Genomic DNA, 57,299 nt, shown 5'->3' with positions numbered 1-57,299 from the left:
CGTGGCCCATGCGGCACTCGACATTTCGGACGGGCTGATCGGCGATCTCGGTCATATCCTTGAACGCTCATCGGTCGGCGCAATTGTCGATGTCGATGCCTTGCCGCGCTCGGAGATTCTTGGCGCCCAGCCGGAAGAATGCCAGCGCGCCTGCGTGCTGGCCGGTGGCGACGATTACGAACTCTGTTTCACGGCGCCGGTGGGCGCCCGCGAAACCATCGCCGGTATCGCGCGCCGGCTTCACCTGCCGCTCACGCATGTCGGATCCATCACACCGGAGGCGGGCCTGCGCCTGGTGGATCGCGAAGGCAATCCCTACGTGTTCAAGGGCGCCTCGTTCGATCATTTCGCCGCGCCCTGACACGCGGCACGCAACCCATGTCATGATCCCCCATGCGCGCGGGAGAAATATCTGAAAGTGCGCCCCGAAACCTATAAGACTGACGAGCCAATCCTTGATGTCCGCCTATCCCCCGGGGGCCGCGCCGAGCGACCCCGTTGACCCCGTCACGCTGGAAGCCGGCCAGACCGTCAAGGTCACGCGGCCAACCGGCCGGTTCATGCTGGGCCACCCGGCCCGCCTGATTGCGCTTGGATTCGGCTCTGGCCTGTCGCCGGTCAGCCCCGGCACCGTCGGCACGCTGCTCGGCTGGCTGTCGTTCATCGTGATCTCGAAGTGGATCGATCCGACCACCTGGCTGTGGATCATCGCCGGCGGCTTCGTGATCGGCATCTGGGCTTGCCTGCGTACGGCACGCGACATGGGCGTGTACGACCACGGCAGCATGGTCTGGGACGAGATCGTGGCGTTTTGGCTGGTGCTGCTGTTCGTGATGCCAACGGGCTTCTGGGGCCAGTTCGCCGCGTTCGTGTGGTTCCGGTTCTTCGACATCGTCAAGCCGGCACCGATCCGCTACTACGATCGCACGCTCAAGGGCCCGGGCTTTACCGGCGCCTTCGGCGTGATGTTCGATGACATCTTCGCGGCGTTCTATACGCTGCTCGTGTTCGCCTTGTGGCGTTCGATCTGACACGCAGAAACACCGAAACACCCCGGGAATTTCAGGAACCGCCGTTATGTCCGTCAGCCGACTGCTCGACCAGCTTGCCATCCAGGCCGGCGCCGCACTATCGGAAAGCTCGCTCATGCTTGCCACCGCGGAGTCCTGCACCGGCGGGCTAGTCGCGGCCGCGATCACGGATGTTTCTGGGTCTTCGGGATGGTTCGAGCGCGGCTTCGTGACCTATTCGAACGAAGCCAAGACGACGATGGTCGGGGTGCCGGCCAAACTGATCCGAGACCATGGCGCGGTCAGCGAGGAAGTGGCGCGGGCGATGGCCGAAGGCGCGCTGCTGAACAGCCGCGCCCAGGTATCGCTGGCCATCACCGGGGTAGCCGGCCCTGGCGGCGGCACCCCCGAGAAACCGGTTGGCATGGTCTGCTTCGGCTGGAGCAACCGCATCACCACACATACGGAAACGCAGCGCTTCAAGGGTGACCGCGCCCAGATCCGCCGCCAGGCTGCCGAACACGCGATGCGCGGCCTGCTGGAACTGATTCGCAACGAAGCCTGAATCTGCTCCCCTCTCCCACGACTGGGAAAGGGAAAACCGTTCACGCGGATCAGCCGTGACGATAGCGGTTGATCGTCTCGCGCGTCTGCAACGCCACGTTTCGCGCTGCCAGCGCAAAGTCCTTCTCGCGGCTGGCGTACAGGATGGCCCGCGACGAATTGATCATCATGCCCGTGCCGTCGGCCGTACGGCCGGCCTTGACCGTAGCCTCGATGTCGCCGCCCTGGGCGCCGATACCCGGAATCAGCAGTGGCATGTCGCCGACGATCTGCCGGACCTTGGCGATCTCGTTCGGGAACGTCGCGCCCACCACCAGACCCATCTGCCCGTTGGTATTCCAGCGTTCGCGTGCGGCTTCGGCCACCACCTGGTACAGCGGCTTGCCGTCGACCTGCAGGAACTGCACGTCAGACCCACCGGGATTCGACGTGCGGCACAGCACGATCACGCCCTTGCCCGGATACGCCAGATACGGCGACATCGAATCGAAGCCCATGTACGGGCTGACGGTCACGGCATCGGCCTTGTAGCGCTCGAAGGCCTCAATTGCATAGTGCTCCGCCGTGGAGCCGATATCGCCGCGCTTCGCATCGAGGATCACGGGGACGCCGGGGTGCGCGTCATGGATGTACTCGACCAGCTGTTCGAGCTGGTCTTCGGCGCGCTGCGAGTGGAAATAGGCGATCTGCGGCTTGAACGCGCAGACCAGGTCGGCCGTGGCATCGACGATTTCGCGGCAGAACGAGAAAATCGCGCCGCCGGTACCGGTCATGGACAGCGGCAGCTTGGCCGGGTCGGGATCAAGCCCGACGCACAGCAGGGAATCGTTACGCTGCCACGCGGCGGACAGCTGCTCGGTAAAAGTCATGGGATGCTCGGAATTCGGGTGAAGCCGGCGGCCCGGCTGTGAACCAGTGTCTACACAGCATAACGCGGGCAGGTGCCGACCGGTTGGCTGCAACGGCACCCGGACAGGTTCCGCACTGCAGCATATGGGACGTTGGCGGCAATTTTACCTGTTGGCGTGATATTGTTTGCAGCTTCCGCTTAAAAAGAGCGACGGCGACGCCTGGGTTGCAGGACGTCCGCACGCCGCCTGTCTCCCGATTCATGAAACTCGACCGCCGCGGTCTCATCCTCCTCGTCATCCTGACCCTCGCCTGGGGCATTAACTGGCCGATCATGAAGCTGGGCGTGGCGCACTTTCCGGCCATGGGTTTCCGGCTGCTGTGCATGGCCGGCGGGCTGGTGGCGCTGGGGCTGGCGCTGACCGTCCGTGGTGACTCCCTGCGCGTGCCGCGCGCGGCGTGGGGCACGGTCCTGAAGCTGGCGATTCCGAACATGGTGATCTGGCATCTGTTCGCCATCTGCGCGGTCAAGATGCTGTCATCGGGCCGTGCGGCAATTCTCGGCTACACCATGCCGATCTGGGCCGTGGTCTGGGGCCTGGTGATCTTCCGTGACCGTATTGCCTTGTCGGCCTGGATCGGCATTGGCTGCGCGCTGGCCGGCACGGTCCTGCTGCTTTCGGGCGAGATTGCCGCGCTGACCGGCAGCCCGGCCGGCACGCTGCTGATGCTGGTAGCCGCTGCCGGCTGGGGTTTCGGCACCCAGCTCATGAAGCGTACCCACACCGACGTGCCGATCGGCGCCATGACGTTCTGGATGCTGGCCATCACGCTGCCATTCCTCGGCGCGGGCACACTGCTGTTCGAGAGTGGCTGGCGCATGCCGACCGCGATCGAATGGGGCGCCATCGCCTACAACGCGGTGGTGGTCTTCGCGTACTGCCATTTGGTCTGGTTCGCGCTGGCGCGCAGCCTGCCGCCGGTGGTCTCGAGCCTGTCGATCATGTTCATTCCCGTGGTAGGCGTGTTCTCCGGTATGTGGTTTCTCGGCGAAACACCCCACTGGCAGGACTACGTGGCCATCGTGCTGATGTTCGCGGCGCTGTCCTCGGTCATGCTGGCGCCGCTGTTGCGCCGACGCATGTGAACCGGCTTGTGAGCAGCAACGCTGCCGAGATTTCACTTAACAAGCCACCCCGCGTTGGGCTACACTCGCGGCCATCAGAATCCCGGAGAAAGTACGTGGGCAGTAGCATCGGGTGTTCGAGTTGCCGCGGCAAAGTTGCGACACCGTCGAATGCCATGTCACTGCGGGCTGCGTAACGTCGATCCGTGTGGGGCACAGTCCCCGCCCGTCGCCGTCCTTGCCCGCAGACACCTGCGGGTGAGTGTCTTTCCGTTTCCCCCAGCGGCCGCCGCACCGGCTGCCGTGTCGCGTTCGGATCCTCCCTCCCCCGGCTTGCCAGCCATATCCAGGCAAATCGCAGGCAAACGCCATCGCGTAGCGGCCCTTGAGTCGCAGCGCGATCACGCTTGCCCGGCCGCGCCATGATCACGCTGCTGGTGAGCCTTGCCTGCGCCTGTCTCCGACGTAGACCCAGCGCAATCGGCGGCACCATCGGGATGCATCGACGCATCCTGGCGGCGCCGCCAAGTAACAAGGAATCCAAGGGATGATCAACCTGTTCGTCCTGCAGAAAGGCCGGCTTGCCCAGGAGCAGGTCGACGAGCGCAACGAGCTGCTGCAGCACAAGCCCATCTGGATCGACGTGGTAAGCCCCGACGACGAGGAACTCGCGTGGATCAAGGAAGCCTATGGCGTGGTCCTGCCTGAACTCGAGGACCTGGGCGACCTGGAAGCCTCGGCACGATATTTCGAGGGCGAGGACGAGAACATCCACATCCGCACGGACTTCCTGCTGGCCGAGGACGACGCCTCGCGCAACGTCCGCGTGGCCTTCGTGCTCACGCGCGACGTCCTGTTTTCCATCCACGATGAAGACCTGCCCGTGTTCCGGCTGGTGCGGCTGCGCGCCCGGATGCGTCCGGGATCGGTGCGCAACGCCAAGGACGTGCTGATGGACCTCTACGCGACTGACGCCGAGTATTCGGCCGATTCGATCGAGGAGATCTACGAACGCCTGGAGGAAGCCAGCCGCCGCGTGCTGGCCGAGAACGTGACCGATGCTGCCGCCGCCGACGTGCTGGAAACCATCGCGCGCGAGGAAGATTTGAACGGCCGCATCCGCCGCAACGTCATGGATACGCGCCGCGCGGTGTCATTCCTGATGCGCAGCCAGTTGCTGTCGGCCGAACAGCAGGACGAAGCGCGCCAGATCCTGCGCGATATCGACTCGATCGAGAACCACACCGCGTTCCTGTTCGACAAGATCAACTTCCTGATGGATGCCACAGTCGGTTTCATCAACATCAACCAGAACAAGATCATCAAGCTGTTCTCGGTGGTGTCGGTGGCACTGATGCCGCCCACGCTGATCGCCAGCATCTACGGCATGAACTTCAAGGTGATGCCCGAGCTCGACTGGGCCGCCGGCTATCCGTGGGCGATTGCGCTGATGGCGGTGTCCGCTGCGATTCCGCTGGTGTATTTCCGCAGGAAGGGCTGGCTGAGCTGATAGCCTTCCTGGTCCCCTCTCCCGCAAGCATGAGAGGGGGGGAACCGCCCCTAGTCCGGCAACGTTGCCGCGCCCATCCGCCTGGCGATGATCGACGCCTTGACGCGGAAGTTCACATGCACGTTGGCGCAGTACTGCTTCTTGTCGAAGCACTTGGGCGCCGGTAGCGCGGCCGCCAGCCGGGCGGCCTGCCCCACGCTGAGCTTCGAAGCCGAGGTATGGAAGTAGTGCTGCGCGGCAGCCTCGACGCCGAACACGCCTTCGCCCCACTCCACCGAATTCAGGTAAATCTCGAAGATCCGCTGCTTGTCGAGCCAGAGCTCCAGCATCCACGTGATGGCCAGCTCCTGGCCCTTGCGCAGATAGTTCTGCTCCGAAGACAGGAACAGGTTCTTGGCCAGCTGCTGCGTGATGGTGGAACCGCCGCGCACGATGCGTCCACGCTGCTTGTTGCGTTCCCAGGCATCGAGCATCGCATCAAGTTCGTAGCCGGGATGATTGACGAAGTCGGCATCTTCGCTGGCGATCACGGCGCGCTTGATGTTGCGCGAGATATCGTCGTAACGCACCCATTGCCGCTGCACCGGGCAGCTCCAGAAATTGAAGCCGCACAGCCGCCAGCGCTCGGCACGCATGAACGTGGTGGACGACGGATTGATGACCTGCCAGGCAGCGATCTGCAGGAAGAAATAGACCTGCATCGCCACCACGCCAACGATCAGGCAGCCGGCCAGATAGGCCAGCCAGCGCAGCGGGTTCGCCCCGCCAGCGCTACTTGCCGACGATCGTGGTGACGATCTGGCGGATGCGCGGGCCACGCTGCGTCAACGCCGCCTTAGCGGGCGGCTTCGGCCTGCAGCGCCGCGCGCAGCTCGGCCAGCACGGGGGCGGTGCTGGGCCGCACGCCGCGCCAGTTGTAGAAGGCTTCGGCGGCCTGTTCGACCAGCATGCCGAGCCCATCCGCCGTGCGCGCGCCGCATTTGGCCGCATAGGCCAGGAACACCGTCGGCTGCGCGCCGTACATCATGTCGTACACCAGCACGCCTTCGCCGAGCAGGTGCTCGGGCACGGGCGGCACTTCGCCTTGCAGGCTGCTGGACGACGCATTGATCACCACATCGCAGCGCTCGTCCTCGGACAGCGCGTCGAGCGCGTCGAGGCCACCGGCCCACAGCTCCACGTTGTACTGGTCCGCCGCTTCCACGAATTCCTCGACCATGTCGCTGGCGCGCGAGGCGGTCCGGTTGGCCACCACGATGCGCGCCGGGCGGCATTCGATCAGCGGCAGCATCGCGCCCATCGCGGCGCCACCGGCGCCAAGCACCAGAATGCGCTTGTCTTCGAGCAGCACATCAAGGTTGTCCTGGATGTCACGCACCAGGCCGATGCCGTCGGTGTTGTCGCCATGGATCAGTCCGTCCTCGATCCACATCGTGTTGACGGCGCCGGCAGCCTCGGCGCGTGGCGTGAGGCGATCGGCCAGGTCATACGCCTCGAGCTTGAACGGCACGGTTACGTTGAAGCCATGGCCTCCGCCGGCCAGGAATTCGCGCATCGTATCTGCGAACGCATCGAGCGGCGCTTCGAGCCGGTCATACTGCACCGCCTCGCCGGTCTGGCGCGCGAAGGCGGCATGGATCGCCGGCGAGCGGCTGTGCGAAATCGGATTGCCCACCACCACGTAGCGGTCGACGCTATCGGCACGTTCGGCGGTGTTGGGCTGGGAATTCTGGTCTGCGGTCATCAGCGGCCTTGCAGGCGGACATCGAGCCCGCTGCGGGTGAACTTGAAAGTGGAAACGACTTCGAGGATATCCTGCTTCGCCTGCATCTCCGCCGTGAACGCCCCGAACGGCGCGGCCGCACGCACAATGGCCACGGCCTGGCGGTCGAGCGACGGGTCGCCGGAACTCTTGGCCACGTCGATGGCCTCGACGTTGTAGCCGTCGCGGTTGTAGCCAAGCTTGCCCTGGCGATTCACGTTGATCACGAGGATCAGTTGCCCATAGATCGGCTTGCCGTTGCGCTGCGGGAAATCGCTCGTGCCCCGCGTCTCGATCTTGCGGCGCAGGCGATCGTAATACTGTGCGTAGTCAACGCCCTGCGCGCTGGTCGCGGTCAACTGCATCCGCTTCGGGCGCTTGGCGTAGTGCTCGAGATTGCGGCCGATCTCGGCTTCGAGCCTGGCCATTTCATCGTTCGACGTGCGGTCGTCCTGGCCGCGCGTGGGCTGGTCGGAGCGCTGCTCGCCTGGCTTGACCGGCTGGCTGCGCACGGCGGGGGCCGCCTCGCGCGATTGCGTCATCAGCCGGCGCTGCTCTTCCTCGAGTTGCTCGACGCGCCGCTGCGTCATCTTGATGAGGTCGCCCTCCTTCGATTCGGTCTGCGCGGGCAGCGGCGTGGTAGCGCGCTGGGCGTCATGCTCGCCGCCACCGTCGAGATTGGCCTGCGCCAGCACGGTCGGATTGCGCGGCTTCACGGCCGATTTCGAATTGACCAGCACGACGTCGAGCTGCGGGTCGGAACGCTTGATCTCGAACACTTCGGGCGCTGCAACCCGCACCATCAGCAACAGGGCGTGCACGGCCACGGAGATGGCCAGTGCCTTGGTCAGCGTGCTGCTGGATTGCCACCATTCGCGCGGATGGCGCGGGAGACGGGGAGCAGGAAAGACGGCGTTCACGATTGGGATGGGCGGACGGCGGCGGGAATCGATCGAAACGCCGGCCACCCCACTGTCGGGGGGCGGCCGGAACAGGCTTCGATTGTAAGGGAGTCGACCCGTTTACCGAAGACTCAACGAAGACTCAGGCAGCCGGATTGGCGCCAGTGTCGCGTGGCGCAGACGCCTCGTCGTCCTGATCGCCCTCGGAAGCCTCGGAATCGGCATCCTCCGGCGCCGCATCGGCCCCTTCCGCCGCGCCTTCCACGGCGTCTTCAGCCGCTGCCTCGGCGGCGGCATCGGCGGCCGCTTCCGCGGAAGCCTCGTCCAGTTCCTCGTCGGTGTCGAGATCCTCATCGGGCATCGCGCCCTCGCCGGCAAAGACTTCCAGCACCCGGCACGACACCTCGAGCGAGATTTCGTCCGTCGTGGCGATCTCCAGCAGCACCTGCGTGCCACGCACCGCCTGCATCAACTCCGGCACACGGGTGACCAGCGGGATGTCGGTAAAGCGCACCGCGCCATCCTTGAGCACCGTGGCCATCATCCGGTCACGATTCTCCTGCTTGAGCCAGCGCAGGCACCAGTAACGCTCCATGGTCGACTGGTGGTCGGCGTAGGCCGCATAGGTCCCTTCGAAGTCGGCCACGGCCGCCAGCAGGTCGGCGTCCTTGGGCTTGAACGGCGCAACGAGCTTGGCGGTCACGCCATGCTGGGCCACGGCCATGATCTGCCATTGATTGACCAGGTCGACGTAGCGGCGCAGCGGCGACGTGCTCCACGCATACTGCGCGACGCCCAGGCCCTCGTGCGGCGCGGGGTACGTCTGCATCCGCGTGCGGTGCATCCCCCACGCCTTCTGCGTACGGTAGATGCCCGGCACGCCGTGGTCCGCCAGCAACTTGCCCCACGTGCTGTTGGCCAGAATCATCAACTCGGCCACGATCTGGTCCAGCGGCGAGCCACGGCGGCGCTGCTCGATACGCACGCGCTCGCCGCCACCCTCGATCTGATCGATGTAGAAATTGAAATCGGCGCGGTTGTGCGCCTCCGGGCGCAGGCCGCTGGCAAGACGCGCGCGCTGACGCTCGTCATGCAGGTGGTTGGCCAGCCGGTACAGCTCGGTCAGTTCATCGCGGAACGGATAGTCGCCCGTGCCCGCGGCCAGCGCAGCTTCCGTCACGATGTCGTCGAGCAGGTTGTGCCGCAGGTTCGCGGCAATCGGCACCTGCTCGGCGCGCGTCTCACTGCCGACGATGGTCAGGCCATCCACGCCGTTCGGGTCGATCGTCACGTAAAGCGACAGCGCGGGGCAGGTGCGGCCTTCCTGCAGCGTGTAGCGGTCCACGACGCTGTCGGGCAGCATCGTGATCTTGTCGCCGGGGAAGTAGACCGTGGACAGTCGATGGCGCGCGATGGCGTCGAGCGGCTCGCTGCGGCGGATGCCGAGCCCCGGCGCGGCGATATGGATCCCCACGCGCAGCTTGCCGTCGCCCAGACGCGTCACGGACAGCGCATCGTCGATCTCGGTCGTCGTGACGTCGTCGATCGAGAACGCCTGCACATCGGCCACGGGCAGATCGGTGGGCGGCTCCGGCACATCGACGTCCGGGAAACCGGTGCCCTTCGGGAAACAATCGGCCAGGAACTTGGCCTCGTGCAGCGCGCGCGGGCTTTCCACGCCGCCAACCGCCACCATCAGCCGCATCGGCGTCATGCCGAGCGCGGTGCAGGCGGCATCCATCGCCTTGTATTCGAGACTGTTCTTGTCAGGCTTGAACAGCAGTTGCAGCGCCTTGCCGCGGAACGCTTCGGGCAGTGTCAGCGCCTTGAGCTGCTCCTCGTACTCGCCCTGCACCAGCGCCTGCTGCTTCTTGCGTTCCACCGCGGCCAGCGCGGCCTTGAGCTGGTCTTCCGGCGCGCGCATGTAGCGGCCCCGTCCCTTGCGGCGGAAATAGATCGGATTGCCATGCAGCGCCATCGCCAGCGCGGCCTGCTGCACCGGGCCAGCGTCGGCGCCATAGTATTCGGCGGCCAGTTCGGCAAAGCCGAATTCCTCGGCCGGCGCACATTCCCAGAGGAAGTCGAGATCGATCTCGGCGGTCATTTCGCCGGTCTGCCGCACCATCTCCATTGCCGACGGTTGGGCGAACTGCAGCAGCACATCCTTGGCCTTGACCTTGGTGCGCTTGCCCGCAGGCAACTCGACCTGGTAGGCCTCGCCCTGCTGGGCGAGCACGGTGCCGGCGCGGATTTCGCCGCCTTCTTCGAACAGCAACTGCATTGGATTGGACTTTCAGAAGTGCCGGGCAAGGCATGAGGAATGCCCGGACGGATACTCGACCGGGGATGATACCGCACCCCGCCGCCGCGGCCGTCGCGGCCGCCGTGGCCGCATCGGACGGGGTGCTTCAGGTTAATGCGATTTCGGAGTCAGATTACAGAGACATGCCGCCGCTGGCTTCGATCGTCGTGCCGTTGACGTAGCTGGCGTCGTCGCTGGCCAGGAACGTGTAGATCGCGGCGATCTCCGACGGCTCGGCCAGGCGGCGCATCCAGCAATGTTCCTTCATGCCATCGAGCACCTTCTCCGGCACGGTCTGCAGGATCTCGGTATTGACGAAGCCCGGGCATACCGCATTCACGCGCACGCCCTTCGGACCCAGCTCGCGCGCCCAGGTCTTGGTGAAGCCGATCACGCCGAACTTGGAAGCCGCGTAATTGGTCTGGCCGAAGTTGCCATACAGGCCAACCACGCTCGATGCATTCAGGATCACGCCGCTGCCCTGCTCGGACATGATGCTGGCCACGGCCTGTGAGCAGTTGAACACGCCCTTCAGGTTGACGTCGATGACCGCATCGAACTGTGCCTCGGTCATCTTGGCGAGGCGTGCGTCCTTGGTGATGCCGGCGTTGTTGACGAGAACATCGATGCGACCGTGGCGGGCCAGCGTGGCTGCCACCATGGCATCGACCTCGTCGCGGCGCGTGACGTCAACCTTGTGCGCCTCGACCTGCGCGCCCTTGGCGGCCAGCCGCTCGGCGGCCTCGCGCACGCGCGCCTCCTGCACATCGCACATGATGAGCTTCGCGCCTTCGGCGGCGAAACGTTCGGCGGTGGCAAAACCGATGCCGGCGGCGGCGCCGGTGATGATCGCTACGCGTCCCTGCAATTTCATGATTCGGGTCTCTCTTCCTGCTTGGATGGTGTGTGATGTGTGTCGATACGGCGGGGCAGTCTGGTGCCGCCCGCGCCGGTGTTCTCAGGCGCTGCCCGTGTCAGCAGGTCCGGCAAGAAGACCTCCGTCACGAGCATGGCGCCGCCGCCACGCCGGAACACCGACCGCCGCGCGGGCAACATCGGCTCCGACGACAGCGCCGGCAATACCCGCTGCAGCGCCTGACGCAGCGGGTGGCACGGGGTCAGCCGTGCAAACTGGAATGGGTCGCGCCGCACGCGCGGATCGACGAACAGCGCGCCGCCGAGCGGCCGGTTGCCCAGCCCGCGCAAGAACGGCCAGTCGCGCCGCGCGTACCGGGGGTCGACGATCGTGTGAGCGAATACGGCTGGCGTCTCGTCGCAGATCAGCAGCACTTCGCGCGTGATGGCCGGCAGCGGACGGATCAGGCCGAGCGCCCGCCATTCATCGGCGAACGGCAACTGCGGCGCCTGCGCCAGTCGCCGCACGCGAAAGGCGGCGGACGCCGACATCAGCCGAGCTGTCAGCGAGCCTTCACCAGTGATCCAGCGGCGCTGGTTCAGCGGAATCGACGCGTCATACGGCAGATGCGCGTGCCATGCCGCACGCAGCTTTTGCATCCCTGTTACGCCACTCATGCCACGGTCTTTCCGTTGGGGGTATAGCCACAGAAAGCCAGTACGTCGTCGACGTATTCCTCGAACTCGCTGATGCCGTGATCGCTGCCCTCGATGACCCGGATGCGCGCGCCCGGACAGGCCGCGATCATCTCGCGATAATCGAGCACTTCGTCGCCGGTGGCGGCCAGCAGGTAGTAGCGCTCGGGTCTGGTGATCGCGTCCACGCGCAGGTCCAGCAGTTCCTGCAGGTGCTTGCGTTCGACCACCACCGAGCCGCCGCCGTGATAAAGCGGCTGCTCGCCCAGATAGCGCTCCAGATCGGTCCACGGGTGAATCGCCGGATTCAGCAGCACGGCGCGGCAGCCGTGTTTTTCCGCCAGCCAGCGCGCGTAGAACCCGCCCAGCGACGAACCGATGATGGCGATGTCGGTTTCGCCGCCGGCACGCGCGCCACGGATCGCGGCTTCAGCCTGGGCAATCGCCAGCGAGGGCGAGACATTGAGCATCGGACAGGCGAAATACTTCTCCAAGCCCCAGGCGCGCATCCGGTCCTGCACGACCCGCGACTTGAACGACTGCGGCGAGGAACGGAAACCGTGCAGGTACAGCAGCATGTGGATTCCCGGTCAGGACTTCGCGCCGAGCGCGTCGAGCAGTTTCTGATGTACCCCGCCGAAGCCGCCGTTGCTCATCACGAGCACCTGGTCGCCGGGCTGGGCGGCAGCGCGCACGGCTTCCACCAGCGTGCCGAGGTCCTGGAACGCCGCGGCCTTCTTGCCGAGGGGGGCCAGCGCTTCGGCCAGGTTCCACCCCAGCGCGTCCTTGCCCGAGGGCGCGCCATATCCAAACACAAGGTCAGCCTCGCGCAGGCTGGCCGGCAATTGAGCAGCCATCACGCCAAGCTTCATGGTGTTCGAACGCGGCTCCAGTACGGCGAGGATGCGTGCGTCGCCCACCCGGCGGCGCAGCCCGTCGACAGTGGTCTGGATGGCCGTGGGATGGTGCGCGAAGTCGTCGTAGACCGTCACACCACCCGCCACGCCGCGTACTTCCATCCGGCGCTTGACGTTGGAGAAACGGCCAAGCGACTCGATCGCCTGCGCCGGCGGCACGCCCACGTGGCGCGCGGCGGCAATCGCGGCGATGGCGTTCAGGCGGTTGTGGGTACCCTGAAGGTCCCAGACCAGCGTGCCCTGCAGCGCCTCGCGGAACCAGATGTCGAAGGCATCCTTGCCCTCCGGCGCGGCGGTCTTCGGATCGGTCTCGCTCCAGTCGCCCACGCCGAACTGCTCCACTTCGCTCCAGCAGCCGCGCTCCAGCACGCGTGCCAGTGCGGGCTCCTGGCCGTTGACGACCAATCGTCCTTCGCCCGGCACGGTGCGCACCAGATGATGGAATTGGGCCTCGATCGCGGTCAGATCCGGGAAGATGTCGGCGTGATCGTACTCAAGGTTGTTGAGGATCGCCGTACGCGGACGGTAGTGGACGAACTTGCTGCGCTTGTCGAAGAACGCGGTGTCGTACTCGTCGGCCTCGATAACGAAGAAGTCCGATTCCGTCAGGCGCGCCGAAATGCCGAAGTTCTGCGGCACCCCGCCCACCAGAAAGCCGGGGTTGTAGCCGGCGTCTTCCAGAATCCACGCCAGCATCGACGTGGTCGTGGTCTTGCCATGCGTGCCAGCCACGGCCAGCGTCCACTTGCCATTGAGCACGTGCTCGCCGAGCCACTGCGGCCCCGAAACGTACGGCAGGTTGCGGTTCAGGATCGCTTCCATCAGCGGATTGCCGCGCGAGACCACATTGCCGATCACGAACAGGTCCGGCTTCAGCGAAAGCTGGTCGGGGTCGAACCCCTCGATCAGGTCGATGCCCTGGGCTTCGAGCTGGGTGCTCATGGGCGGATAGACATTGGCGTCGCAGCCAGTCACGCGGTGCCCCGCCTGGCGGGCCAGGACAGCCAAGCCGCCCATGAACGTACCGCAGATGCCAAGGATATGAATATGCATGGAAGCTCGGGAAAATGCATGGGGCCGCGCCGGGCGTGATGCGTGGCGCGGCAACTGAACAAGGTCCCGATTGTACCGCGTGGGTCGAAGGCCCCGACTGCGTCCGCGCGGGTATCATCGCAGCATGTCCCGACGTATGCCTTCCGACCCCATCCGTCTGCGCGAGGAAATCGCCCAGGCCGCAGCCCGCATGATCGCCGAAGATGGCGCCGACTACGCCACGGCCAAACGCAAGGCCGCCCGCCAGATCCTGGGCGACGCGCGCGTGGCCGGCGAATGGCTGCCTGACAACGAGATGATCGAGAATGAGGTGCGCGCCTACCAGGCGCTATTCCACGGCGACCACCAGCCGCGCATCCTGGCGCTGATGCGCCAGTTGGCACTGCTGGCGATGGACGACCTGGCCGCATTTCGCCCCTATCTGGTGGGCGCGGTGCTAAACGGCACGGCCACCGAGCACTCGGACGTCTATATACAGTGCTTCTGCGACAGCCCCAAGGATGTGGCGCTGCACCTGCTCAATGCCGGCGTGGATTTCGACACCAGCGAAAGCCGGCACTTTGCCGGCCGTGGGGATGTCGAAACGCTCAGCTTTCTGTGGCGCGGCCAGTGGCCGGCCACTCGCGAGGCCCGCACGCTCGCAGGAGAAGTCCGCGCCACATTGGGTGACCCAGTCGGCATTCACCTCGCGCTGTATGATGCCGACGATGCACGCGGCGCGGTCAAGGCCGACGCTTCCGGGCGCGTGGCCCGCGCCGATGCCGACGCCGTACGCGCGCTCATTGCCTCGACCGACACCGGAGAATGAGCATCCGGCCCCGGTGTCAGCCCTGGCCTATTGCCTCAATCGCCCGTTATCTAATTAGAACTGTCCTCTTCGCCGCCCGAACATGACCGCATCTGCTCCCACCCGCCGTTCGCCCTTTGTCTTGTGGATCATCATCGCCATCGTCGCAGCGGCCGCCGGCGCGCTGGTAGCCCATTTCGCGCTGGCGCCGAAGGCCGTTTCGGATCAGGCAGTGGAAACGCTATTCCATACCAAGATGCCGGATCCGGCTGGTGCGGAAGTCGATCTGTCGAAGTTCCGTGGCAAGACTCTGGTGGTCAATTTCTGGGCGCCCTGGTGTGGCCCCTGCGTCGAGGAAATGCCCGAGCTGACCGCGCTGCACGGCGAATATGCCCCCCGCAACGTGGAATTCGTCGGCATCGGTATCGATTCGGCCAGCAATATCCAGGATTTCCTGAAGAAGGTGCCGGTGGCGTACCCGCTCACGGTGGCTGGCTTTGCCGGCACGGAACTGTCCCGGACCTTTGGCAACACCCAGGGCGGGTTGCCGTTCACGGTCGTCATCACGCCTGACGGCACAGTGAAGTACCGCAAGATGGGCCGCGTGCATGCCGACGAGCTCCGCGCGGTACTGCCTGGGGCTTGATCCCGCGCAAGGCCAAACCGACCGAATTTCATCGATCTGAAGCCGAACGTTCATCAATTGGCCGCGAACGTGCGGACAAACCCTCAGCCGACAGCGGTTTGCGACTCAAAAGGCACTCGACGGCTGTGATATGACCCCGGGTCAACATTTCGCCTTGTATCCCACGCTAGACAAATCCCTCTAAGCTACGGTAATCTCCGCGCAATTTCGTTGATCTGGTCGAGCCGCCGTGTCTTCTACTCCTGCCGTCAGCCGCCCCGTCCGTTACCGCAAGGTGCTGGTTCTGCATGGTCCGAACCTCAATTTGCTCGGGACGCGCGAGCCGCAGACGTACGGACACACGACGCTGGACGATATCAACGAAGCGCTGACCAAGCGCGCGGCCGAAGCGGGCATCGGGCTGGATACGTTCCAGTCGAATCACGAGGGAGCCCTCGTGGACCGCATTCAGGCAGCGCGTGGCGAGGGAGTGGACTTCATCATCATCAATCCGGCGGCCTATACCCATACGAGTGTGGCCATGCGCGATGCGCTCGCCGGCGTGGCCATTCCCTTCGTCGAGGTGCATCTGTCCAATGTGCATCGCCGCGAGCCGTTCCGTCATCACTCCTATTTCTCTGATCAGGCGATCGGGGTGATATGCGGCCTGGGCTGGCAGGGTTATCTGCTGGCGCTGGATTACGCGCTTGCACAGGAACAGACCGCATCATCTGGTTAACGCCACAAAGATCAAGCCGCACCCGGGAGGCTGTTTCAAAATGAAGCAAAGCGGTTCTGGCCAGGCGCGGGGCCGCAGACAGTAAGTACAGGTACCCGCAACGATGCCAGAATCATTCTGAAACCGCCTCAAGCAAGAACGAAATAACAAGGGGCTGCCGCCGTGCCTCTCGCGCATGGCAAGCCAATCAACGATTCACCGCCGCCGTCGCCTCCGAGCAGGAGCGTGACCGGACAACCCGATTCTGGAGGATAAGAAGATGGACCTGCGCAAGCTGAAGACGCTGATCGACCTGGTGGCCGAATCCGGCATTTCGGAACTCGAAGTGACCGAGGGCGAAGGCAAGGTACGTATCGTCAAGCAACCTCCGCAGGTCATGGCCGCTCCGATGGCCATGCCCCAGTACCAGCAACTGCCCGCCGCCCCGGCCGTGAACGTTGGCGGCGCACCGGCCGCCGCCGCTGCGGAAGCACCGCAAGTCCCGGCTGGTCACGTGGTGACCTCGCCGATGGTCGGCACGTTCTACCGCGCGCCGTCGCCGGGCGCCGCACCGTTTGTCAACGTGGGCGACACCGTCAAGGAAGGCCAGACCGTCTGCATCATCGAAGCCATGAAGCTGCTCAACGAAATCGAGTGCGACAAGGCCGGCGTGATCAAGGAAATCCTGGTCGAAAACGGTCAGGCCGTCGAATACGGCCAGCCGCTGTTCGTGATCGGCTGATTCCGGCCCGTCCGGCGCTGACGCGGCCTGGCCCGATGGCCCTGCCGCATGCGTCAGCCCGACGCGCCGAAAGCTGGTGCGCCGGGCCCGCCCCTGTTCTCGCAGAGAGAGACCATGTTTGATAAAATTCTGATCGCGAACCGCGGTGAAATCGCCCTTCGCATCCAGCGCGCCTGCCGCGAGCTGGGCATCAAGACCGTGGTGGTGTACTCGGAAGCCGACAAGGACGCCAAGTACGTCAAGCTGGCCGATGAAGCCGTCTGTATCGGCCCGGCCCCGTCGCCGCTGTCATACCTGAACATGCCGGCCATCATCTCGGCCGCCGAAGTGACCGACGCCCAGGCGATCCACCCGGGCTATGGCTTCCTGTCCGAGAACGCGGACTTCGCCGAGCGCGTGGAGAAATCCGGCTTCGTGTTCATCGGCCCGACCTCCGAAAACATCCGCCTGATGGGTGACAAGGTGTCGGCCAAGCAGGCCATGATCAAGTCCGGCGTGCCGTGCGTGCCCGGCTCCGATGGCGCACTGCCCGACGACCCGAAGGAAATCCTGGCAACGGCCCGTCGCGTGGGCTACCCCGTAATCATCAAGGCCGCTGGCGGCGGCGGTGGCCGCGGCATGCGCGTGGTGCACACCGAAGCCGCCCTGCTCAACGCCGTCAACATGACGCGCGAGGAAGCCGGCCGCGCCTTCGGCAATCCCGAGGTCTACATGGAGAAGTTCCTCGAGAACCCGCGCCATGTGGAAATCCAGATCCTGGCCGACCAGCATCGGCAGGCCATCTGGCTGGGCGAACGCGACTGCTCGATGCAGCGCCGCCACCAGAAGGTGATCGAGGAAGCGCCGGCACCGCACATTCCGCGCCGCCTGATCGAGCGCATTGGCGACCGTTGCGCCGAGGCCTGCAAGAAGATCGGCTACCGTGGCGCCGGCACGTTCGAGTTCCTGTACGAGAACAACGAGTTCTACTTCATCGAGATGAACACGCGTGTGCAGGTCGAGCACCCGGTCACCGAGATGATCACGGGCATCGACATCGTGCAGGAGCAGATCCGCATCGCCTTCGGCGAGAAGCTGCGCCTCCGCCAGAAGGACGTGGAACTGCGCGGCCACGCAATCGAGTGCCGGATCAACGCCGAGGACCCGTTCAAGTTCACGCCGTCGCCGGGCCGCATCACCGCCTGGCACATGCCCGGTGGCCCCGGCGTGCGCGTAGACTCCCATGCGTACGACGGCTACTTCGTGCCGCCCAACTACGATTCGATGATCGGCAAGATCATCACGTATGGCGCGACGCGTGACCAGGCCATCGCCCGCATGCGCATCGCGCTGTCGGAAATGGTGGTGGACGGCATTCTGACCAACGTGCCGCTGCACCGCGACCTGATGCTCGACGCCAATTTCGTCGAAGGCGGCACCAGCATCCACTATCTCGAACACCGTCTGGCCCAGAAGGCCAACGTCCAGGGCGAAAAGGCCTGAAGCGTGGCCAATCGGCCGACAAAGCAGTAACAGAGGAATCCCGTGGCTTTCCAGGAATGTGTGATCGAAATTGCGCAGGAGCAGGCGGAAGCCTGGTCCGACGCATTGTTCGACCTCGGCGCGCTGTCGGTATCGGTGGAAGACGCCGATGCCGATACGCCCGACGAACAGCCGCTCTTCGGAGAGCCCGGGCTGGAGCCGACGCGGCTCGCGTGGAACCGTTCGCGCGTGGTGGCGCTCTTCGATGAAGAGACCGATCCCGCGCTCGTGGTGACCGCGGCCGCTAACGCGCTCAAGGTCGACCCGGTACCGCCGTACGCACTGCGCGGCGTGGAAGACCAGGACTGGGTGCGTCTGACCCAGTCGCAATTCGAACCGATCCGCATCGGTGAAAGAATCTGGGTGGTGCCTTCGTGGCACGAAGCACCGGACCCCGACGCCGTGATTCTGGAGCTCGACCCGGGCCTGGCATTCGGCACCGGCAGCCATCCGACCACGCGCCTGTGCATGCAGTGGCTGGAAGCCAACGTGCGTGCCGGCGAAACCGTGCTCGACTATGGCTGTGGCTCGGGCATCCTGGCCATCGTCGCGAAGAAGCTCGGCGCCGGTGACACCGTTGGGATCGACATTGACCCCAACGCAGTGGATGCGTCGCGCTACAACGCTGAACGCAACCGCGTGGAGGCCAGCTTCGCGCTGCCGGAATCGGTCTCAGAGGCCACCTACGACCTCGTGGTGGCCAACATCCTGTCGAATCCGCTCAAGCTGATGGCGGCGATGCTCAGCGCGCGTGTGCGGCCGGGCGGCCGCCTGATCCTGTCTGGCGTGCTCGAACGGCAGGCCGAGGAAGTGGCCGCCGCCTACGCGCCCTGGATCCCCATGTCGGTCTGGCGCAGCGAGGAAGGCTGGGTGTGCCTGCATGGCACGCGCCCTGCCGCGCCCGCCGACCGTTCCTGATTTTCCATCATGGCCGCCGCCAAGCTCGTCACGCGCTGCCCGGCCTGCCGCACCGCGTTCCGGCTTGTGGCGGACCAGTTGCGGCTGCGCCAGGGGCTGGTCCGCTGCGGCCAGTGCGACACTGTCTTCGACGCCCGTGAGCACCTGATCGAGGTGCCAGCGGCGCCCGCGCCGGCCGCTGCGTCCACATCCTCCCCCGCTTCCACGCCGGCACCTGCGGCTGCGGCACCGTCGGTCACGCTGGCCGCGGCGCTCGCTCACGCGGAGCAGACCCAGGCCACTGCCCAGGCACGCGAGGACGAAGCGCCGTTCGACCCGGGCTTCGACCCAGGCTACGACGTGCCCGCGCTCGATTCGCCCACGACGATGATGTCGGAGCCCGAGCGGGAAGAAGCAGTCGAGCCAAAAGCGGAGGCGGTGGCAGAACCGGAACCTAGCGCCGATCGACAAGTGGCTGATACGGCCACGGAAGAGGCACCCGCCGAGGCCGTCGAGGCCAACGAACCGGAAGCGGCCGACGAAACGCGCGAAAGCGCCGCGCCCGCCGCTGCCGAAGCTGGCGACGAGGCGAAAGACACGGAAGCCGCCACACAGACGCCGCCGGTCGAAGCGAGCCAGGAAGCACTGCCTGACGCCGAGTCCACCGACGTCGAACCCACCGCCGCCGAGCCCACCGACGTCGACACGCCACCGCAAGTACCATCCGAGCCGTGGCCCGCCCTGGACCATGGCGTGTTCGATGACGATGCATTGCCGCGTCACTCATCGCTCGACCCGGCTGCAGCGTTCGCGCCGAAGACGCCAGGCGAAATGCCACCAGCCGGCGCCTACAGCGCCAAGGCGATGTGGCCAACGTCCCCTCAGCGCGAGGCACAGACGGCAGCTGCCGGTAGCGAGCACAGCCAAGACAGCGATAGCACCGACGACACCGCCGCCGCGCAGCCGGAAGCCCATCCGCACCCGCACACCGAACCGGTACGCAGTGCAAGTGAGTATCTGCGTGCGGCAGACCCGACTGACGCCGAAACGGAAGCCTGGACAAGGGACGCCGCCGACAGCAACGATCACGGACCGACATCGCGGGACGGCACGGTCGATGCCGTAGCTCGCGAGACGACCACGCGTCACTGGCAGCGCGACGATTCCGGACCGGTGACCGGCCCCGGCTTCGCCCCCGATTTCCTTCGCCACACCCGCGAACGCGAGCAGGCGAGTGCCACCACCACCAAACGGAAGCTACCGGGTAGCCGACGTCTCTGGACCCGCGTGGCGGTCGTCGTGCTCGGCCTTGGCGTGCTCATCCAGGGTGCCTACCTTGGACGCAGCCAGCTCGCGGGAAACATTCCGGTACTGCGCCCGGTGCTGGAAGCCGCGTGTGAGCCATTCGGCTGCAGCGTGCCACCGTGGCGCGATCTCGAGGCGCTGCGCATCGACACGTCGCAACTGCAAAAGCAGGACGAGTCCGACGACGTTTATCTGCTCGCGGTCACCATGCGCAACCAGGGCCGCGCCACCACGGCACTGCCCGCCATTGAACTCGTGATGACGGACCTGCAGGACCAGTTGCTGCTGCGGCGCGTGCTGCTGCCGGCTGACTACCTGCAGCCGGACCAGCGCGCTTTTGCCACCACGGGCCTGCGCGCAGGCAGCGAACTGCCGGTTCGGGTACGATTCCGGACGCAGCAGGCGGCAGCGAACTACCGCGTGCTGATCTTCTACCCCTGAATTCCAACGCCCCCCTGCCATGCCGTCGATGCGCGCATCGGACCGGCTGGCCGTATTCCATTCCAGACAGGAGAGACCATGAGCAATGTGACCCTCGGCGGTAACGCCATTGAAGTTGGCGGCAAGTTTCCTCATAGCGGCGACAAGGCGCCCGCATTCTCGCTCGTCGGCAAGGATCTGAAGGATGTCTCGCTGGCCGACTTCGCAGGCAAGCGCAAGGTGCTGAACATCGTGCCGAGCCTCGATACGCCCGTGTGCCAGGCATCTGCCCGCAAGTTCAACGAGGCCGCCGGCAACCTGAACAACACCGTCGTGCTGACGATCTCGGCCGACCTGCCGTTCGCGATGGGCCGCTTCTGCACCACCGAAGGCCTGGCCAACGTGGTGACGCTGTCGACGATGCGTGGCGCCGAGTTCAAGAACGCCTACGGCGTGGACATCAAGACCGGCCCGCTGGCCGGCGTGTGCGCTCGCGCCGTGGTCGTGGTGGACGAGAACGACACGGTCAAGTACAGCGAGCTGGTGTCCGAAATCAAGCAGGAACCGAACTACGACGCCGCACTCGCCGCATTGAAGTAATTTGTTTGATTCGGCACAGTAGTTCAACATTCCGCCCGTCATGCACGGGCGGAATTCATTAACGTATCTGTTACAGCCCTTACCAGGGCCCTTGGAGAGAGAATGTCCAGCCTGATCTGCGGCTCCGTCGCATACGACACCATCATGACGTTCGACGGACGTTTCCGCGAACACATCCTGCCGGACCAGATCCACATGCTGAACGTCTCGTTCCTGGTGCCGGGTATGCGCCGCGAGTTTGGCGGCTGCGCGGGCAATATCGCCTACACGCTCAAGATGCTGGGCGGCGACCCGATCGTGATGGCCACGGTGGGCCAGGACGCCGAACCGTATCTGCAGTACCTGCGCAATCTCGAGATCCGCACCGACCATATCCGCGTGCTGCCCGAGACATTCACCGCGCAGGCGATGATCACGACCGATCTGGACAACAACCAGATCACTGCCTTCCACCCTGGCGCCATGGGTCAGTCGCAACTGAACCGGGTGCAGGACGCGCTGGCCACGGGCAACCGCCCGGCAGTCGGCATCGTCGCGCCGGACAGCCGTGAAGGCATGCTTCACCATGCCCAGCAGTTCGCCGCCGAGGGCATCCCCTTCATCTTCGATCTGGGTCAGGCCATGCCGCTGTTCAACGGCGAGGACCTGCGGCAGTTCATTGAACTTGCCAGCTACGTGACGGTCAATGACTACGAAGCGCAGGTCCTGCTGTCACGCACCGCATGGACCAGCGCAGAGGTAGCCGCCAAGGTCCGCGCGTTCATCGTGACGCACGGCGAGCGCGGCGCCAGCGTCTTTGCCGACGGCAAGCAGTACGCCATTCCCGCCGTGCCCGCCGAACGTGTGGTCGACCCCACCGGATGCGGCGATGCGTTCAGGGGTGGCCTGCTCCACGGCATCGAGAACGGGATGGATTGGGAAACCACCGGCCGCCTCGCTTCGCTGATGGGCTCTCTCAAGATCGCCCAGCAGGGTCCCCAGAACCACTGGATCTCCTGCGACGAAATCGGCAGCCGCTTCCAGTCCGTCTTTGGTTACCGTTACGCTTGACCTGGTGTCGGGTGCGTCACCCCGGCACAGCAACGCAACGCGGAATCTTTCACGGGAAGAAGTCATGAACAAGATCCTACGTATCGGCGGCGTCGCCGTGTTGGCAGCGGCGACGCTGCTTGCCGGGTGTTCCACCCAGTCAAACTCCAATAGCGTCTACACGGGTGGCCAGGCCCAACGCGAGCAGACCGTGCGCTTCGGCGTGGTCGAAGGCGTGCGTGATGTCATGATCCAAGGCGAGGCCACGGGCGCCGGCACGCTTGCCGGTGGCGCGCTCGGTGGTGTTGCCGCCGGCAGCACGATCGGCGGCGGCAATGGCGCCATCGCAGCGGGCCTGCTCGGCGCGATCCTGGGCGGCATGGCCGGAAGCGCCGCCGAGAACAAAATCGCGCAGCGTCGCGGCCTGGAGATCACCGTGCGCCTGGAGAATGGCGAGATGCGCGCCATCACGCAGGATGCGGACGAAATCTTCCGCCCTGGCGACCGTGTGCGGCTGCTCTCCTCGGGCGGCGTGACGCGCGTTACGCACTAAGTCACGCGCTGGTCGACCCGACCCCAGCAACCGAACGCCGCGCGCCGTCAGGCCGCGGCGTTTTGCTTTTGGCGCGAGCCCCTGCCCTAGCTATTCCTGATCGTCATCCAGACCGACTGGCGCCGCTCTCGCACATCCACCAAGAAATAAAAAACCCGCCGGGCACGGATGCCATCGGCGGGTTGGCAAGACTGCCGTCTTGCGGACCGGATACGCCGTATCCGGTCAGTGCGGCACGCGATGCGTGCCCTGGCGATTCCCGGTTGTGATCGCTCGCACGAGTGCGAGGCGATTACGGACGGTTGCCCGTCGGGAACGGCCAGGCTGCAGCCGGGTTCAGCGCGGTCTTGGCTGCGGCCGCAGGGGCAACAGCAGGAGCAGCGGCAGGCTTCGCAGCAGCCTTCTTGGCAGCAGGCTTCTTCGCAGCAGCCTTCTTGGCAGCAGGCTTCTTGGCAGCAGGCTTCTTCGCAGCAGCCTTCTTGGCGGCCGGCTTCTTGGCGGCTACCTTCTTGGCTGCAGCCTTCTTGGCCGGTGCTGCCTTCTTGGCGACGACCTTCTTGGCGGCCGGCTTCTTGGCAGCAACCTTCTTCACTGCAGCCTTCTTGGCCGGTGCTGCCTTCTTGGCGGCGACCTTCTTGGTTGCGACCTTCTTGGCAGCAACCTTCTTCACTGCAGCCTTCTTGGCCGGTGCAGCCTTCTTGGCAGCAACCTTCTTGGTCGCTACCTTCTTGGCAGCTACCTTCTTGGTTGCGACCTTCTTGGCAGCAGCCTTCTTGGCGGCCGGAGCAGCCTTCTTGGCGGCGACCTTCTTCACAGCAGCCTTCTTGGCGGCCGGCTTGGCGGCCTTCTTAGCCGCCGGCTTTTTCTTTGCAGCAGTTGCCATGGATAACTCCTTCACTAACGTGAAATATCGAATGACCTAAATTGGCGACCCGACCGACCCGAGGCGTGTTTTGCACGTGCCCCAATCGAGCGAGCGATTCATCGGCGCACGACGCAACATCGACCGCACGCTAATGAATTCGGTGGCAGGGAGACAGCCGCATCCGGCGCGAACTTGCGCGCTCATGGCGGTGTGCCCGCGGCGGCCAGGCATCCGCGAGCGAGCTGCAAACCCAGCGCTCAAGCGGATTCCCGGGCTAAGCCGCGCCCTGGAAAATTCGATCTGCCCGCACCGCCCGTCATGTCGGCGCGCAGCCTGGAAAGAGGAGATATCGGTCAGCAGGTCCACAGTACGGGCATGGCCTCGCGCACTGCGGACGGCAATCATTCGGGGGTAGCTCGCCCATACCGTCACTGGGCAACTGGAGACCGCACGCGTTTTAAAAAGCCATTTCGGCTCAGTCTGCGTCAAAGTTCTAGTGCTCCTCGGCTACCCGCCATCACTGCATCGAAGCTTCGCTTCATCGTTCCTTCTCGCTCGCGTTCTTGCTTGCCTTCGTGCGCGCTACTCGGTCGATGCAATGAAGTGAGACTCTTGTCAAGGCGAATCATAATTCGTTTGTTCGATGATGTTAAGAAAAAAGTGCAAAAAAACTTGCGCGCAATTACGAATCGATCTACTCGGCGCGCACGTCTCGATGACGACACCATCGACACACATGTTGATCTCGACTTTCACACACGCTCCAGAGTTCCTTCATCGGGTCTTCGCACGATGAGTCGATGCGCGGCGGATCGTGTCGATGACGCGTGATCGCACACCCGCGAAGGCATCGCGCATACCTGCTCAGACACGCTTGCGATGCCGCGCGAAGTGCGGTGACGCGTTCACGCTCGCAAGCCGGAAAGCCGCATGAGCATTGGCTTTCCGGTCCTCCATCGATGTCGTTCCATGCACTGCGGATCCTTGTGCGACAGCGTTCCGCGCAGCGCTGCCGCGTCGCGTTCCTACGGGTCGCAACGCATGCGAGCACGCTCCGACTTGCGCCACCGTCGAACCATGCGCGCGCGATGCCCTGCGTCGGCGAGCAAGCTTCAGAGAGTTGCGCGTGAGCGACGAAAGAGTGATGCGTCAAAGCAACGGTTTGTGTCGTCGTTGCGAAGTCGCACGCTCGATTTCGATGCTGTCGCAGTTCCTCGCCACGTCGAAACGCTCCGCGCGCGTCTCCACATCGCGACTGGCGATGTGGTTCGTGATGGTTGGAGGAGGTACGACGCAAACGCATCAGTCGTGCAACCGAGCACGATGTTCGCCACGTCGACCCGCTGCGTCGTCAGACAATGCAGCTGCATTCGAGCGATGCGCCGCATCCGGGTTCCTACTGAGACGGATGCGATGCAGGCGTGGCGGAATTCCGAAGCACTGTGGCGACATCGCTGCAGTTGGACGATGGCTAGAGGAAAATCTCGGAACCGCCGCTCATGCTGGCGTTGTTGCACGACAGAAACCGCGCCAGGCCGCGCCGGGCGGGCAATTGCAGCAAGCGCTACATTGCGCGCCAGTGCGTACGCAAACGGATGTTGGAGATTGCGGCGCGCGGCATCCGACAGTAGATTGGCGTCGCGCCCGCCGATACCCGATCGAGCGAACCAACTTTGCAACACTGAACATTGAACTCTGAACTGGAGACCACCACCATGCGCATGACCGCCCCTCGTACCCTGCTGCGTGCCGCCGTGTTCGCCGCTGCTTTTGCTGCCAGCGCAGCGGCAATGGCGCAAGCCACGCCGACCGGCACCTGGCAGACGATCGACGACGCCACCGGCAAGCCGCGTGGCGTGATCGAGATCAGCGAAAAGGATGGCGTCTACAGCGGCAAGCTCACGAAGAGTCTCGTGCCGCATGAAGGCCCGCCCACGGTGTGCGACAAGTGCACCGACTCGCGCAAGGATCAGCCGATCATCGGCATGACGCTGCTGACCGGTCTGCGCAAGACGGCCGACAACGAGTGGACCGGCGGCGAGATTCTGGATCCCGAAAGCGGCAAGCTGTACAAGTGCAAGATGTCGCTGGCCGAAGACGGCAAGAAGCTCAACGTGCGCGGCTTCATCGGCATCAGTCTGATCGGCCGGACCCAGACCTGGGTGCGCGCGCAGTAAGCGGCGAGTCGCCAGCCATTCACTGCCTCACTGACGCCTGCGCGAACGGTGAGGCAGCTCCCCTGAGCACGCTTCGCGCACATCACCTGCTGTACAGGCATGTGACAGCTTCCTTCGGTAAGATCGTTTGCCTCTACAACGACATCCGGAGACTTTGAGCATGCGCTTCTCCCCACGCGGCCGCGTCATGGCCCTCGCACTCGCCACCACTTCCCTCATCGCCACAACCGCGCACGCCGCGGATGCCTGGCCGAATCACGTCATCAAGTTCGTCGTGCCGTTCACGGCAGGCGGTGCCAACGACCTCGTGGCACGTGCCGGCGCCGAAGCCGTCAGCAAGCGCATCGGCCAGCCGGTCGTCATCGAGAATCGTCCCGGTGCGGGCGGTATCGTTGGCGCCGACTACGTGGCAAAGAGCAAGCCCGATGGCTACACGTTCCTGGTCGGCGCAGTGGGCACCGTGACCAACGGCCTGATCCGTTCGAAGATGCCGTACGCACCGGACGATCTCGTTCCCGTCGGTTTGATCGCAGTGAGCCCGTCGGTGATCGTCGCTTCGCCCTCGGTGCCGGTGAACAACGTCAAGGAACTGATCGAGTATTCGAAGAAGCAGGGTGGCGTGCCGTTCGCTACCGCCGGCAGCGGCAGCACGCCGCACTTCGTCGAGGAAATGCTCAAGGAAAAAGGCGCGGTGCTGACCGTGGTGCCATACAAGAGCGGTTCGGAGAGCATCACGGCAGTGATCGGCAATCAGGTCGTGGCAACGTCCGAAGCGTCGATCGTGGTGCTGCCGCAGATCAAGGCGGGCAAGCTGAAGGCGCTGGGCGCGACGTGGGACAAGCGTATGCCCGCTGCGCCGAACGTCGCGACCACCGCGGAACAGGGTCTGCCCGAAGTTCGCATCGGGCATTGGGCCGGCATCTTCGCGCCGAAGGGCACAGACCCGGCCATCATCAAGAAGCTCAATGCGGAACTGAGCGCGGGCATGCAGAGCCCCGATATTCGCGAGCGCCTGATCCAGAACGGTATCGAGCCCGCAGGTGGCTCGGTGGAGAGCTTCGTCGCGTTTATCAAATCCGAGCGTGAACGCCTGGGTCGGATCGCGAAGAACGCGAACATGAGCGCCGATTAAAAATTCGCGACACGTTCACCTGCCAGGGTGACCAAATGTATGCATACGGCCCGCCTTGAGCGGGCCGTTTTTTGCATCACTGCCGTTACAAAAGCGTATTAATCAGCATACATAACACCCAAAGCATCACCCGTACGGTCATTTTCGCCGTCATTTGTATTTTTATTAAGTCATTCAACAGCGAAGCACCTTGTCTGTGAACAGGTAACAACGCAAATTGCAACGCGAATCGTTCGCATTTATATTGCGCCACGCCCGCACACATGGACTGGACAATGACTCGCCGCACGCCCCTGGCCACCGCCCTCGTAGCCCTTTTTGCCGTTCCTGCCACCCCTGCCGCCCTCGCCCAGCAAGCGCCCGCTACGGCCGCTCCTGCGCCGGCCAGCGCGTCGGAAACCGCGCCGGCAACGCTGCGCGAAATCACGGTCCAGGGCTCGGCCATCCGCGACGACTTCAGCCCGGCAGGCAGCCAGCTCTCGAAGCTGCCCGCTGAATTGCGTGACGTCCCCCAGTCCGTGACGATCGTGAACCGCGCGGTAATGGATTCGCAGGGTGCTACCTCGCTGGCCGATGCGCTGCGCAACGTGCCCGGCATCACGATCGGCGGTGCCGAGGGCGGCCAGATCGGTACCAACATCAACCTGAACGGGTTCTCGGCGCGTACCGACATGTACCTCGACGGCTTCCGCGACCGTGGCCAGTACTACCGCGACACGTTTGCGCTGGATCAGGTCGAAGTCATCATGGGTCCGTCGTCGATGCTGTTCGGCCGTGGCTCCACCGGCGGCATCGTGAACCAGGTCACCAAGAAGCCGCAGATGAAGGCCGCCACGGAGGTAACCGGCTCCGTCACCACGAACGGCCTGGTGCGCGCCACCGCCGACGTGAACACGCCAACCGGCGATACCTCCGCCTTCCGTATCTCCGCGATGGCGCAGGACGGCAAGCCGAGCACGCGCGACGAAATGACAGTGCAGGACTTCGGCATCGCGCCGTCCTGGCGCTTTGGCATCGGCACGTCCACCGAGATCACCCTGTCCGCCCTGCTCCAGCACAACGAGGACATGCCCGACTATGGCTTCCCGGCCATCAACGGTCACCCGGTCAACGTCAATCGCAACACGTACTACGGCTTCAACAACGACCGCACGCGCCAGGACATCGCCTCGCTTTCGGCCGGCGTCACGCACAAGTTCTCGCCGAACCTGCGCCTGCGCAACCAGACCTCATTCAACTACGTATCCACCGATGCGCGAGAGACGGCGCCCAATGCCGTGGGCTCGATCGATGCCTCCGGCAAATTCACGGCGCTGACCACGACCAACCTGCCGCTGTCGCAGCTCTATGTGCGCCAACAGAGCCATGACCGCAACATCCGCGATTACTCGATCTTCAACCAGACCGAACTGACCGCTGACTTCAACACCGGTCCGGTCAAGCACACGCTGCTGACGGGCCTGGAGCTTGGTCATGATGGTTACAACAACCAGAACTACTACCGGAACGGCGGCTGCGGCAGCACGCCGCTGAATGCGAACGGGGCCACCACGGGCTACGTCGCCTGCACGCCAGTGGTCGATCCGGTCTACCAGGACTCACCGTCGAACGTCGCCTCAAGCGTCGGCAACCTGCAAGGCGGTTCAGCCAACACGGTCGCCGTCTATGCCAACGATTCGATCGAGTTCAGCAAGCAATGGAAGGCGGTTGCCGGCCTGCGCTACGATCGATATATCGCCAGCATCAGCAACTCGATCAACTCCTCCAACACCAGCGGCAGCACCGTGCTGCCGTATGCCAACCAGACCGTCAACTTCACGAGCGTGCGTCTGGGCGGCATCTGGCAGCCGACGGAGCAGCAGTCGTACTACGTGTCGTATGGCACGTCGTTCAACCCGTCGCTCGAGCAACTGGTCGGCACGGTGGGCCAGCAATCGCTGGACCCGGAGAAGAACAAATCGTACGAACTGGGTGGCAAGTGGGATCTGCGCAATGGCGACTTGCAGGTCAACTCGGCGATTTTCCGCATCACCAAGGACAACGCGCGTAGCCAGATCGACGCCACCACTTACGCGCTGACAGGCAAGATCCAGGTGGACGGCTTCCGCCTGGGCATGACCGGCCGCATTACCCAGAAGTGGCAGGTGTTCGCCGGCTACACGTACCTCAATGGCGTGATCGAGAACGGCGTCGCCGCTGGCACGGAAGGCAAGGTGCCGCTCAATACGCCCAAGCACACGGCCACGGCCTGGACCAGCTACGCGATCCTGCCGAGCTGGGAAATCGGCGGCGGGGCGTTCTATATGTCGCAGCGCTATGCCAACAACACCAACACCGTACAGGTGGGCGGCTACGTGCGCTGGGACGGCATGATCGCCTACCATCAGCCGAAGTACGATGTGCGCCTGAATCTGTTCAACATCTTCGACAAGAAGTATTACGATGCACTGATTCAGTCCGACGGCGGCCGTTCGGTGCCGGGTACGGGCCGCACCGCGATGCTGTCGTTCACATACCGCATGTAAGTGCCGCCGGGGCCGCAGCGCCGGGCGGCTCCGATTTTCGCTCACTATCTATATAGATACGATGCTCGTCCGCATTCCGCAGGTTCTCAACGCCGAGCAACTGGCCATGCTGCGGGAGCAGCTCGATCACGCGGGCGACGCCTGGGTGGACGGCCGAGTCACCGCCGGATACTCCGGCGCGCCGGTGAAGTTCAACCAGCAGATCGACGAACGCTCCGAGGCGGCGGCGCAGTGCCAGCATCTTGTACTGAGCGCGCTCGAGCGCAATCCGCTGTTCATCAGCGCCGTGCTGCCAAACATCGTCTATCCGCCGATGTTCAATCGCTACAGTGAGGGCATGACGTTCGGCCTGCACGTCGATGGCGGCGTCCGCCTGCACCCGCACAACGGCCGCAAGCTGCGTACCGATGTTTCCGCCACGCTGTTCCTGTCCGACCCGGCCAGCTACGACGGCGGCGAACTGCAGATCGAGGACACCTACGGCGTGCACTCGGTCAAGCTCGCGGCCGGTGACATGGTGGTCTACCCGTCCACAAGCCTGCACCAGGTCACGCCGATCACGCGCGGTGTGCGAGTTGGCTGCTTTTTCTGGATTCAGAGCCTGATTCGCGACGATGGCCAACGCGCGCTGTTGTTCGACATGGACAACGCCATCCAGACGCTGAATCAGACCAACGCTGACGAACGCGCGCGCCGCACGCTAGTGGGCTGCTATCACAACCTCCTGCGCCAGTGGAGCGATACCTGATCCCGGCCTGGTCTTCCTCGCCTAGCCGAACTGCTCGGCCAGCGCCTGACGTGCCTGGCCAATGAACTCGCTCTCCCCGCGCCGGGCCCCCAGCAGATAGAACTCGGCCGAAGGCAGCGGCGGCAACTTCCAGCCCGCCGTGGCGGCCGCATCCAGCGGCGCGACACCCGGCCCGATGGCCGAGGCGTTCAGACATGACACGCCAAGGCCCGCCGCCAGGGCCAGATGCAGCCCGGCCACCCCGGATGCCGAATGGCCAATATCGAACGCGCGCCGCCGCCGTTTGAGCAACTGCACCACGAACTGGTGCATCGAACAGGTATCCGGTAACAGCACGAGCGGCAGCGTGGCCTGCGGCGACTCGGCGATCTCCGGTGCCGCGACCCACGCCAGCGCCTCCCGCCGCAGTACGACACCGGACTTGCGCCTCTCGTGCGGCGCAGCATCGCCCCCCAAACGGATCAACCGCATACTCAGGCCTATATCGAACTCGTCCATCTCGGCGGCAGCCTCGATGGCCGCGCTCTTCATGACCGTCACGTGCAGCTTCAGGTACGGATAACGGTCGCGCAACCGGCGCAACATGCCGGCAATCTCGCCGGGGCGAAAGTAGTCCGTCACCGCCAGACGTAGCTCGCCATCGAGCGACTGTCCGCGCAACTCCTGCATCGCCAGTTCGTTCAGCGACAGGATGCGCCGCGCGTACTCGAGCAGCCGCGCGCCGGCCGGCGTCACTGCGGCCCCCTTCTTCCCTCGAGTGAGGAGGGGGACGCCGGCACGCTCCTCAAGCTTGCGCAATTGCTCGCTGACGGACGACTGCGACAGGAACAGCCGGGGTGCCGCCGCGGACAAGCTACCGCTGTCCGCCACGGCCACGAAGGTTCTCAGTTGATCGGTCTCGAATCCACGCATGGCTGGCCTCAACGATTCGGTATATCCGATGGATAGTATCGTATATTCCCGCTTTTCCGATATCAAGGCAGCGCCTACGATGACATCACCGCAGCGGAAAATCATCCGTCGCAGCGTGAAAACCAACCCAGTCAAGGAGCCTGTCATGCCCCACATCGCCCTGCAGATTTCCGGCCATCCTGATACGGAACTCACCCGCCGCGCGGTCGCCGCGGTCGGCGAACTGACCCAGCGGGTCCTGCGAAAGGAAGCCGGCGTGATCGCCACCACAGTCACATACATCCCGCGCGAACAGTGGTTCATTGCTGGCAAACCGCTGTCGGAGTATGCCGAGGGCCGCAACGCGTTCCAGCTCGACATCAGCGTGACCGACGAGACGAACACCAAGGCCGAAAAGGCACAGTATCTCGCAGCGATATTCGGGGCGTTGTCCGAGGTGATCGGCGACGTCAATCCCCTGTCCTACATCCACGTGATCGACGCGCGGGCGGCCGCCTACGGATACGGCGGCAAGTCGCAGGAGTACCGCCACCAACACGGTTGATTCGCGCATTTCAGTCAGCAGTGTCGTGCGGGCGGCTGGCTTGTACTCCGTGCCAATGTTCACTAGTGTGAAGGGCTGCAAGCCGTCATCGTCGGCCCTTCACACCGGAGTCATTGCATGAAACAAGTCACGCTGCCCGGCGGCGAACGCGTGCCCGCGCTGGGCATGGGTACCTGGAACATTGGCGATCATCGCCAGACACGTGCCGAGGAAATCGCCACGTTGCAGCTGGGTCTGGATCTTGGACTGCGGCTGATCGACACCGCCGAGATGTATGGCGAAGGCTTGTCGGAGTCACTGATCGGCGAGGCGATCCGGGGGCGTCGCGACCAGACGTTTCTGGTCAGCAAGGTGTATCCGCACAATGCCAGTCGCAAGGGCGCGGTGGCCGCGTGCGAGCGCAGCCTGAATCGCCTGGGCACCGACCATATTGATCTCTACCTGCTGCACTGGCGCGGCGACGTGCCGTTCGAGGAAACGATCGAGGCGTTCCTGGCGTTGCGGCAAGCCGGCAAGATCCGTCAGTTCGGCGTCAGCAATCTCGACCTCTCCGACATGGAAGAACTATGGGATGTGCCGGGTGGCGATGAAGTGGCCGTGAACCAGTTGCTCTATAACCTGAGCCGCCGTGGCATCGAATTCGACCTGCTGCCCTGGCTGCGCGAGCGGGAGGTTCCCGTCATGGCCTATTCCCCGATCGAGCAGGCGCGATTGCTGCGCAGCCCGGGCCTGAAGCGTTTTGCGCAATCGATTGGAAAGTCTCCGGCGCAGGTTGCGCTGGCGTGGCTGCTCAGCCGCGACGACATCATCGCCATCCCAAAGACTGGCAACCGCGAGCGTCTGCGCGAGAACGTCGGCGCGCTGGACCTGACGCTGAGCGCGGAACAGCTTGCCGCGCTGGACGAACTGTTTCCGCCCCCGCGCCACGTGCAGCCGCTGGCGATGCTCTGAACGCGGGCCCAGGACGAGACGGAACTGGCGCCGGCTATCCTCCGGCGCCCCAATTTAGCGCTGCCCTGCCTTGTAGCGCTCTACCTCAACGTAGCGCGTGAGATAGACACGTGCCTTCTCACGCGTATCCGTGGTCACCCGATCGGCAGCCTGTTTGGCGCTGCTACGGCCGTGGGCCGAACTCATACCAGCCATCAGATATGACTGGAACGCGTCGTGCATGACCTTCAGTTGGTCCTGACAGGCACTAAGCGCACCGCCAGCCACGTCAGCCGGCACGGCCTTGCTCGAAACACCGTCGTCGACCTTGACCTGTACGCATTCCATATATTTCACGCGTTCGGCCTGCCATGCCGGCGCGACCTGTACAGACTCCTGCGCGGCGGCCTGGGTTGCCGACTCGGCCGGCGGCTGCGAGGACGAGCAGGCGGCCAGCAAAGCGGCCATCGGCAGCGTCGTCACGGCGAGTCTGATCAGGCGCCCCCGCATTGGCGTCCGTCCGGAAGATTGAGAGGCGGCAATGCCGGCGTCTGGAGGAAAGGGGGCGATTGTCTGGTGCATGCTCCAAAGACCAGGGCGGATGATTTGAGTTTCAGAAGCCATTCCACTGATTTGCAAGAAATTGCAATAAAACAGGACTGACTTGCCTCATGTCAGATAGCAAGTCACGTATTGTCAGACAAAATCGCATTTGCGGAAGTGCATCGCACGCCTATGCTTTAGAGGCGGTTAAAACACTTCAACCCTTGGAGGAAAGCATGAAACGTCGAACCTTCCTGTCCGCCGGCAGTGCGGGGCTTGTCGGTCTTACCGGTCTGGGTGCGCTGGCAGGCTGCAGCGTCACTGGCCCCACCGACTCCGGTGACAGTGCATCCAAGCGTCGTGAAATCAACGTTGGCGCAACGGATACGCTCAATCGCCTCTACGCGACAACCAAGTCCGCACAGGAACTGGGTGCCAAGGCCAAGGGCATCCTGATCTTCCCGAAGCTACTGTCGGCTGGTTTCATCGTTGGGGGTGAATACGGCGACGGCGTCCTGCGGGCGGGCGGTGCCGACCGAGGATACTATCGGGCGATCTCTGGTTCGTTCGGCTTTCAGGCCGGCGCGCAATCGAAAGCGTTCGTCCTGATGTTCATGACCCAGGAGGCGTACGACAAGTTCGTGCACAGCAGTGGCTGGCAAGTGGGCGCGGATGCCACGGTGGCCCTGGCGACGATTGGCGCCAACGGTCAGATCGATACCAATACGGCACAGCAGCCGATCATCGGTTTCGCGATGACCAATGCGGGCCTGATGGCTGGCCTGAGCCTGGAAGGCACCAAGATCTCGAAGCTCTCGATCTGACACAATTTGGCACGTTGCCAAGTATTGATTTGACGTCTTGACCGGGGGCGCCCGTCCTTGCGGGCGCCCCCGGTCACATCGCGGCAGGCTCGTGCGGCTGCCCTCGGCGAGGGCAGGAGACGTTGCCTGCCCGCGTCGCTCCCGCTCCTCCCCCCGCTTTCCATCTCTCTTCGCCGAACCTGCATCGGTATGCGCATCCGACCCCGATTGACCCGTTAGAATGCGTCCCTCCCCTTTTTCGTACGCGAGGCCGAATTCTCATGTGGTTCAAGAATCTCCAGGTTCATCGTTTCTCCGCCCCGTGGACACTCACCGCTGACGACGTTGAAGCTTGCCTGGCCAAGCACGCGTTTTACCCCGGCACCAGCCTGGAGATGCAGACCCAAGGCTGGGCATCGCCCCGCGACAACGGTCAGCTCGTACATTGCGTCAATCGCCAGATGCTGCTGGTGCTGCGCACCGAAAAGAAGCTGCTGCCGGCAACCGTGGTCAACCAGGTCACCAAGGCCCGCGCCGCCGAGCTCGAAGAGCAACAGGGCTTCAAGCCGGGCCGCAAGCAACTCAAGGAACTGAAGGAGCAGATCACGGAAGAACTGCTCCCACGCGCTTTCAGCATCCGCCGCGACACGCGCGTCTGGATCGACCCAGCCAATGGCTGGCTGGCGATCGATGCGGCCGGAACGGCCAAGGCCGACGAAGTGCGCGGGATGCTGTTCAAGGCAATTGATCCGCTGCCCGTGGCCAACCTGCACGTGAACCAGTCGCCCGTGACCGCCATGACCGAATGGCTGGCCACCGACACCGCCCCGGCCGGCTTCACGGTCGACCAGGAAATCGAGCTCCAGTCGAGCGGCGAAAGCAAGGCCACGGTCCGCTACGTCCGCCACCCGCTGGACCCCGAGGACCTGCGCCGCCATATCGCCGCTGGCAAGCGTTGCACGCGCCTGGCCATGACGTGGAACGACCGCGTGTCATTCGTGCTGACCGAAGCGCTGGTCATCAAACGCGTGAATCCGCTCGATGTCATCAAGGAACAGGCCGACGGCACGCTGCATGACGAGGACGAGCGCTTCGATGCCGACTTCGCGCTGATGGCGGGCGAGCTGGCGAGCCTGCTTACCGACCTGACCGACGCCCTGGGCGGCGAGCGCAAGGCCGAAGGCACCGAAGCCCCCATCGACGTCCGCAAGGCGGCCTGATCCCACGTGCGCCATCGCGCCGGCGAGCTCAATCGAGCGTCAGCACGACGCGCGTAGCCTGCTCGCCAGCGCGCCGCCAGACGTCCGCGACCGCGGACATCTGCGCCAGTTCGAATTCCGTACCGAGGTCGCCATCGCTGGCGCAGGCAAGGATGTCGTCGACCAGCGTCTTCACGTAGCCGCACGGCGGATGGTTGGCCGGGCCGCAGCCCATGAGCTGCACGCGCGAGTCGCGCAATGCCGCAGGCGGCAGCATCATGCTGCCGGCCCCTCGGTTCGCCGTCGTGACGACGCGCACGCCACGATCGAACATCGACATCGGCATCCCGTCGCACTGCACCAACGCGGCCAGCAGCAGTTCGAGCGCCTCGCCCCAGACGAAATCGATCACCACGTCGATCCCCTGCTCCGCAAACGAGGCGAACGTGTACTGCAGGATGCTCGGCGGCAGTGCGAGGTCGATCAGCGCATCGGCACCGAGTGTGGACAACTGTTCGGGCAGATGACCGGCGGCGATGACGCGCCCCGCCCCTTGCAGACGTGCCGCCTGCACCGCCAGGCGGCCCGCGATGCCCGACGCGCCAAGCACCAGCACGGTTTCACCAGGCTCGACGTCGGCCCGCGTCGCCAGCGGCAACCATGCGGCCAGCGCAGGCCCGACCAGCGCCGCGGCCGCCGCCGAACCAACATCGTCCGGCAGCGGCGCTACCCACTCGGCCGGCGCGTATTCGGCCATCGCGCCATACGGCGCGCGGCTGGCCCGGAAGTAGACACGCTGCCCGTCGGCGAGCCGCCCGACGCCATCGCGCCCACAGATGAACGGCAACTGCGTCGGCAAGCGGGGATGCAGCCCCTTGGCGATAGCGAGATCGGCCGGGCAGATCACTGCGGCCCGGACCTGGACCAGGGTTTCCCCATCGCTCGGATAGGGGTCGTCAAAGGTGGTGAAGCACGGCGTTTCGCCGAATTGGTGCTGGACTACGGCTTTCATCGATGGCTCTCCTTGGTGGACCCATCACGGATCCTAGGGAGCCCGAAGTCCGAAGTCTCTGAGCCGATTCTGAAAGGAGATGCGCGTAAAATCCCCCGAAAACAACGAGGAGACTCCATTGAAGCCGTCGCGCCTGTCCCTGGCCGCGCTGCTGCTCGCAGCCGCCACCACCGCCCACGCCGCCTGGCCTGACCGCCCCATCAAGCTGATCGTGCCGTTCCCGCCCGGACAGGCCACCGATATCTTCGCCCGCGCGCTTGCCGAGAAACTGGGCAAGCAACTGGGCCAGTCCGTCATTGTCGAGAACCGGGCAGGCGCCGGTGGCAACATCGGCATGGAGGTTGCCGCGAAGGCACCGGCCGATGGCTATACGCTCGTGATGGCGGGCAGCGCGATGGCGATCAACCAGACGCTTTACAAGAAGGTCAACTACGACCCGCGCCAGGATTTCGCGCCGATATCGGGCGTGTTCTCGGTGCCATTGGTGTTCCTGGCCACGCCGCAGTCGGGTTTCACCTCGCTGCGCGACCTGATCACGAAGGCCAAGGCGGCGCCGGGCAAGTACAGCTACGCGAGCGCCGGCATCGGCGGCACGCAGCACCTGTCGGCCGAAATGCTCAAGGCACAGACCGGCATCTTCGTCGTACACATTCCGTACAAGGGCAGCGGCCCGGCGCAGGCCGATTTCCTCGGCAATCAGATTCCGCTGATGGTCGATTCGGTGACGGCCGCCATGCCGCTGATCCAGAGCCACAAGGCCCTGCCGCTGGCCGTGACCACGACGCAACGCGTGCCGCAGCTCCCGTCGGTGCCAACCGTGCGCGAACAGGGCGTGCCGGGCTTCGAGGCGCTGGGCTGGGCCGTGATGATGGCGCCGGCTGGCACGCCCCCGGCCGTCGTCTCGCAGTTGAATGCGGAGGCCGTCAAGGCGCTGCAATCACCCGAACTGCACAAGTTCATCACCGACCGGGGCTCGGAGCCAATGCCGATGACGCCTGCGGAGACCGGCAAGTTTGTGGATAGCGAGATCCGGAAATGGGCGACGGTGGTGAAGCGGTCTGGGGCGACGGCGGAGTAAGCCGCCAAGAAACAAAAACGGACATCAGGCTCTCGCCCGATGTCCGCACACTACCCATTCTGGCTGCCGTCTTCTCAACGCGGCAGCCGACCCCTCAATCCCACGACAGCGCGCCGCCCGTCTGGTACTCGATGACGCGCGTCTCGAAGAAGTTGCGCTCTTTCTTCAGGTCGATCATTTCGCTCATCCACGGGAACGGGTTTTCCTCGTTCGGGAAGAGCTGGTCCAGACCGATCTGCTGGCAACGGCGGTTGCAGATGAAGCGCAGGTAGCCCTTGAACATCGGTGCGTTCAGGCCCAGCACGCCGCGCGGCATGGTGTCCTCGGCGTAGCGGTATTCCAGGTCCACGGCCTTCTTGAACAGCTCCGTGATCTCGGCCTTGAACTCGGCCGTCCACAGGTGCGGGTTTTCGAGCTTGATCTGGTTGATCAGGTCGATACCGAAATTACAGTGCAGGGATTCGTCGCGCAGGATGTACTGGTACTGCTCGGCAGCGCCGGTCATCTTGTTCTGGCGTCCCATCGCCAGGATCTGCGTGAAGCCCACGTAGAAGAACAGGCCTTCCATGATGCAGGCGAACACGATCAGCGACTTCAGCAGCTTCTGGTCGTTCTCCGGCGTGCCGGTCTTGAACGACGGGTCGGTCAGCGTATCGATGAACGGGATCAGGAACTCGTCCTTGTCGCGGATCGACTGCACTTCATGGTACGCGTTGAAGATCTCGGCTTCGTTCAGACCGAGCGATTCCACGATGTACTGGTAGGCGTGCGTGTGGATGGCCTCTTCGAAGGCCTGGCGTAACAGGTACTGTCGGCATTCCGGCGCCGTGATCTGGCGGTACGTGCCCAGCACGATATTGTTGGCGGCCAGCGAATCGGCCGTCACGAAGAAGCCCAGGTTGCGCTTGATGATGCGGCGCTCGTCCTCGGTCAGGCCGTTCGGGTCCTTCCACAGGGCGATGTCGCGCGACATGTTGATTTCCTGCGGCATCCAGTGGTTCGCGCAACCGGCCAGATACTTTTCCCATGCCCACTTGTACTTGAACGGCACGAGCTGGTTCACGTCCGTGGCGCCGTTGATCACGCGCTTGTCGGCGGCGTTCACGCGGCGCGTGCTTTGCGCGGCGGCGGCGTTGGGGTTGTTGCCAAGGATGCCCGGCTCGGTGGCTGCCGGCGGCAGCACGCCTTGCTGGTCGACCGACGTGGCGACGGCAGCGGGTTGCAGGGCAGGCTGCGGCGCGGCCTGCGGTGTGGCTTGAACGTCGTCGTCCCAGCTCAGCATGTTGTTTCTCCGATGATTCGATCAGGGGCGGCTGTGGCCAGCTTAGGCGCAACGGCTATCGATGCGCCTGGCCCTCTCCCCCAGCTCCTCCCCCGCACAGCGGGAGAGGGAAGCAGACCGAGGGTACTTTCAGGTGTTGCTTACTGGCAGGCTTCGCACTCTTCGAAGCCAGGATCGCCCGGACGCATCGTGCAGACCGCGCCCTCGGCCTCCGGCATCGCCGGTGCAGCCGACGCCGCAGCGTCGATGCCCGACTGGCCGTCAGCGCCCGACGACACCGCGTTCAGCGAACCGCGCTGCACGGTGGACTTCTCCACGTGCGTGGCGGCCATCGTGCGCAGGTAGTACGTGGTCTTCAGACCACGCAGCCAGGCCAGCTTGTAGGTGTCGTCCAGCTTCTTGCCCGAAGCGCCGGCCATGTAGATGTTCAGCGACTGGGCCTGGTCGATCCACTTCTGACGGCGGCTGGCGGCTTCCACGAGCCAGGTCGGTTCCACTTCGAACGCCGTGGCGTAGATGTCCCGCAGGTCCTGCGGAATGCGGTCGATGCGGGCCAGCGAGCCGTCGAAGTACTTCAGGTCGGCGACCATCACTTCGTCCCACAGGCCGCGTTCCTTCAGGTCGCGCACGAGGTAGTCGTTCACTACCGTGAACTCGCCCGAGAGGTTCGACTTCACGTACAGGTTCTGGAACGTCGGCTCGATGCAGGCGGACACGCCGATGATGTTCGAAATGGTCGCGGTCGGGGCGATCGCGATGCAGTTCGAGTTGCGCATGCCGTGCTGCTTGATGCGGCCGCGCAGGTTGTCCCAGTCCATCGTCGACGACAGGTCCACGTCCAGGTAGCCGCCACGTTCTTCGGCCAGCAGCTTCAGCGAATCCTGCGGCAGGATGCCACGATCCCACAGCGAACCCTCGTAGGTGCTGTAACGGCCTCGCTCTTCGGCCAGCTCGGTCGAAGCCTGGTAGGCGTAGTAGCACACGGCTTCCATCGACGTATCGGCGAACTTCACCGCGGCGTCGCTGGCGTACGGCGTGCGCAGCACGTGCAGGCAGTCCTGGAAGCCCATGATGCCCATACCCACCGGACGGTGGCGCAGGTTCGAGTTGCGCGCCTTCTCTACCGCGTAGTAGTTGATGTCGATCACGTTGTCGAGCATGCGCATCGCGGTGCGGATCGTCTTCTGCAGCTTGGCGTGATCCAGCACGTACGTGCCATCGGCCTGTTGCATCAGGTGGGCCACCAGGTTCACGGAACCCAGGTTGCACACGGCGATTTCGCTCTCGTTCGTGTTCAGCGTGATTTCCGTGCACAGGTTCGAGCTATGCACCACACCCACGTGCTGCTGCGGGCTGCGGATGTTGCACGGGTCCTTGAACGTGATCCACGGATGGCCGGTTTCGAACAGCATGCCCAGCATCTTGCGCCACAGCTGCATGGCCGGCACTTTCTTGAACAGCTTCAGTTCGCCGTTGGCGGCCTTGGCTTCGTAGCCCAGGTAGGCCTGCTCGAATGCCTTGCCGACCTTGTCATGCAGGTCCGGGCAGCTGGCCGGCGAGAACAGCGTCCATTCGCCATTTTCCATCACACGCTTCATGAACAGGTCCGGAATCCAGTTGGCCGTGTTCATGTCGTGCGTGCGGCGGCGGTCGTCGCCGGTGTTCTTGCGCAGCTCGAGGAATTCCTCGATGTCAAGGTGCCACGTTTCCAGGTACGCGCAGACCGCGCCCTTGCGCTTGCCGCCCTGGTTCACGGCCACGGCCGTGTCGTTGACCACCTTCAGGAACGGCACCACGCCCTGCGACTTGCCGTTGGTGCCCTTGATGTGCGAGCCCAGCGCGCGCACGTTGGTCCAGTCGTTGCCCAGGCCGCCAGCGAACTTCGACAGCAGCGCGTTTTCCTTGAGCGCCTCGTAGATGCCTTCCAGGTCGTCCGAGACCGTGGTCAGGTAGCACGACGACAGCTGCGAGCGGCGCGTGCCCGAGTTGAACAGCGTCGGGGTCGACGACATGAAATCGAACGACGACAGCAGCTGGTAGAACTCGATCGCGCGCGCTTCACGGTCCTTCTCTTCCAGCGCCAGGCCCATGGCCACGCGCATGAAGAACGCCTGCGGCATTTCGATGCGCACTTCGTCCACGTGCAGGAAGTAGCGGTCGTACAGCGTCTGCAGGCCCAGGTAGTTGAACTGGAAGTCGCGCGAGGCGTCCAGCGCGGCGCCCAGGCGGGCCAGGTCGTACGTAGCCAGCTTTTCGTCGAGCAGTTCGGCTTCGATACCGCGGGCGATGAACTTCGGGAAGTACTCGGCGTACTTCGTCGCCATCTCGGTCTGGGTCACTTCGGCGCCCAGGATTTCCTTGCGGATCGTGTGCAGCAGGATACGGGCGGTCACCTGGCTGTAGGCCGGGTCCTTCTCGATCAGCGTGCGCGCGGCCAGGATGGCGGAGTCGTAGACCTGCGTCATCGGCACGCCGTCGTACAGGTTCTTGAGCGTTTCCTTCAGGATCGGCTCTGCGCTGACGGCCTTGCCGAGGCCGCTGCAGGCGTTATCGATCAGCGCGTGCAACGTCGCCAAGTCCAGCTGGTACGTCACACCGTTATCGGTCACGTTGAACGACACGCCGGCTTCCTGCACGCGGGCCACCGCCTGCGCGTTGGCCTGGGCGCGTTCCTGCGTGCGCTTTTCGCGGTACAGCACGTAGGCGCGGGCCACCTCATGTTCGCCCGAGCGCATCAGCGCCAGTTCCACGTGATCCTGCACGTCTTCGATATGGAACGTGCCGCCGTTCGGACGGCTGCGCACCAGCGCGCGCACCACATTCTGGGTCAGTTGCTCGACGATCTCGCGCACGCGCGCGGATCCCGCGCCCTGGCCGCCGTTGACGGCCAGGAATGCCTTGGTCATGGCCACGGCAATCTTGTTCGGCTCGAACGACACCACGGCGCCGTTACGGCGGATCAGCTTGTAGTCCTGATAGGTAACGCCTGCAGCGACGGGGCTCTGCTGCGCAATGCCGGCTGCTGCGCCAGCAACGCCAGTCACGCCAGTGGTTTGTTGTTCGTTTTGGGCCGTTTGCATGAGGTAACTCCTGTTTTAACCCTTGTATTGAAGACTTCTGCTGAAGATGACAAAGTCCCTAGCAAAATGCGCTCCAGAAGACACTCGACACTGGCCATGCCAGGCGAGAACCAAACTGCACAGGCGTTCATTCTGCTAGGGACTCTTTTACAGCCCGACCCGGTTGAATTTTGTGACGCACACACCGCAAGCTGCTGCAGCGATGCTTCACTCTTGGGTCGGCTCCCCGGAAAAACCACTAGATATAGTGGTCACATCGAAAATCTGGGCTAAGTATAGTGAAACGAGACTGAATGACCAGTCTTGACAATCAGCTTTCACATTGCCGTGCCGGCGGTGCGGCAGCGCCACAATCCCGCAAAGCCCGCTGCCTCAAGGGTTCGCGGCGAGCCGTTCGGTGGCGCACAAGATTTTGAAAATATTTCTATGGGAACAGGTCGGCGATAGGTGCCCCAGAATGTGGCAGCCGTCGTGACGATTCGGGGCCCGCGCACCCTATTTGACACCCCTGGAAAACCTACCTTGCCTGCCGGTACGGCATCATCGCCGGCGGTAGCGCGGCCTGTTTCGCAAAGCGGCTCCAGTCGAAGTGGGGGCCTGGGTCGGTCTTGCGTCCCGGCGCAATGTCGCTGTGACCAGCGACGCCCTGGATCGGATAGGCGGCCCGCAGGGCACTCACCAGCGCGGCCACCGTCTCGTATTGAGCTGGCGTGAACGGCTGGTCGTCGGTGCCCTCAATCTCGATGCCGATCGAGAAGTCGTTGCAGCGTTGGCGTCCGCAATAGTCGGACTGGCCGGCGTGCCACGCACGTTGTGTGCAGGCGACAAACTGAACCGGCTCGCCATCGCGGCGGATCAGGAAGTGGGCCGATACCCGGACATCGCGAATCGTCTCGAAAAACGGATGGCGCGTGGCATCGAGCCGATTCTGGAAGAACGCCTCGATATCGTCGGAGCCGAACTGCCCCGGCGGCAGGCTGATGTTGTGCAGTACCACCACATCGACCGCCATGCCTTCGGGGCGGGCGTCGAAGTTCGGGGACGGCACGTGGCGGGCTGCGGGGACCCAGCCGTCGGCGTTGGGCCGCCAGTCGCGGACCCGGCCTGCGGCGTCAGACATCGCGCCCCTCCCCTTCGGCCAGCGATTCGCTATCGTCCCGGCCGCTGCGCCCATCCTCCTCGCAGATACCGAGCTGTTCGATCCGATACCGCAACTGGCGGAAGTTCAAACCCAGCAGCGGCGCCGCGGCGGTCCGGTTGAAGCCGGTCTGCCGCAAGGCACGCAGGATCAGCTCGCGCTCCATCGCCTCCAGGTGCGCGGGAAGATTGATCGGGAACGTGGTGGCAGCCGGCGCGCCAGCATCGGGGGCAGGCGCGGCGACCGGCCCCGCCACGGGGATCGGGGCCGGCACGGGCGCCGGTTCTGGCATCACCGCCACGGGTGTCGCCGGAGCGGGCACGCCCCAGGCTCCGGCGTTACCCCACCGGTGATACATGGCTGCCGGCGGCACGGCAGTCAACGGCGGCGCCGCGAGGGGCACCGCCGCCGCCATGGCCGTCTGCATCAGCGCGGCACGCTCGATGCCGGTGTCGAGCGGCCCCAGGTCGGCCACCTCGATCTCCTCGCTTTCAGCGAACGCGTAGGCACGCTCGAGCAGGTTCTCGAGTTCGCGCACGTTCCCCGGAAATTCGTACGCGCAGAGCCATTCCAGCGCCGCGCGCGACAGCCGCTTGGGATGCGCATCGCCGTAGCGCACAGCCAGATGCTCGAGAATCGCACGGGCAAGCACCGGGATGTCCTCGGCGCGCTCGCGCATCGTGGGCATCCGGAGTTCGAGCACGTTGAGGCGGTAGAACAAGTCCTGCCGGAATGCCCCGGCGGCAACCATCGCGGCCAGATCCTTGTGGCTGGCGCACATGACGCGCACATCCACGCTGTCTTCCTTGCTGGCGCCGATCTTGCGCACGCGGCGTTCCTGCAACGCGCGCAGCAGCTTCACCTGCATCGCCAGTGGCAGGTCCGCGACCTCATCGAGCAGCAGCGTGCCGCCATTGGCGGCCTGGAAGAACCCGCCGCGCTCGGCGTCGGCCCCAGTAAAGGCGCCTTTGACGTGGCCGAAGAACTCGGCCTCCATCAGCGTCTCAGGGATCGCGCCACAGTTCACGGCCACAAACGGATGCGCCGAGCGCGCGCTGATCGCGTGAATCGCTCGCGCCGCCCGTTCCTTGCCGCTGCCGGATTCGCCGCTGATCACCACCGGTGCCATGCTGCGCGCCAGGCGCGGCAGCGAGCGCCGTACCTCATGAATTGCCGGCGAGACCCCCGGTAGCAGCCCGGCCGCGCGATCGCCCAGACTGGCCCCATCGGTCGCGTCGGACACGTCCCCCGCATCGGCCTGATCGGATGTGTCGTTACCGTTCGCACCGCGCTGGTGACGGCCCAGCGCGTTGAGAATCAGCGTGCGGAGTTGCTCGAGAGATACCGGCTTGGCGATGTAGTCGAACGCGCCGGCCTTGAGCGCATCCACGGCGTTGTCCGCGCTGCCATACGCCGTGATCACGGCCACCGGGGTGCGCTCGGGCGACGCCGACAACTGGCGCACGATCTCGATGCCGAGGCCATCGCCGAGCCGCATGTCGGTCAGCACCAGGCTGTAGCGCCGCTCGGCCAGACGCAGGCGGGCCTCGGCCAGCGAGCCGGCCATCACCACGTCATGCCCCATGCGTCGCAGCGAGATATCCAGCAGCTCGCGCAGGTCGGCCTCGTCGTCGATGACGAGAATCGGATCGGGTGCGGACAATCTGGGAGGCATGGATATCAGAGCTTGGCCGATGGTTGAAATGGCTGGGCATTCGCGACGTCGGGCACTTCGTTGCGCAGCGTCAACACGAATGCCTTGCCGGGAAGTGTATCGCGAGCCCCGACGAGCATGCCGGTGCGGTCGAGCAGATCCTCGAGCACGATCGCGCCGTAGCGCACCTGGGCGTCGTTCGCGCCGCACAGCTCGCGCGCCATGAACAGCCCCAGCCCGGTACCTTGCGGATTACTGGTGAAGAACGGCTCGAACAGGCTGCGCTGCTGCTCGCGCGTGACTTCCGCGCCGTCGTTCCAGACAATCAGTTCGGCATGGTGCTGGTCGAGCGTATGCGCCAGCAGGCGGATCGCGCCCGGCAGCCGGCTGCAATAGCGCCATGCGTTGTCGAGCAGGTTGCCGAGCACCTGCTGCAATTGCGACATGTCGAAGATCACCGGCCCTTTCAGATCGACGGTGATGCGGATCGCGTTGGCGTTCACCTCGGCGCGGGCGCCAGCTCGCGAACGCATTTCCAGCCGCCACCGGTCGACGACTTCGGGTAGCGCCTTGGCCAAATCAACGGCGCTATGCCCGGTACGCGGGCGGCGCGACAGTTGCAGCACATCGGAAATCACCTGATCGAGCCGTCGCACGTTATCGCTGATGATGCGCAGCAGGCGGGCATCGATGTTGCCCTCGCCACCGCCGGAGTCGGCCAGCAGTTCGTTGGCCTGGCTGATCGCCGCGAGCGGGTTGCGGATCTGGTGCGCGACGCTGGCGACCAGCCGGCCCATCGCGGCGAGTTTTTCCTGCTGGACCTGCTCCGCAATACGTTCCCAGCTTTCGATGTGCACCAGCACCGTGTCACGCATCTCGCTACGCAGCAGCGCCTCATCCGCCGGGCTCCAGGCCATAGCCTCGTTCTGGGCGATGGCCAGCCGCAGGCGCGCGGCGCCCTCGGGCGACATATCGTTCCAGCTGGTTGTGTCGAGGCCCGATGGCGAGGTCAGTGCGCCCGCCAGCGTCGAACGCAGGCCCGCCAGGCCGGGCAGCACGAAGCGAAGGCGCAGCCGTGTGTGCATCGAATTGCGCGCCGAGGAGGACGGGCGCGATGGCAGCGGCAGCAATTGCAGGATGCGCGGGACGTCGTCCTTCATGCGGATCCAGTCGCGCAGCATCTCCAGCAGCGGTTGCAGACGCGGCATTCGGCGCAGGTCGAACAACACGTTCTCGCGCTCACCAACACGGACCTGCCCTTCGCGAATCCGCTCGTTCTGCTGCACGCCAAGCAGCACGAGCGCGGCGGGATTTGCCGCCACGACGACGCCATTGGCACGGACCAGCATCACGCCGTCCTGCATGTCATTGACCATCAACCGGTTCACGAGCTGCTGCAGGCGCAGTTCCTGTTCGCGCGCCAGCGCCAGTTGCTCCTGGGCAATCTGGCGGTTGGCAAGCATGTACATCACGAGCGCCGCGATCATGAACACAAGCCCGAACAGGCCGGAACCGAGCAGGTTCACATCGACCTGGCGCGTGATCAACGTTTGCAGGAGCGGCGGGCCCATCACGAGCAGCGCCGACACCGAAGCGGCAAACAGCGCAAACGTCAGGCTGGTCAGCGCGCCCGCCTCGATCACGGGCAGCAGGAAAATCATCGCCAGTCCTTCGCCCTGGCTGCCGAAGTGACCGAGCGCCGCGTAGATGGAGGCCAGCAAGACCATATCGACCAGCACCTGCACGCGCACGCGCACGTGAAAGTGGTTGCGCCACAACGTACCGAACAGCGTGACGAGGGCGATGGCCAGATAAGGCAGCACGACCGGCATGGCCGAGGCCATGCGCGCGTTCGTCGCCACGTTGAAGACGTCGGCGCCGGCGGCGGCGCGTTCGAGCGGCAGCCAGGCATAGCCGACCAGCAACACAGCGACGGCAAGCCGCGTCCAGCAGAAGTACCGCTGCAGCCGCCAGTGGAATTCAGGTGGCTCCGACTGACGCCAGAGCTTGACCAGCACGCGCCAGCCGTTCAGACGGGACCAGGCCGACGCCGGCGCCGTCATGAACGCGTGCCGTGATCGCCCTCGCCGGGCATGTCTGGCAGATGGCTACGGCGGCAGTAATGCAGGCCGTGCCATGCGATGGCATCGCCGCGCGGCAGATGCACGCCGCAGTGCGCGCACTGGACCATCGGTTCGATGTTTTCGTCGCCAGCGCCCGTGCGGCGCGGCGGCGGCTCCTGTTTCTCGGCGGTCTGCCGCGTGCCGGCGCGATCGCGCAGCCACCACAAGATGCCCAGCACGATGGCCAGCAGTAGGAAGATTCTTGCCATGTCGGGGCGAAGGGATCAGGTGATACGGTGCAGCACCACTTCCATGACGAAGCGGCTGCCCACATAGGCGAGAAGCAGAATCCCGAACGACGCGATCACCCAGCGCAGCGCGGTGCGGCCGCGCCAGCCCCGGAAATGACGTCCGACCAGGATGCCGCCAAACATCAGCCAGGAGATAACAGCAAAGACGGTCTTGTGATCGATCCGGAACGCCCGCGCGAACAGCTGCTCGGAGAACAGGAAACCGGACGCGATCGTTAGCGTCAGCAGCACGAAGCCCGCGGCGATCAGCCTGAACAGCAGCTTTTCCAGCGTCAGGAGCGGCGGCAGCAGGTCGAGCCAGCGTCCGAGCCACTGGCTCGATGCCGACTCCGTCCCGGCCGGGCGGTTGAAGCCGTGCAAGCGTCGCTCGGCCATCAGCATCAGGAACGCATGGAACGCCGCCAGCGTGAACAGGCCATACGCCACGTTGGCGATCACGAAATGGAGCTTGAACAGCGGACGCGCCGCGTACCCCAGGATCAGCGTGCCCGGGAACGCCAGCGGCATCAGGCTGGCCAGCATCGCCACCGGGAAAACGACCAGGCCCAGGCCGGCCAGCGAGAAGAAGAAGCTCTCGATCCAGTAGATGCCCACACCAAGCCAGAGCATCGACGACAGCGCGAAGGCGAACCCGAACACCATACGATCCGCCGGAAAGATCGTTTCATGGAGCAGCACCCCGTGACTGACCAGGGCCACCATCACCAGCCCATGCCACCAGGCCGGCTGGCCCTCGGCGCGCCCGCCGGCAGCGGGCGGCATCAGCACTGCGGTGGCCGTCGCGCCGGGACGCCCCGGATGGCCAGGTGTGGCCCCGCCGGCCGCCGCCAGTCGCGGGTTGCGGGTCGCCCAGCCATGAAAGGCCAGGCCGCAGTAGAGAAGTGCCGTCAAGGCATACAGTACAATGGCCATTTGCGCAGTTTACCTTAGTGCCAATGCCGGTGGATTCGCTGGTGGATTCCCGCCACAATGCTGCCACGGCACCACCTGCGCCCCGCACTCAAGCCGACTTTCCTCCCTCTTCCTGCCATGCTGGATAACCTCACTCAACGCCTGGCGCGGGTCGTCAAGACCATGCGCGGCGAGGCCCGACTGACCGAGGCCAATACCGCCGAGATGCTGCGCGAAGTGCGCCTTGCCATGCTCGAAGCCGACGTGGCACTGCCGGTCGTGCGCGAATTCATTGCCCGCGTCAAGGAAAAGGCCCTTGGCGAGGACGTCGTCAGCAGCCTGACACCGGGCCAGGCCCTGGTGGGCGTGGTGCAGCGCGAGCTGACGGCGGTCATCGGCGGCGATGAAGCCGTTGCCGACCAGAAGTCCAACGAACTGAACCTGAACGTCCAGCCGCCGGCGGTCATCCTGATGGCCGGCCTGCAAGGCGCCGGCAAGACCACCACTTCGGGCAAGCTGGCCAAGTGGCTGAAGGAAAACAAGAAAAAGAAGGTCCTGACGGTCTCGTGTGACGTGTACCGCCCCGCCGCTATCGCCCAGCTCAAGACTGTGTCCGAGCAGGTCGGCGTCGATTTTTTCCCGTCCCAGCCCGACCAGAAGCCGGTGGAGATCGCGCGTGCCGCGCTCGACTGGGCACGCAAGCACTATCACGATGTGCTGATCGTCGATACGGCCGGCCGACTGGGTATCGACGAGGCGATGATGCAAGAGATCGCCGCGCTGCACGCCGAACTGAAGCCCGCCGAAACCCTGTTCGTGGTCGATGCGATGCTAGGCCAGGATGCGGTCAACACGGCCAAGGCGTTCAATGACGCGCTGCCGTTGACCGGCGTGGTCCTGACCAAGCTTGACGGTGACGCGCGCGGTGGCGCGGCGTTGTCCGTGCGTCACATCACCGGGCGTCCGATCAAGTTCGTCGGCGTGGGCGAAAAGCTCGACGGCCTGGAGCCGTTCTATGCCGACCGCATGGCCCAGCGAATTCTGGGCATGGGCGACATCCTCGCACTGGTGGAGGAAGCCCAGCGCGGCGTGGACATGGAAGCCGCCGAGAAGCTGGCCAAGAAGATCAAGAAGACCGGGGGCTTCGACCTCGAGGACTTCAAGGCGCAGATCGGCCAGATGAAGAAGATGGGCGGCCTGGGCAGCCTGGTCGACAAGCTGCCGGCCCAGTTCGCCGCGCAGGCGCAAGGCGCGAACATGGACCAGGCGGAAAAGCAGGTGCGCCGCATGGAAGGCATCATCAACAGCATGACGCCGGCCGAGCGCGCCAAACCCGATCTGATCAAGGCCAGCCGCAAGCGCCGCATCGCCGCTGGCGCTGGCGTGCCGGTGCAGGAAGTGAACCGCCTGCTCAATCAGTTCGACCAGATGCAGGGCATGATGAAGAAGCTCAAGGGCGGCGGCATGATGAAGATGATGCGCCAGATGGGCGCGATGAAGGGTGGCATGAAGGGCCTGTTCAACCGCTGACCTGCGGCAAGACACCATCCACCTGCCCCCCGCAAGACAGGCAAGACAAGCAAGACAAGAACAGGACAACGATCATGATGACCGCTGAACAGGCCCGCGAACTCTGGCTCGACTCCGAGGAAATCGTCAGCGCCGAGGAAGTCCAGAACTCGCTGGACCGCATGGCCCACGACATCACGGAAAAGATGGGCGACGCGTTTCCGCTGGTGCTGTCCGTGATGGGCGGCGCCGTCGTCTTCACCGGCATGTTGCTGCCCAAGCTGCAGTTCCCGCTGGAATTCGACTACATCCACCTTTCGCGCTACAACAACAAGACGGTTGGCGGCGAGATGCAATGGCGCGTGGCGCCGCGCGAATCGGTCAAGGGCCGCGTGGTGCTGGTGCTCGACGACATCCTCGACGAAGGCGAGACGATGGCAGCCATCCGCCAGCGCATCATGGACATGGGCGCCAAGGAATGCCACGCTGCCGTACTGTGCGAAAAGACGCTGACCAAGATCAAGCCGATGCACCCGGACTTCTGCGGCTTCCAGGTACCCGACCGCTACGTCTTTGGCTGCGGCATGGACGTGAAGGGCTACTGGCGTAACCTGGGCGCGATCCGCGCGCTGGTTTGATTCTTAGGGCGTGCCCTGCAAAGGCGCGGCCGCAGACAGTACAAGTGGACTGACCAAGGCCGCGCTACGACGCCAGAATCGTTTTGTTGGTGACTACCCGTGCGGGTGGGCGCCGAGAATTGGCAGCAGCGAGGCCAGCAGCATCAGGGCCATCGTCACATTGAACACGCGCAACACGCGCGGCCGCGCCAGCAAGCTGCGCAGCGCAGCACCAAACACCGCCCACGTAGCCACGCTGGGCAGGTTGATCACCGCGAACAGGCAAGCCATTGCCAGGGCGTTGACCCAGATGTTGGCGTCGAGCACATAGGTGCTGCACGCCCCCACCGCCATCACCCACGCCTTCGGATTCACCCACTGGAATGCGGCCGCGCGCAGGAAGCTCATCGGCCGGGCCACTTCGCGGTCCTGCACGCCGCCAGCCGTCGCCAGCTTCCACGCCAGCCACACCAGATAGGCCGTGGCCACCACGCGCAGCAGGTCCCACATCCACGGCCAGGCCGTGAAAATCGAACCCAGCCCCAGGCCGACCAGCGCCACCATGACCGAGAAGCCGATGCTGATGCCGAGCAGGTGCGGCACGGTGCGCGCAATGCCAAAGTTGACGCCGGACGCGAGCACCATCGTATTGTTGGGGCCGGGGGTGATGGACGAGACCAGCGCAAATGCGCAAAAGGCCAGCAACACGCCGGAGCCGGCAGCCACATTGGGAAGAAAGGCTGGAAAAGTCATGGATGTACATCAGGAATTGCCGAGTACACCCAGTCTAGGCAGACTCATCGATACAGTACCGGCACACTTTGCCAAGAAAGGACCGGTACTGACCGACCTCGTCACCATGACAGTTGACGAACCGGCTATACGGGGCAGCCGTCAGCCCAATTATTATTGCTGGACTACCCGCATTGAACGCGGCTTCGAAAAGTTCAGCATCTGTCCGTCGTAAGCTTTCACGTTCGTCATGTTTTCGTTCTCAACGACGCCACTGAAAACTGCCAGGCGATTGTAGGACAGGTTATCCCAGTCAGACAGCATGACGCCGGTGCCAAAGTCTGCCTGGACCACGACATCGTGCGCATAGATCCAGGCCGGCAGCGAATACGCGGAGCGCTCGCCAGCCGGAAGACAATATTTGTCGACCGAGACCAGACTGACGATGCAGCCCAGGGGACGGGTACTATGCGCGACACGCATCGACCGTGGCTTTGAGAAATCCAGCGTCTCTCCGTTGTGGGCCTTGACGGCACGCAGTTTATCGTTTTCCACGGTACCGACAAACTCCGCCAGCCGATTATAGGAAAGGTTGTCCCAATCAGACAGCGTGACCGATACCCCACTATCCGCCTGCACATAGACCTCGTGCGCGTAAATCCAGGCGGGCAGACTGTAGCCCGAATTTTGTCCAACCTCGAGGCAGTACTTCGCACCGTTCCTCAGGCTGATGATGCAGCCCTGCGGACGGATCTCCGAGAGGAAGCGGGCTTCCGGGTAAATCGAGCGAATCCAGTTCGCATACTTTGAGATACGGGTGCCTATTGAAGCTCTCGAATGACCGACATGAGTGGTGGCAACGATCACGGGCTTCGTATCCCTGATCTGCCACCATGCCGAACCGCCGTCCTCAGCCGCGACACGGGCCCAGTTGGCTGAAGGGCCAAACGCTTTATAGCTCGCGCCAATGCCGTGGTCATTCTCGGAGAACGAAGTGATCTTGCTGCGGCCGTACAGTCTCCTGGCGCCACTTTCCGACCCATAGCCTTCGTTCAGCCCGACACCCCAATCTCCATAGCCAACAAACATGACAGCCCGGCCTTTCTCGTCGTCCCTGTCGTTCAGAATCGGCCTTTCCACCGGAATCCCTGCCTTGTCTTTCAGCGGACGGAGCAGCGGCAGCTTTACGAGGGCAACATCCGTTGAAGCCCAGCCCATGTTGGCAGGAATATTGATACGCTCCCTGGGCACATAGGCGACCCCCAGTCCTGAGGCAACAATGCCGCCATCCCAGCCTTTAAACGTCAGTTGTAGAGGCGTCTCCGTTGCCGTTAGTCGTACAGGCATCTCCGTTGCCGAACTGAAAACGCAATGTGCGGCTGTCAGGATATAGGCCCAGCCATCTTTGTTGCCAAGCCAGGTTGCCGTGCATCCATTGAGCTGTCCAACAGCCAGCCAGGGCTTTTCAGTACTGTGCTTCTGTAGTTTTTCGTTAGCGGTTCGAATGGATGCGCCGACATTTCTCATGTCGCCGCCATTTCGCCTGAAAGTATCCTCATCAATAACCACAGCATTAGCCACCGATGACAGCATCAATGCGACCAATGGTAATATCACTCTCATAAATCGACCTTTCGCAATAATATGATTGACAGATCCACACCAGAGGCAATCACACCATTGAATCAACTATTTAGATTTATCGAAATAAATCCAAAACAGTTGTCATACAGTTGACACCTCAAGCGGGTCTTGCGATTTTATGAGAGCGATTTATTTAAAATATGAAGCCAGATCAATAATCATTAAATAGATATATCTGGCAGTTTCACGAATTATAGGAAAATCATGAGCATGCAAAGGCGAGCGATTCAGCTACCTTGCGAATGCAAGTTCAGCCCCTGCTGCGGTATGGATGCTCGCGCAGCCATTTAGTAGCGATCCATTTTTCGCCCGCCTCCACCGGCAATCCCGCGTGCAAGGTGCGCTCGTCGAGCGCGCCATCGGGCAGGCCGTAGCTAAACAGGACCGCATTGCCCTTCACCGGCGCCACCTCGAGGCCGATGCGCGGGAATGCCGTGGCACCACCAGAGGCCGGACTGTTCAGGTAAATCACCATCGTGGCAACGCGCTGCCCGCCCACGCGCAACTGGCGCGCTTCGCCGGGACGCTTGGGATTGAAGAAATCGAAATGCGGCTGATACTCGCCGCCGGGCTTGTAGTTGAGGACCTGAAAGCCTTCGCCGTGCTCGACGGGCCAGCCCGTCACGGCCGCGATACGCGCCTCGATGCGTTGCAGCAGCGCATGTTCGCCAACCTGGAACATCGCGCCCATGCTGGTACGCGCATCGATCAAGTTCTCGTCGCCAGTATCCGGATTGACCACGGGAGAGCGCTGCAGGCGGTCGCGCGCCAGCGCCACAACGGCATCGCATTCGGCATCATCGAGCAGGTTCTGCAGCAACAGGATGCGCGGAGATTCGAGCCTGAACAGGATCGGCATCTCGCGATCCTTGTGGCGGAAGGCATTGCCACCGGTGACCGTTGGCGTTTCAGCGGCCTTCGCTACGGGCGCGGGCGCTGCCGCACTGGCAACGGCCGGAGGATACCCTATTGCAGCGCTGACCGTATCGCGTGCGAACGCGGCGTCGTAGCCGGAGCGCAGCATCGACAGCACCAGCGACTCGGCATCGAAGCCTTGTGCGATATGGCGTGTCAGCCAGTGCTCCAGTTCGGGCGAAGACGCGCTGTACCCCGCGCGGGAATCGCGCTTCATGACTTCATGACGGATTGGCAAGACGTTGCGGCGAGAACGGATTGCGGGCGGGCGACTCCGGCGGTACCGCGCGTCGCACGGGTGCCGGCGTGACCGCGGCGGGATCCGGATCCCCCGCGATGGTCACGGTCGCCTCGGAATACTGCCAGCGCTTCCATGCCGCCAGCACCGCGTTTGGATACTCGGGGCGCCCGCGGCTGCCGTTGTAGCGACCCAGCGCCAGGAACAGGTCACCGTTCTCGCGATCGAGATAATGACGCAGGATCGTGCAGCCATAGCGCAGGTTGCTCTGTAGATGGAACAGCTTGCGCGTGTCGCCATCTCCGATGCTGCGCACCCAGAACGGCATCACCTGCATCAGTCCGCGCGCATCGGCCGAACTGATCGCATATTTGCGGAAGTTGCTTTCCACTTGCACGAGCCCAAGCACTAGCGACGGCTCCAGGCCGGCGCGCTTGGATTCGTAGTAGACGGTTTCGATCAACTCGACGCGTACCTGCGGCTCGGGAATCCGGGCTTCCAGCCGGCGCGACATCTCGCCGAGCCATTTCAGGTAGCCAAGGCGCTCCGACCCGGACGCGAAGGCCGGGCGCACCGGCCTGTTGTCGGCGATCGCGGCCGCCAATGCCCCGCGCACGGAGTCGGCAAGCGCCTCCTCCTTCTGCGCGCCGGCATGGGCGTTCGCAATCAGCGTCGCGCACAGCAAACCGCCAGCCCAGGCGGACCAGCGGTTGCGCGTCGGCAGGTCGGGGATGCGCATGATCGAGGATGCGGATCAGGCAGCCAGCTGGCCGCGCACGTGCGCAACCACATCCGCCACCGCCACCGGGGTGGCCTGGGCGTCACGGCGGCCCTGGTACTCGACCTTGCCTTCCTTGAGGCCACGGTCGCCCACCACCACGCGGTGCGGCACGCCAATCAGTTCCCAGTCGGCAAACATCACGCCCGGGCGCTCGCCACGGTCGTCCAGGATCACGTCGACGCCCGCAGCCTGCAGCTCGGCGTGGATACGATCTGCCTCGGCCTTGACGGCCTCGTTGCGATCGTAGCCAACCGGGCACACCACCACCGCGAACGGGGCGATCGCCGCCGGCCAGATGATGCCGCGCTCGTCATAGTTCTGCTCGATGGCGGCGCCCAGAATCCGCGTCACGCCGATGCCGTAGCAACCCATCTGCATCGGCTGCGTCTTGCCGTTCTCGTCCAGGAACGTGGCGCTCATCGACTCCGAATAGCGCGTGCCGAGCATGAACACGTGGCCCACTTCAATGCCACGGCAGATGTCGAGCGTGCCCTTGCCGTCCGGCGAGGCGTCGCCGGCCACCACGTTGCGAAGGTCCGCCACGGCCGGTTCCGGCAGGTCACGGCCCCAGTTCACACCGGTGTAGTGGTAGTCGCGATCGTTGGCACCACAGCAGAAGTCGCTCATGTTGGCGACGGTACGATCCGCCACCACCTTGACCGGCTTCTTCGGACCGATCGGACCGAGGTAGCCCGGAGGCGAGCCGAAGGTATCGACGATTTCAGTCTCGGTCGCAAAGCGGAAGTCAACCAGGCCCGGCACCTTCGACGCCTTCACCTCGTTCAGTTCGTGATCGCCACGGATCAGCAGCAGCCAGATCTGGGCCCCGGCGTCGCTGTCGGTGGCCAGCACGATCGACTTGACCGTGCGTTCCAGCGGGATGCCCAGGAATTCGGCGACGTGCTCGCACTTGGCCTTCTCGGGCGTCGAGGTTTTCTTCAACTCCTCGGCCGGCGCGGCGCGCGTTGCCAGCAGCGGCAGCGCCTCGGCCGCTTCCATATTGGCGGCGTAGTCGGACGTCGGGCAATAGACGATGGCATCCTCGCCGGTATCGGCGATCACGTGGAACTCGTGCGAGCCAGAACCGCCGATGGCGCCGTTGTCGGCCGCCACGGCGCGGAATTCCAGGCCAAAGCGCTGGAAGATGCGCACGTACGCGTCGTACATGTTCTGGTACGACGCCTTCAGGCCGTCGATGTCACGGTCGAACGAATAGGCGTCCTTCATCGTGAACTCGCGGCCGCGCATGATGCCGAAGCGCGGACGGCGCTCGTCGCGGAACTTGGTCTGGATCTGGTAGAAGTTGACCGGCAGTTGCTTGTAGCTGCGGATTTCGGTCCGGGCGATGTCCGTGACCACTTCCTCGGAAGTGGGCTGCACCGCGAAATCGCGCTCGTGCCGATCCTTCAGACGCAACAGCTCGGGCCCCATCTTGTCCCAGCGGCCCGTCTCCTGCCAGAGTTCGGCAGGCTGGATCACCGGCATCGACAGCTCCACGGCGCCAGCACGGTTCATTTCCTCGCGAACAATGTTCTCGACCTTGCGGATAACACGCAGGCCTACCGGCATGTAGTTATAGATGCCGGCGCCGAGCTTCTTGATCATGCCGGCCCGCATCATCAGTTTGTGCGACACGATTTCCGCGTCGGCGGGGGCTTCCTTGAGGGTGGAAATGAAGAATTGCGAGGCTTTCATCCGTTGCTTTCTCGTAAGGCCGGGCGCCATCTGGCATCCCGACCGCGCCGCGATGCGGCATCCATTGGGCCGGACGCGCCGGAAACTGCCCTTCCGGTCGGGGAAAACCAGCACTCCCGCCATCAGGCCGACCCGCGCGCATCCTTTATAATCGTCGTAATTCTAAAGGATTCGAGGTGCAGTCATGCTCGATCGTGAAGGCTTTCGCCCGAACGTCGGCATCATCCTCATCAACGCACGCAACGAGGTATTCTGGGGCAAGCGAATCGGCGAACACTCCTGGCAGTTTCCGCAAGGTGGCATCAAGTACGGCGAAACGCCGGAACAGGCCATGTTCCGCGAACTGCACGAAGAGGTCGGCCTGCTTCCGGAGCATGTCAGGATCGTCGGTCGCACGCGCGACTGGTTGCGTTATGAGGTGCCGGACAAGTTCATCCGCCGCGAGATCCGCGGCCACTACAGGGGCCAGAAGCAGATCTGGTTCCTGCTGCGCATGGTCTGCCGCGATTGCGACATCCACCTGCGCGCGACCGATCATCCTGAGTTCGACGCCTGGCGTTGGAGCCATTATTGGGTGCCGCTGGACGCCGTCATCGAGTTCAAGCGCGACGTCTACCAGATGGCGCTGACCGAGCTATCGCGCTTCCTGAACCGTGGACGCGTGCCGCTGAGTCCCTACGGCAACCATGGTAACCATGGCCACCACGGAGGCCCTGGCCGGCATGGCGACCAGGGACGGCCACCGAGGCCCGTGCCGATCGAGGAGACCACCGTAACCGAGGTGAGCGTCTCGGTCACGGCATCGGTTACCATTCAGGCGACCGTGCAGGAAGCGGCACATAGCGATCTCGCGACCGCGCCCGTTTCGCCGGCCAGTCCGGCATCCACTCAACGGAGTTCCGATGATTAGTTTCAGCGGCCGGCACATTCGCGCCGGCCTGTTGCTGACAGCAGTCTGCCTGGCGCTGTCGGCCTGCAAGACCACCGACAAGGGCCTGCCCAAGGACGAGGAACAGGCGGCCGACACCCCGACTGGCGACGGCCAACCGGCCAGTTCCTGGCTCAACCCGTTCGCGGACAAGCCATTCAAGGAAGGGGCGACCACCCTGCCCGCTCTGCCGCGTGACCAAGATCTGATCCCGTTCTCGGTGAACGGCGGCAGTTCATTCCGCTTCGCGGTAGACCCCAAGTCGGTCTCCGTGGGCGACGACAACGTGGTCCGATTCACGGTTGTCATCACGAGCAGTGGTGGCGGGCGCAACGTGACCTACGAAGGCATCCGTTGCGATGCGTTCGAGCGCAGGCTCTACGCCACCTTGCCCAAGGGCGCCACCGAGTGGGTGCCCAACCGGGGAGAGGACCGCGACATGTGGCGTCGCATGGAGACGGGTGTGCGCAATGCCTACGCTGCCACGCTGGCGACGGACTACTTCTGCGAAGGTCGCACCGTGGCGGGCAAGGCGGACAAGCTGATCCGCGACCTGAAGGCGTACGCGCCTAGCCGCTGAGCGGTAATCCGAGCATGAAAAACGGCGGGG

53 protein-coding genes (1 of these 53 running past the window's edge) are annotated in these 57,299 nt (G+C 64.3%); 28 read left to right on the top strand and 25 right to left on the bottom strand.

Annotation, left to right across the window (positions count from 1 at the left end):
* The 3 genes from thiL to RN01_RS00255 all read left to right on the top strand — a co-directional run.
* Positions 1-361, top strand: partial view of a thiamine-phosphate kinase gene (gene thiL / locus RN01_RS00265; protein ID WP_024570914.1) — the 3' portion only. 617 nt of this gene lie to the left of the window's left edge; 361 of the gene's 978 nt are visible here — the last part of the coding sequence; its start codon lies off the left edge, out of view; its stop codon occupies positions 359-361.
* A gap of 97 nt (positions 362-458) precedes the next feature.
* A complete protein-coding gene (locus RN01_RS00260; RefSeq protein WP_017511796.1) occupies positions 459-1,031 on the top strand; it encodes a phosphatidylglycerophosphatase A in 573 nt (190 codons plus the stop codon).
* A gap of 46 nt (positions 1,032-1,077) precedes the next feature.
* Entirely contained in the window at positions 1,078-1,575 is a 498-nt protein-coding gene (locus tag RN01_RS00255) for a CinA family protein (RefSeq protein WP_011517552.1), read from the top strand.
* A 49-nt stretch (positions 1,576-1,624) separates the two neighbouring features.
* Here the strand turns inward: RN01_RS00255 and pyrF are convergent, their stop codons facing one another.
* The gene (gene pyrF, locus RN01_RS00250; protein WP_011517553.1) at positions 1,625-2,443 is read right to left on the bottom strand and encodes an orotidine-5'-phosphate decarboxylase; all 819 of its coding nucleotides are present in this window, start codon (positions 2,441-2,443) and stop codon (positions 1,625-1,627) included.
* Between the two features lie 242 nt (positions 2,444-2,685).
* Here pyrF and RN01_RS00245 point away from each other — a divergent pair, with 242 nt between their 5' ends.
* Both RN01_RS00245 and corA read left to right on the top strand, forming a co-directional pair.
* Entirely contained in the window at positions 2,686-3,570 is an 885-nt protein-coding gene (locus RN01_RS00245) for a DMT family transporter (RefSeq protein ID WP_024570915.1), read from the top strand.
* A gap of 526 nt (positions 3,571-4,096) precedes the next feature.
* Positions 4,097-5,059 (top strand): magnesium/cobalt transporter CorA, encoded by a 963-nt coding sequence (gene corA, locus RN01_RS00240; protein ID WP_008645609.1) that lies wholly within the window; start codon positions 4,097-4,099, stop codon positions 5,057-5,059.
* 50 nt (positions 5,060-5,109) lie between these two features.
* Here corA and mtgA read toward each other — a convergent pair whose 3' ends face one another.
* From mtgA to mpl, 8 genes are all read right to left on the bottom strand, one after another.
* A complete protein-coding gene (mtgA, locus tag RN01_RS00235) occupies positions 5,110-5,811 on the bottom strand; it encodes a monofunctional biosynthetic peptidoglycan transglycosylase (protein ID WP_024570916.1) in 702 nt (233 codons plus the stop codon).
* An 83-nt stretch (positions 5,812-5,894) separates the two neighbouring features.
* Positions 5,895-6,803 (bottom strand): shikimate dehydrogenase, encoded by a 909-nt coding sequence (gene aroE / locus RN01_RS00230; protein ID WP_008645607.1) that lies wholly within the window; start codon positions 6,801-6,803, stop codon positions 5,895-5,897.
* Entirely contained in the window at positions 6,803-7,789 is a 987-nt protein-coding gene (locus tag RN01_RS00225; protein ID WP_017514750.1) for an energy transducer TonB, read from the bottom strand. The genes aroE and RN01_RS00225 overlap by 1 nt, the downstream gene beginning before the upstream one ends.
* A gap of 76 nt (positions 7,790-7,865) precedes the next feature.
* A complete protein-coding gene (locus tag RN01_RS00220) occupies positions 7,866-10,004 on the bottom strand; it encodes a ribonuclease catalytic domain-containing protein (protein ID WP_017514749.1) in 2,139 nt (712 codons plus the stop codon).
* Between the two features lie 154 nt (positions 10,005-10,158).
* Positions 10,159-10,899 (bottom strand): 3-oxoacyl-ACP reductase FabG, encoded by a 741-nt coding sequence (gene fabG / locus RN01_RS00215; RefSeq protein WP_008645603.1) that lies wholly within the window; start codon positions 10,897-10,899, stop codon positions 10,159-10,161.
* Entirely contained in the window at positions 10,896-11,540 is a 645-nt protein-coding gene (locus tag RN01_RS00210) for a chorismate lyase (protein ID WP_008645595.1), read from the bottom strand. The genes fabG and RN01_RS00210 overlap by 4 nt, the downstream gene beginning before the upstream one ends.
* 14 nt (positions 11,541-11,554) lie before the next feature.
* A complete protein-coding gene (locus tag RN01_RS00205; protein WP_017512173.1) occupies positions 11,555-12,154 on the bottom strand; it encodes a YqiA/YcfP family alpha/beta fold hydrolase in 600 nt (199 codons plus the stop codon).
* Positions 12,155-12,166: 12 nt separating this feature from the next.
* Complete coding sequence (mpl, locus tag RN01_RS00200) at positions 12,167-13,546, bottom strand: UDP-N-acetylmuramate:L-alanyl-gamma-D-glutamyl-meso-diaminopimelate ligase (protein ID WP_017512174.1); 1,380 nt, start codon at positions 13,544-13,546, stop codon at positions 12,167-12,169.
* 124 nt (positions 13,547-13,670) lie between these two features.
* Here mpl and RN01_RS00195 point away from each other — a divergent pair, with 124 nt between their 5' ends.
* The 10 genes from RN01_RS00195 to RN01_RS00150 all read left to right on the top strand — a co-directional run bounded on the left by RN01_RS00195 (position 13,671) and on the right by RN01_RS00150 (position 22,743).
* Positions 13,671-14,354: a hypothetical protein gene (locus RN01_RS00195; protein WP_024570918.1), complete on the top strand. Its 684-nt coding sequence runs from the start codon at positions 13,671-13,673 to the stop codon at positions 14,352-14,354.
* 82 nt (positions 14,355-14,436) lie between these two features.
* Positions 14,437-14,979 carry a TlpA disulfide reductase family protein gene (locus tag RN01_RS00190; RefSeq protein WP_008645582.1) on the top strand — a complete coding sequence of 181 codons (543 nt, stop codon included), beginning with the start codon at positions 14,437-14,439 and terminating at the stop codon, positions 14,977-14,979.
* Between the two features lie 229 nt (positions 14,980-15,208).
* Positions 15,209-15,697: a type II 3-dehydroquinate dehydratase gene (gene aroQ, locus RN01_RS00185; RefSeq protein ID WP_024570919.1), complete on the top strand. Its 489-nt coding sequence runs from the start codon at positions 15,209-15,211 to the stop codon at positions 15,695-15,697.
* 259 nt (positions 15,698-15,956) lie between these two features.
* Positions 15,957-16,418, top strand: a complete 462-nt coding sequence (accB, locus tag RN01_RS00180) for an acetyl-CoA carboxylase biotin carboxyl carrier protein (RefSeq protein ID WP_017512176.1) — start codon at positions 15,957-15,959, stop codon at positions 16,416-16,418.
* Positions 16,419-16,532: 114 nt separating this feature from the next.
* A complete protein-coding gene (gene accC / locus RN01_RS00175; protein WP_008645579.1) occupies positions 16,533-17,900 on the top strand; it encodes an acetyl-CoA carboxylase biotin carboxylase subunit in 1,368 nt (455 codons plus the stop codon).
* A gap of 42 nt (positions 17,901-17,942) precedes the next feature.
* Complete coding sequence (prmA, locus tag RN01_RS00170) at positions 17,943-18,857, top strand: 50S ribosomal protein L11 methyltransferase (protein ID WP_017512177.1); 915 nt, start codon at positions 17,943-17,945, stop codon at positions 18,855-18,857.
* A gap of 9 nt (positions 18,858-18,866) precedes the next feature.
* Positions 18,867-20,582, top strand: coding sequence for a DUF3426 domain-containing protein (locus RN01_RS00165; protein WP_017512178.1), 1,716 nt, complete (start codon positions 18,867-18,869; stop codon positions 20,580-20,582).
* A gap of 78 nt (positions 20,583-20,660) precedes the next feature.
* Entirely contained in the window at positions 20,661-21,161 is a 501-nt protein-coding gene (gene tpx / locus RN01_RS00160) for a thiol peroxidase (RefSeq protein WP_011517568.1), read from the top strand.
* A 102-nt stretch (positions 21,162-21,263) separates the two neighbouring features.
* Positions 21,264-22,211 (top strand): carbohydrate kinase family protein, encoded by a 948-nt coding sequence (locus RN01_RS00155; protein ID WP_017512179.1) that lies wholly within the window; start codon positions 21,264-21,266, stop codon positions 22,209-22,211.
* Between the two features lie 64 nt (positions 22,212-22,275).
* Complete coding sequence (locus RN01_RS00150; RefSeq protein WP_011517570.1) at positions 22,276-22,743, top strand: membrane protein; 468 nt, start codon at positions 22,276-22,278, stop codon at positions 22,741-22,743.
* Positions 22,744-23,035: 292 nt separating this feature from the next.
* Here RN01_RS00150 and RN01_RS00145 read toward each other — a convergent pair whose 3' ends face one another.
* Complete coding sequence (locus RN01_RS00145) at positions 23,036-23,626, bottom strand: histone H1-like DNA-binding protein (protein WP_024570920.1); 591 nt, start codon at positions 23,624-23,626, stop codon at positions 23,036-23,038.
* A 1,697-nt stretch (positions 23,627-25,323) separates the two neighbouring features.
* On the opposite strand from RN01_RS00145, the gene RN01_RS00140 reads away from it, so the two are divergent.
* The 4 genes from RN01_RS00140 to RN01_RS00125 all read left to right on the top strand — a co-directional run bounded on the left by RN01_RS00140 (position 25,324) and on the right by RN01_RS00125 (position 30,190).
* A complete protein-coding gene (locus RN01_RS00140; RefSeq protein ID WP_008645905.1) occupies positions 25,324-25,785 on the top strand; it encodes a DUF2147 domain-containing protein in 462 nt (153 codons plus the stop codon).
* Positions 25,786-25,945: 160 nt separating this feature from the next.
* The gene (locus tag RN01_RS00135) at positions 25,946-26,917 is read left to right on the top strand and encodes a tripartite tricarboxylate transporter substrate binding protein (RefSeq protein WP_017513780.1); all 972 of its coding nucleotides are present in this window, start codon (positions 25,946-25,948) and stop codon (positions 26,915-26,917) included.
* Positions 26,918-27,192: 275 nt separating this feature from the next.
* On the top strand, positions 27,193-29,442 hold the full coding sequence (locus RN01_RS00130) for a TonB-dependent siderophore receptor (RefSeq protein WP_024570921.1): 2,250 nt from the start codon (positions 27,193-27,195) through the stop codon (positions 29,440-29,442).
* Positions 29,443-29,503: 61 nt separating this feature from the next.
* Positions 29,504-30,190: a Fe2+-dependent dioxygenase gene (locus tag RN01_RS00125; RefSeq protein ID WP_008645894.1), complete on the top strand. Its 687-nt coding sequence runs from the start codon at positions 29,504-29,506 to the stop codon at positions 30,188-30,190.
* A 21-nt stretch (positions 30,191-30,211) separates the two neighbouring features.
* Here RN01_RS00125 and RN01_RS00120 read toward each other — a convergent pair whose 3' ends face one another.
* A complete protein-coding gene (locus RN01_RS00120) occupies positions 30,212-31,102 on the bottom strand; it encodes a LysR family transcriptional regulator (protein WP_024570922.1) in 891 nt (296 codons plus the stop codon).
* Positions 31,103-31,247: 145 nt separating this feature from the next.
* Between RN01_RS00120 and RN01_RS00115 the strand changes: the two genes are divergently transcribed.
* The gene (locus RN01_RS00115; protein WP_024570923.1) at positions 31,248-31,646 is read left to right on the top strand and encodes a 4-oxalocrotonate tautomerase; all 399 of its coding nucleotides are present in this window, start codon (positions 31,248-31,250) and stop codon (positions 31,644-31,646) included.
* A gap of 117 nt (positions 31,647-31,763) precedes the next feature.
* The gene (locus tag RN01_RS00110) at positions 31,764-32,597 is read left to right on the top strand and encodes an aldo/keto reductase (protein ID WP_017512472.1); all 834 of its coding nucleotides are present in this window, start codon (positions 31,764-31,766) and stop codon (positions 32,595-32,597) included.
* Between the two features lie 54 nt (positions 32,598-32,651).
* On the opposite strand, the gene RN01_RS00105 is transcribed toward RN01_RS00110, so the two are convergent.
* Positions 32,652-33,059 (bottom strand): hypothetical protein, encoded by a 408-nt coding sequence (locus tag RN01_RS00105; protein ID WP_326998555.1) that lies wholly within the window; start codon positions 33,057-33,059, stop codon positions 32,652-32,654.
* Between the two features lie 296 nt (positions 33,060-33,355).
* On the opposite strand from RN01_RS00105, the gene RN01_RS00100 reads away from it, so the two are divergent.
* Together RN01_RS00100 and RN01_RS00095 are read left to right on the top strand one after the other, a co-directional pair.
* Entirely contained in the window at positions 33,356-33,943 is a 588-nt protein-coding gene (locus RN01_RS00100) for a YSC84-related protein (RefSeq protein WP_017512470.1), read from the top strand.
* Positions 33,944-34,203: 260 nt separating this feature from the next.
* Positions 34,204-35,142: a recombination-associated protein RdgC gene (locus tag RN01_RS00095; RefSeq protein WP_017512469.1), complete on the top strand. Its 939-nt coding sequence runs from the start codon at positions 34,204-34,206 to the stop codon at positions 35,140-35,142.
* 28 nt (positions 35,143-35,170) lie between these two features.
* Here RN01_RS00095 and RN01_RS00090 read toward each other — a convergent pair whose 3' ends face one another.
* A complete protein-coding gene (locus RN01_RS00090) occupies positions 35,171-36,133 on the bottom strand; it encodes a zinc-binding alcohol dehydrogenase family protein (RefSeq protein ID WP_017512468.1) in 963 nt (320 codons plus the stop codon).
* A gap of 79 nt (positions 36,134-36,212) precedes the next feature.
* On the opposite strand from RN01_RS00090, the gene RN01_RS00085 reads away from it, so the two are divergent.
* Positions 36,213-37,211, top strand: a complete 999-nt coding sequence (locus RN01_RS00085; protein WP_051068969.1) for a tripartite tricarboxylate transporter substrate binding protein — start codon at positions 36,213-36,215, stop codon at positions 37,209-37,211.
* A 94-nt stretch (positions 37,212-37,305) separates the two neighbouring features.
* On the opposite strand, the gene RN01_RS00080 is transcribed toward RN01_RS00085, so the two are convergent.
* The 7 genes from RN01_RS00080 to RN01_RS00050 all read right to left on the bottom strand — a co-directional run bounded on the left by RN01_RS00080 (position 37,306) and on the right by RN01_RS00050 (position 47,651).
* Entirely contained in the window at positions 37,306-38,493 is a 1,188-nt protein-coding gene (locus RN01_RS00080; protein ID WP_011517587.1) for a ribonucleotide-diphosphate reductase subunit beta, read from the bottom strand.
* 140 nt (positions 38,494-38,633) lie between these two features.
* The gene (locus RN01_RS00075; protein WP_017512466.1) at positions 38,634-41,573 is read right to left on the bottom strand and encodes a ribonucleoside-diphosphate reductase subunit alpha; all 2,940 of its coding nucleotides are present in this window, start codon (positions 41,571-41,573) and stop codon (positions 38,634-38,636) included.
* A gap of 517 nt (positions 41,574-42,090) precedes the next feature.
* Positions 42,091-42,693 carry a 1,6-anhydro-N-acetylmuramyl-L-alanine amidase AmpD gene (ampD, locus tag RN01_RS00070; RefSeq protein ID WP_017511771.1) on the bottom strand — a complete coding sequence of 201 codons (603 nt, stop codon included), beginning with the start codon at positions 42,691-42,693 and terminating at the stop codon, positions 42,091-42,093.
* On the bottom strand, positions 42,686-44,386 hold the full coding sequence (locus RN01_RS00065; protein WP_024570925.1) for a sigma-54 dependent transcriptional regulator: 1,701 nt from the start codon (positions 44,384-44,386) through the stop codon (positions 42,686-42,688). Before RN01_RS00065 ends, ampD begins: the two co-directional genes overlap by 8 nt.
* 5 nt (positions 44,387-44,391) lie before the next feature.
* Positions 44,392-46,428 (bottom strand): histidine kinase dimerization/phospho-acceptor domain-containing protein, encoded by a 2,037-nt coding sequence (locus RN01_RS00060; protein ID WP_017511769.1) that lies wholly within the window; start codon positions 46,426-46,428, stop codon positions 44,392-44,394.
* On the bottom strand, positions 46,425-46,697 hold the full coding sequence (locus RN01_RS00055; RefSeq protein WP_011517592.1) for a PP0621 family protein: 273 nt from the start codon (positions 46,695-46,697) through the stop codon (positions 46,425-46,427). Before RN01_RS00055 ends, RN01_RS00060 begins: the two co-directional genes overlap by 4 nt.
* 15 nt (positions 46,698-46,712) lie before the next feature.
* Entirely contained in the window at positions 46,713-47,651 is a 939-nt protein-coding gene (locus tag RN01_RS00050; RefSeq protein WP_017511768.1) for an inner membrane protein YpjD, read from the bottom strand.
* 117 nt (positions 47,652-47,768) lie between these two features.
* Between RN01_RS00050 and ffh the strand changes: the two genes are divergently transcribed.
* Both ffh and RN01_RS00040 read left to right on the top strand, forming a co-directional pair.
* On the top strand, positions 47,769-49,160 hold the full coding sequence (gene ffh / locus RN01_RS00045; RefSeq protein ID WP_017511767.1) for a signal recognition particle protein: 1,392 nt from the start codon (positions 47,769-47,771) through the stop codon (positions 49,158-49,160).
* A 74-nt stretch (positions 49,161-49,234) separates the two neighbouring features.
* Positions 49,235-49,777: a hypoxanthine-guanine phosphoribosyltransferase gene (locus tag RN01_RS00040; protein ID WP_011517595.1), complete on the top strand. Its 543-nt coding sequence runs from the start codon at positions 49,235-49,237 to the stop codon at positions 49,775-49,777.
* 93 nt (positions 49,778-49,870) lie between these two features.
* Here RN01_RS00040 and RN01_RS00035 read toward each other — a convergent pair whose 3' ends face one another.
* From RN01_RS00035 to RN01_RS00015, 5 genes are all read right to left on the bottom strand, one after another.
* On the bottom strand, positions 49,871-50,509 hold the full coding sequence (locus RN01_RS00035; protein ID WP_017511766.1) for a LysE family translocator: 639 nt from the start codon (positions 50,507-50,509) through the stop codon (positions 49,871-49,873).
* Positions 50,510-50,662: 153 nt separating this feature from the next.
* Complete coding sequence (locus RN01_RS34985; RefSeq protein WP_304413571.1) at positions 50,663-52,093, bottom strand: hemolysin; 1,431 nt, start codon at positions 52,091-52,093, stop codon at positions 50,663-50,665.
* 289 nt (positions 52,094-52,382) lie between these two features.
* Complete coding sequence (locus RN01_RS00025) at positions 52,383-53,264, bottom strand: 2OG-Fe(II) oxygenase (protein WP_017511764.1); 882 nt, start codon at positions 53,262-53,264, stop codon at positions 52,383-52,385.
* 4 nt (positions 53,265-53,268) lie between these two features.
* The gene (locus RN01_RS00020) at positions 53,269-54,024 is read right to left on the bottom strand and encodes a lytic transglycosylase domain-containing protein (protein ID WP_011517599.1); all 756 of its coding nucleotides are present in this window, start codon (positions 54,022-54,024) and stop codon (positions 53,269-53,271) included.
* A 15-nt stretch (positions 54,025-54,039) separates the two neighbouring features.
* Complete coding sequence (locus tag RN01_RS00015; protein WP_017511763.1) at positions 54,040-55,761, bottom strand: proline--tRNA ligase; 1,722 nt, start codon at positions 55,759-55,761, stop codon at positions 54,040-54,042.
* Between the two features lie 184 nt (positions 55,762-55,945).
* Here RN01_RS00015 and RN01_RS00010 point away from each other — a divergent pair, with 184 nt between their 5' ends.
* Both RN01_RS00010 and RN01_RS00005 read left to right on the top strand, forming a co-directional pair.
* Entirely contained in the window at positions 55,946-56,671 is a 726-nt protein-coding gene (locus tag RN01_RS00010) for an RNA pyrophosphohydrolase (RefSeq protein ID WP_017511762.1), read from the top strand.
* Positions 56,664-57,269, top strand: coding sequence for a CNP1-like family protein (locus tag RN01_RS00005; protein ID WP_017511761.1), 606 nt, complete (start codon positions 56,664-56,666; stop codon positions 57,267-57,269). The genes RN01_RS00010 and RN01_RS00005 overlap by 8 nt, the downstream gene beginning before the upstream one ends.
* The last annotated feature ends 30 nt before the right edge of the window (positions 57,270-57,299 follow it).

Origin of the sequence: Cupriavidus sp. SHE (genome assembly GCF_000812445.1) — a bacterium.
GTDB lineage: Bacteria > Pseudomonadota > Gammaproteobacteria > Burkholderiales > Burkholderiaceae > Cupriavidus > Cupriavidus metallidurans.
Note: the sequence above shows the minus strand (reverse complement) of the source record. Positions and strands in the feature narration are given on the sequence as shown.

Bases quoted from the DNA above. Each gene is read 5' to 3' on its own strand.
- RN01_RS00260 (WP_017511796.1), top strand. From the start codon at position 459: ATGTCCGCCTATCCCCCGGGGGCCGCGCCGAGCGACCCCGTTGACCCC.
- RN01_RS00255 (WP_011517552.1), top strand. From the start codon at position 1,078: ATGTCCGTCAGCCGACTGCTCGACCAGCTTGCCATCCAGGCCGGCGCC.
- pyrF (WP_011517553.1), bottom strand. From the start codon at position 2,443: ATGACTTTTACCGAGCAGCTGTCCGCCGCGTGGCAGCGTAACGATTCC.
- RN01_RS00245 (WP_024570915.1), top strand. From the start codon at position 2,686: ATGAAACTCGACCGCCGCGGTCTCATCCTCCTCGTCATCCTGACCCTC.
- corA (WP_008645609.1), top strand. From the start codon at position 4,097: ATGATCAACCTGTTCGTCCTGCAGAAAGGCCGGCTTGCCCAGGAGCAG.
- aroE (WP_008645607.1), bottom strand. From the start codon at position 6,803: ATGACCGCAGACCAGAATTCCCAGCCCAACACCGCCGAACGTGCCGAT.
- RN01_RS00220 (WP_017514749.1), bottom strand. From the start codon at position 10,004: ATGCAGTTGCTGTTCGAAGAAGGCGGCGAAATCCGCGCCGGCACCGTG.
- fabG (WP_008645603.1), bottom strand. From the start codon at position 10,899: ATGAAATTGCAGGGACGCGTAGCGATCATCACCGGCGCCGCCGCCGGC.
- RN01_RS00210 (WP_008645595.1), bottom strand. From the start codon at position 11,540: ATGCAAAAGCTGCGTGCGGCATGGCACGCGCATCTGCCGTATGACGCG.
- RN01_RS00205 (WP_017512173.1), bottom strand. From the start codon at position 12,154: ATGCTGCTGTACCTGCACGGTTTCCGTTCCTCGCCGCAGTCGTTCAAG.
- mpl (WP_017512174.1), bottom strand. From the start codon at position 13,546: ATGCATATTCATATCCTTGGCATCTGCGGTACGTTCATGGGCGGCTTG.
- RN01_RS00195 (WP_024570918.1), top strand. From the start codon at position 13,671: ATGTCCCGACGTATGCCTTCCGACCCCATCCGTCTGCGCGAGGAAATC.
- RN01_RS00190 (WP_008645582.1), top strand. From the start codon at position 14,437: ATGACCGCATCTGCTCCCACCCGCCGTTCGCCCTTTGTCTTGTGGATC.
- accB (WP_017512176.1), top strand. From the start codon at position 15,957: ATGGACCTGCGCAAGCTGAAGACGCTGATCGACCTGGTGGCCGAATCC.
- accC (WP_008645579.1), top strand. From the start codon at position 16,533: ATGTTTGATAAAATTCTGATCGCGAACCGCGGTGAAATCGCCCTTCGC.
- RN01_RS00165 (WP_017512178.1), top strand. From the start codon at position 18,867: ATGGCCGCCGCCAAGCTCGTCACGCGCTGCCCGGCCTGCCGCACCGCG.
- tpx (WP_011517568.1), top strand. From the start codon at position 20,661: ATGAGCAATGTGACCCTCGGCGGTAACGCCATTGAAGTTGGCGGCAAG.
- RN01_RS00155 (WP_017512179.1), top strand. From the start codon at position 21,264: ATGTCCAGCCTGATCTGCGGCTCCGTCGCATACGACACCATCATGACG.
- RN01_RS00150 (WP_011517570.1), top strand. From the start codon at position 22,276: ATGAACAAGATCCTACGTATCGGCGGCGTCGCCGTGTTGGCAGCGGCG.
- RN01_RS00145 (WP_024570920.1), bottom strand. From the start codon at position 23,626: ATGGCAACTGCTGCAAAGAAAAAGCCGGCGGCTAAGAAGGCCGCCAAG.
- RN01_RS00140 (WP_008645905.1), top strand. From the start codon at position 25,324: ATGCGCATGACCGCCCCTCGTACCCTGCTGCGTGCCGCCGTGTTCGCC.
- RN01_RS00135 (WP_017513780.1), top strand. From the start codon at position 25,946: ATGCGCTTCTCCCCACGCGGCCGCGTCATGGCCCTCGCACTCGCCACC.
- RN01_RS00130 (WP_024570921.1), top strand. From the start codon at position 27,193: ATGACTCGCCGCACGCCCCTGGCCACCGCCCTCGTAGCCCTTTTTGCC.
- RN01_RS00125 (WP_008645894.1), top strand. From the start codon at position 29,504: ATGCTCGTCCGCATTCCGCAGGTTCTCAACGCCGAGCAACTGGCCATG.
- RN01_RS00120 (WP_024570922.1), bottom strand. From the start codon at position 31,102: ATGCGTGGATTCGAGACCGATCAACTGAGAACCTTCGTGGCCGTGGCG.
- RN01_RS00115 (WP_024570923.1), top strand. From the start codon at position 31,248: ATGCCCCACATCGCCCTGCAGATTTCCGGCCATCCTGATACGGAACTC.
- RN01_RS00110 (WP_017512472.1), top strand. From the start codon at position 31,764: ATGAAACAAGTCACGCTGCCCGGCGGCGAACGCGTGCCCGCGCTGGGC.
- RN01_RS00100 (WP_017512470.1), top strand. From the start codon at position 33,356: ATGAAACGTCGAACCTTCCTGTCCGCCGGCAGTGCGGGGCTTGTCGGT.
- RN01_RS00095 (WP_017512469.1), top strand. From the start codon at position 34,204: ATGTGGTTCAAGAATCTCCAGGTTCATCGTTTCTCCGCCCCGTGGACA.
- RN01_RS00090 (WP_017512468.1), bottom strand. From the start codon at position 36,133: ATGAAAGCCGTAGTCCAGCACCAATTCGGCGAAACGCCGTGCTTCACC.
- RN01_RS00085 (WP_051068969.1), top strand. From the start codon at position 36,213: ATGCGCGTAAAATCCCCCGAAAACAACGAGGAGACTCCATTGAAGCCG.
- RN01_RS00080 (WP_011517587.1), bottom strand. From the start codon at position 38,493: ATGCTGAGCTGGGACGACGACGTTCAAGCCACACCGCAGGCCGCGCCG.
- RN01_RS00075 (WP_017512466.1), bottom strand. From the start codon at position 41,573: ATGCAAACGGCCCAAAACGAACAACAAACCACTGGCGTGACTGGCGTT.
- ampD (WP_017511771.1), bottom strand. From the start codon at position 42,693: ATGTCTGACGCCGCAGGCCGGGTCCGCGACTGGCGGCCCAACGCCGAC.
- RN01_RS00065 (WP_024570925.1), bottom strand. From the start codon at position 44,386: ATGCCTCCCAGATTGTCCGCACCCGATCCGATTCTCGTCATCGACGAC.
- RN01_RS00060 (WP_017511769.1), bottom strand. From the start codon at position 46,428: ATGACGGCGCCGGCGTCGGCCTGGTCCCGTCTGAACGGCTGGCGCGTG.
- RN01_RS00055 (WP_011517592.1), bottom strand. From the start codon at position 46,697: ATGGCAAGAATCTTCCTACTGCTGGCCATCGTGCTGGGCATCTTGTGG.
- RN01_RS00050 (WP_017511768.1), bottom strand. From the start codon at position 47,651: ATGGCCATTGTACTGTATGCCTTGACGGCACTTCTCTACTGCGGCCTG.
- ffh (WP_017511767.1), top strand. From the start codon at position 47,769: ATGCTGGATAACCTCACTCAACGCCTGGCGCGGGTCGTCAAGACCATG.
- RN01_RS00040 (WP_011517595.1), top strand. From the start codon at position 49,235: ATGATGACCGCTGAACAGGCCCGCGAACTCTGGCTCGACTCCGAGGAA.
- RN01_RS00035 (WP_017511766.1), bottom strand. From the start codon at position 50,509: ATGACTTTTCCAGCCTTTCTTCCCAATGTGGCTGCCGGCTCCGGCGTG.
- RN01_RS00025 (WP_017511764.1), bottom strand. From the start codon at position 53,264: ATGAAGCGCGATTCCCGCGCGGGGTACAGCGCGTCTTCGCCCGAACTG.
- RN01_RS00020 (WP_011517599.1), bottom strand. From the start codon at position 54,024: ATGCGCATCCCCGACCTGCCGACGCGCAACCGCTGGTCCGCCTGGGCT.
- RN01_RS00015 (WP_017511763.1), bottom strand. From the start codon at position 55,761: ATGAAAGCCTCGCAATTCTTCATTTCCACCCTCAAGGAAGCCCCCGCC.
- RN01_RS00010 (WP_017511762.1), top strand. From the start codon at position 55,946: ATGCTCGATCGTGAAGGCTTTCGCCCGAACGTCGGCATCATCCTCATC.
- RN01_RS00005 (WP_017511761.1), top strand. From the start codon at position 56,664: ATGATTAGTTTCAGCGGCCGGCACATTCGCGCCGGCCTGTTGCTGACA.